This window comes from Ruegeria sp. CI1 (assembly GCF_056536925.1).
In genome coordinates, this window is sequence record NZ_JBQFQP010000007.1 from 168082 (window position 1) to 223897 (window position 55816).

At 60.8% G+C, this 55816-nt stretch carries 57 protein-coding genes and 1 tRNA gene (2 of these 58 running past the window's edge); 22 read left to right on the forward strand and 36 right to left on the reverse strand.

The genetic code is table 11. The annotated features are described in order from the left end of the window. Both ACR0LZ_RS10470 and ACR0LZ_RS10475 read right to left on the reverse strand, forming a co-directional pair. Window positions 1-2962 carry the 5' portion of an efflux RND transporter permease subunit gene (locus ACR0LZ_RS10470; RefSeq protein WP_480749747.1) on the reverse strand. 833 nt of this gene lie to the left of the window's left edge, so 2962 of the gene's 3795 nt are visible here — the first part of the coding sequence; it begins with the start codon at window positions 2960-2962; the stop codon falls past the left edge of the window. Next, window positions 2959-4212 carry an efflux RND transporter periplasmic adaptor subunit gene (locus tag ACR0LZ_RS10475; RefSeq protein ID WP_480749748.1) on the reverse strand — a complete coding sequence of 418 codons (1254 nt, stop codon included), beginning with the start codon at window positions 4210-4212 and terminating at the stop codon, window positions 2959-2961. Before ACR0LZ_RS10475 ends, ACR0LZ_RS10470 begins: the two co-directional genes overlap by 4 nt. Window positions 4213-4437: 225 nt before the next feature. On the opposite strand from ACR0LZ_RS10475, the gene ACR0LZ_RS10480 reads away from it, so the two are divergent. The 5 genes from ACR0LZ_RS10480 to ACR0LZ_RS10500 all read left to right on the forward strand — a co-directional run bounded on the left by ACR0LZ_RS10480 (window position 4438) and on the right by ACR0LZ_RS10500 (window position 9718). Further along, on the forward strand, window positions 4438-5109 hold the full coding sequence (locus ACR0LZ_RS10480; RefSeq protein ID WP_480749749.1) for a hypothetical protein: 672 nt from the start codon (window positions 4438-4440) through the stop codon (window positions 5107-5109). Window positions 5110-5165: 56 nt separating this feature from the next. After that, window positions 5166-6485 carry a PQQ-like beta-propeller repeat protein gene (locus tag ACR0LZ_RS10485; protein WP_480749750.1) on the forward strand — a complete coding sequence of 440 codons (1320 nt, stop codon included), beginning with the start codon at window positions 5166-5168 and terminating at the stop codon, window positions 6483-6485. A gap of 48 nt (window positions 6486-6533) precedes the next feature. After that, window positions 6534-7988 carry a ribosome biogenesis GTPase Der gene (gene der / locus ACR0LZ_RS10490; RefSeq protein WP_480749751.1) on the forward strand — a complete coding sequence of 485 codons (1455 nt, stop codon included), beginning with the start codon at window positions 6534-6536 and terminating at the stop codon, window positions 7986-7988. 161 nt (window positions 7989-8149) lie between these two features. After that, window positions 8150-9136, forward strand: a complete 987-nt coding sequence (locus ACR0LZ_RS10495; RefSeq protein ID WP_480749752.1) for a fatty acid desaturase — start codon at window positions 8150-8152, stop codon at window positions 9134-9136. Between the two features lie 51 nt (window positions 9137-9187). Beyond that, a complete protein-coding gene (locus ACR0LZ_RS10500) occupies window positions 9188-9718 on the forward strand; it encodes a helix-hairpin-helix domain-containing protein (RefSeq protein ID WP_480749753.1) in 531 nt (176 codons plus the stop codon). A gap of 53 nt (window positions 9719-9771) precedes the next feature. Here ACR0LZ_RS10500 and serS read toward each other — a convergent pair whose 3' ends face one another. The 6 genes from serS to ACR0LZ_RS10530 form a co-directional block, all read right to left on the reverse strand. Next, complete coding sequence (gene serS / locus ACR0LZ_RS10505) at window positions 9772-11064, reverse strand: serine--tRNA ligase (RefSeq protein ID WP_480749754.1); 1293 nt, start codon at window positions 11062-11064, stop codon at window positions 9772-9774. A gap of 323 nt (window positions 11065-11387) precedes the next feature. Beyond that, entirely contained in the window at window positions 11388-11591 is a 204-nt protein-coding gene (locus ACR0LZ_RS10510; protein WP_480749755.1) for a hypothetical protein, read from the reverse strand. Between the two features lie 207 nt (window positions 11592-11798). Beyond that, a complete protein-coding gene (locus ACR0LZ_RS10515; RefSeq protein WP_480749756.1) occupies window positions 11799-12215 on the reverse strand; it encodes an SET domain-containing protein in 417 nt (138 codons plus the stop codon). A gap of 167 nt (window positions 12216-12382) precedes the next feature. Continuing rightward, window positions 12383-12724: a chaperone modulator CbpM gene (locus tag ACR0LZ_RS10520; protein ID WP_480749757.1), complete on the reverse strand. Its 342-nt coding sequence runs from the start codon at window positions 12722-12724 to the stop codon at window positions 12383-12385. After that, window positions 12721-13656: a DnaJ C-terminal domain-containing protein gene (locus tag ACR0LZ_RS10525; RefSeq protein WP_480749758.1), complete on the reverse strand. Its 936-nt coding sequence runs from the start codon at window positions 13654-13656 to the stop codon at window positions 12721-12723. The genes ACR0LZ_RS10520 and ACR0LZ_RS10525 overlap by 4 nt, the downstream gene beginning before the upstream one ends. A gap of 51 nt (window positions 13657-13707) precedes the next feature. Continuing rightward, window positions 13708-14013 (reverse strand): hypothetical protein, encoded by a 306-nt coding sequence (locus ACR0LZ_RS10530; protein ID WP_480749759.1) that lies wholly within the window; start codon window positions 14011-14013, stop codon window positions 13708-13710. 272 nt (window positions 14014-14285) lie between these two features. On the opposite strand from ACR0LZ_RS10530, the gene ACR0LZ_RS10535 reads away from it, so the two are divergent. The 10 genes from ACR0LZ_RS10535 (at window position 14286) to ACR0LZ_RS10580 (ending at window position 20828) form a co-directional block, all read left to right on the forward strand. After that, on the forward strand, window positions 14286-14486 hold the full coding sequence (locus ACR0LZ_RS10535; protein ID WP_480749760.1) for a hypothetical protein: 201 nt from the start codon (window positions 14286-14288) through the stop codon (window positions 14484-14486). A gap of 147 nt (window positions 14487-14633) precedes the next feature. Further along, entirely contained in the window at window positions 14634-14918 is a 285-nt protein-coding gene (yajC, locus tag ACR0LZ_RS10540; RefSeq protein WP_480749761.1) for a preprotein translocase subunit YajC, read from the forward strand. 33 nt (window positions 14919-14951) lie between these two features. Continuing rightward, window positions 14952-16613 (forward strand): protein translocase subunit SecD, encoded by a 1662-nt coding sequence (gene secD / locus ACR0LZ_RS10545; RefSeq protein ID WP_480749762.1) that lies wholly within the window; start codon window positions 14952-14954, stop codon window positions 16611-16613. A 1-nt stretch (window position 16614) separates the two neighbouring features. Next, on the forward strand, window positions 16615-17583 hold the full coding sequence (gene secF, locus ACR0LZ_RS10550; RefSeq protein WP_480749763.1) for a protein translocase subunit SecF: 969 nt from the start codon (window positions 16615-16617) through the stop codon (window positions 17581-17583). Continuing rightward, window positions 17583-17936 (forward strand): Mth938-like domain-containing protein, encoded by a 354-nt coding sequence (locus tag ACR0LZ_RS10555; RefSeq protein ID WP_480749764.1) that lies wholly within the window; start codon window positions 17583-17585, stop codon window positions 17934-17936. Before secF ends, ACR0LZ_RS10555 begins: the two co-directional genes overlap by 1 nt. Window positions 17937-18054: 118 nt before the next feature. Further along, a complete protein-coding gene (gene ccmA, locus ACR0LZ_RS10560; protein ID WP_480749765.1) occupies window positions 18055-18669 on the forward strand; it encodes a heme ABC exporter ATP-binding protein CcmA in 615 nt (204 codons plus the stop codon). Beyond that, entirely contained in the window at window positions 18666-19322 is a 657-nt protein-coding gene (gene ccmB / locus ACR0LZ_RS10565; protein WP_480749766.1) for a heme exporter protein CcmB, read from the forward strand. Before ccmA ends, ccmB begins: the two co-directional genes overlap by 4 nt. 45 nt (window positions 19323-19367) lie before the next feature. Further along, window positions 19368-20141 (forward strand): heme ABC transporter permease, encoded by a 774-nt coding sequence (locus ACR0LZ_RS10570; protein ID WP_480749767.1) that lies wholly within the window; start codon window positions 19368-19370, stop codon window positions 20139-20141. Further along, window positions 20138-20296 (forward strand): heme exporter protein CcmD, encoded by a 159-nt coding sequence (gene ccmD / locus ACR0LZ_RS10575; RefSeq protein WP_480749768.1) that lies wholly within the window; start codon window positions 20138-20140, stop codon window positions 20294-20296. Before ACR0LZ_RS10570 ends, ccmD begins: the two co-directional genes overlap by 4 nt. Beyond that, window positions 20289-20828 carry a DsbE family thiol:disulfide interchange protein gene (locus ACR0LZ_RS10580; RefSeq protein WP_480749769.1) on the forward strand — a complete coding sequence of 180 codons (540 nt, stop codon included), beginning with the start codon at window positions 20289-20291 and terminating at the stop codon, window positions 20826-20828. Before ccmD ends, ACR0LZ_RS10580 begins: the two co-directional genes overlap by 8 nt. 82 nt (window positions 20829-20910) lie before the next feature. Here the strand turns inward: ACR0LZ_RS10580 and ACR0LZ_RS10585 are convergent, their stop codons facing one another. The 3 genes from ACR0LZ_RS10585 to acnA form a co-directional block, all read right to left on the reverse strand. After that, window positions 20911-22413, reverse strand: a complete 1503-nt coding sequence (locus ACR0LZ_RS10585) for a BCCT family transporter (protein WP_480749770.1) — start codon at window positions 22411-22413, stop codon at window positions 20911-20913. Window positions 22414-22478: 65 nt separating this feature from the next. Further along, window positions 22479-23174 (reverse strand): SDR family NAD(P)-dependent oxidoreductase, encoded by a 696-nt coding sequence (locus tag ACR0LZ_RS10590; protein WP_480749771.1) that lies wholly within the window; start codon window positions 23172-23174, stop codon window positions 22479-22481. A gap of 138 nt (window positions 23175-23312) precedes the next feature. After that, window positions 23313-26003 carry an aconitate hydratase AcnA gene (gene acnA / locus ACR0LZ_RS10595; protein WP_480749772.1) on the reverse strand — a complete coding sequence of 897 codons (2691 nt, stop codon included), beginning with the start codon at window positions 26001-26003 and terminating at the stop codon, window positions 23313-23315. 226 nt (window positions 26004-26229) lie between these two features. Between acnA and ACR0LZ_RS10600 the strand changes: the two genes are divergently transcribed. Next, the gene (locus tag ACR0LZ_RS10600) at window positions 26230-26928 is read left to right on the forward strand and encodes a DUF1223 domain-containing protein (RefSeq protein ID WP_480749773.1); all 699 of its coding nucleotides are present in this window, start codon (window positions 26230-26232) and stop codon (window positions 26926-26928) included. Here the strand turns inward: ACR0LZ_RS10600 and ACR0LZ_RS10605 are convergent, their stop codons facing one another. The 6 genes from ACR0LZ_RS10605 to purB all read right to left on the reverse strand — a co-directional run bounded on the left by ACR0LZ_RS10605 (window position 26929) and on the right by purB (window position 32239). Further along, window positions 26929-27852: a lysophospholipid acyltransferase family protein gene (locus ACR0LZ_RS10605; RefSeq protein WP_480749774.1), complete on the reverse strand. Its 924-nt coding sequence runs from the start codon at window positions 27850-27852 to the stop codon at window positions 26929-26931. Window positions 27853-27861: 9 nt separating this feature from the next. Continuing rightward, a complete protein-coding gene (locus ACR0LZ_RS10610; RefSeq protein ID WP_480749775.1) occupies window positions 27862-28716 on the reverse strand; it encodes a DMT family transporter in 855 nt (284 codons plus the stop codon). Between the two features lie 116 nt (window positions 28717-28832). After that, window positions 28833-29933, reverse strand: coding sequence for a flagellar motor switch protein FliG (locus ACR0LZ_RS10615; RefSeq protein ID WP_480749776.1), 1101 nt, complete (start codon window positions 29931-29933; stop codon window positions 28833-28835). 69 nt (window positions 29934-30002) lie between these two features. Beyond that, window positions 30003-30551 (reverse strand): tetratricopeptide repeat protein, encoded by a 549-nt coding sequence (locus ACR0LZ_RS10620; protein ID WP_480749778.1) that lies wholly within the window; start codon window positions 30549-30551, stop codon window positions 30003-30005. 104 nt (window positions 30552-30655) lie between these two features. Further along, window positions 30656-30811: a hypothetical protein gene (locus tag ACR0LZ_RS10625; protein ID WP_480749779.1), complete on the reverse strand. Its 156-nt coding sequence runs from the start codon at window positions 30809-30811 to the stop codon at window positions 30656-30658. 123 nt (window positions 30812-30934) lie between these two features. Continuing rightward, window positions 30935-32239 (reverse strand): adenylosuccinate lyase, encoded by a 1305-nt coding sequence (gene purB / locus ACR0LZ_RS10630; protein WP_480749780.1) that lies wholly within the window; start codon window positions 32237-32239, stop codon window positions 30935-30937. Between the two features lie 135 nt (window positions 32240-32374). Between purB and ACR0LZ_RS10635 the strand changes: the two genes are divergently transcribed. After that, window positions 32375-32797, forward strand: coding sequence for a DUF6314 family protein (locus ACR0LZ_RS10635; protein ID WP_480749781.1), 423 nt, complete (start codon window positions 32375-32377; stop codon window positions 32795-32797). A gap of 76 nt (window positions 32798-32873) precedes the next feature. Further along, window positions 32874-33461 (forward strand): biotin transporter BioY, encoded by a 588-nt coding sequence (locus tag ACR0LZ_RS10640; protein WP_480749782.1) that lies wholly within the window; start codon window positions 32874-32876, stop codon window positions 33459-33461. 100 nt (window positions 33462-33561) lie between these two features. Here the strand turns inward: ACR0LZ_RS10640 and ACR0LZ_RS10645 are convergent, their stop codons facing one another. The 4 genes from ACR0LZ_RS10645 to dddP all read right to left on the reverse strand — a co-directional run bounded on the left by ACR0LZ_RS10645 (window position 33562) and on the right by dddP (window position 37692). Then, complete coding sequence (locus ACR0LZ_RS10645; RefSeq protein WP_480749783.1) at window positions 33562-34062, reverse strand: DinB family protein; 501 nt, start codon at window positions 34060-34062, stop codon at window positions 33562-33564. A gap of 298 nt (window positions 34063-34360) precedes the next feature. Continuing rightward, on the reverse strand, window positions 34361-35590 hold the full coding sequence (locus ACR0LZ_RS10650; RefSeq protein ID WP_480749784.1) for a bifunctional alpha/beta hydrolase/OsmC family protein: 1230 nt from the start codon (window positions 35588-35590) through the stop codon (window positions 34361-34363). A 98-nt stretch (window positions 35591-35688) separates the two neighbouring features. After that, window positions 35689-36342, reverse strand: coding sequence for a 5-formyltetrahydrofolate cyclo-ligase (locus ACR0LZ_RS10655; RefSeq protein WP_480749785.1), 654 nt, complete (start codon window positions 36340-36342; stop codon window positions 35689-35691). A 9-nt stretch (window positions 36343-36351) separates the two neighbouring features. Continuing rightward, window positions 36352-37692, reverse strand: coding sequence for a dimethylsulfonioproprionate lyase DddP (dddP, locus tag ACR0LZ_RS10660; RefSeq protein WP_480749786.1), 1341 nt, complete (start codon window positions 37690-37692; stop codon window positions 36352-36354). Between the two features lie 123 nt (window positions 37693-37815). Here dddP and ACR0LZ_RS10665 point away from each other — a divergent pair, with 123 nt between their 5' ends. Continuing rightward, a complete protein-coding gene (locus ACR0LZ_RS10665) occupies window positions 37816-38550 on the forward strand; it encodes a heme-dependent oxidative N-demethylase family protein (protein WP_480749787.1) in 735 nt (244 codons plus the stop codon). Window positions 38551-38553: 3 nt separating this feature from the next. Here the strand turns inward: ACR0LZ_RS10665 and ACR0LZ_RS10670 are convergent, their stop codons facing one another. The 4 genes from ACR0LZ_RS10670 to ACR0LZ_RS10685 form a co-directional block, all read right to left on the reverse strand. Then, window positions 38554-39480: a hypothetical protein gene (locus tag ACR0LZ_RS10670; protein ID WP_480749788.1), complete on the reverse strand. Its 927-nt coding sequence runs from the start codon at window positions 39478-39480 to the stop codon at window positions 38554-38556. Between the two features lie 197 nt (window positions 39481-39677). Beyond that, on the reverse strand, window positions 39678-40475 hold the full coding sequence (locus tag ACR0LZ_RS10675) for a lytic murein transglycosylase (protein WP_480749789.1): 798 nt from the start codon (window positions 40473-40475) through the stop codon (window positions 39678-39680). Window positions 40476-40699: 224 nt separating this feature from the next. Further along, a complete protein-coding gene (gene glnA, locus ACR0LZ_RS10680; RefSeq protein ID WP_480749790.1) occupies window positions 40700-42106 on the reverse strand; it encodes a type I glutamate--ammonia ligase in 1407 nt (468 codons plus the stop codon). 35 nt (window positions 42107-42141) lie between these two features. Next, entirely contained in the window at window positions 42142-42480 is a 339-nt protein-coding gene (locus tag ACR0LZ_RS10685) for a P-II family nitrogen regulator (protein WP_480749791.1), read from the reverse strand. 168 nt (window positions 42481-42648) lie between these two features. Between ACR0LZ_RS10685 and ACR0LZ_RS10690 the strand changes: the two genes are divergently transcribed. Both ACR0LZ_RS10690 and ACR0LZ_RS10695 read left to right on the forward strand, forming a co-directional pair. After that, entirely contained in the window at window positions 42649-44274 is a 1626-nt protein-coding gene (locus ACR0LZ_RS10690; protein WP_480749792.1) for an NAD(P)H-hydrate dehydratase, read from the forward strand. A gap of 78 nt (window positions 44275-44352) precedes the next feature. Continuing rightward, window positions 44353-44437, forward strand: a tRNA-Leu gene (locus tag ACR0LZ_RS10695). A gap of 124 nt (window positions 44438-44561) precedes the next feature. On the opposite strand, the gene ACR0LZ_RS10700 is transcribed toward ACR0LZ_RS10695, so the two are convergent. The 11 genes from ACR0LZ_RS10700 to ACR0LZ_RS10750 form a co-directional block, all read right to left on the reverse strand. After that, a complete protein-coding gene (locus ACR0LZ_RS10700) occupies window positions 44562-44999 on the reverse strand; it encodes a prepilin peptidase (protein ID WP_480749820.1) in 438 nt (145 codons plus the stop codon). 32 nt (window positions 45000-45031) lie between these two features. Further along, window positions 45032-45871, reverse strand: coding sequence for a helix-turn-helix transcriptional regulator (locus tag ACR0LZ_RS10705; RefSeq protein ID WP_480749793.1), 840 nt, complete (start codon window positions 45869-45871; stop codon window positions 45032-45034). Window positions 45872-46274: 403 nt separating this feature from the next. Beyond that, entirely contained in the window at window positions 46275-47276 is a 1002-nt protein-coding gene (locus tag ACR0LZ_RS10710) for a type II secretion system F family protein (protein WP_480749794.1), read from the reverse strand. 13 nt (window positions 47277-47289) lie between these two features. Next, window positions 47290-48261: a type II secretion system F family protein gene (locus ACR0LZ_RS10715; protein WP_480749795.1), complete on the reverse strand. Its 972-nt coding sequence runs from the start codon at window positions 48259-48261 to the stop codon at window positions 47290-47292. A 2-nt stretch (window positions 48262-48263) separates the two neighbouring features. Beyond that, complete coding sequence (locus tag ACR0LZ_RS10720; protein WP_480749796.1) at window positions 48264-49649, reverse strand: TadA family conjugal transfer-associated ATPase; 1386 nt, start codon at window positions 49647-49649, stop codon at window positions 48264-48266. A gap of 13 nt (window positions 49650-49662) precedes the next feature. Next, on the reverse strand, window positions 49663-50877 hold the full coding sequence (locus ACR0LZ_RS10725; RefSeq protein WP_480749797.1) for a CpaE/TadZ family protein: 1215 nt from the start codon (window positions 50875-50877) through the stop codon (window positions 49663-49665). A 22-nt stretch (window positions 50878-50899) separates the two neighbouring features. Next, the gene (locus ACR0LZ_RS10730) at window positions 50900-51556 is read right to left on the reverse strand and encodes a TadE/TadG family type IV pilus assembly protein (RefSeq protein ID WP_480749798.1); all 657 of its coding nucleotides are present in this window, start codon (window positions 51554-51556) and stop codon (window positions 50900-50902) included. After that, window positions 51553-52056 (reverse strand): TadE/TadG family type IV pilus assembly protein, encoded by a 504-nt coding sequence (locus tag ACR0LZ_RS10735; protein ID WP_480749799.1) that lies wholly within the window; start codon window positions 52054-52056, stop codon window positions 51553-51555. Before ACR0LZ_RS10735 ends, ACR0LZ_RS10730 begins: the two co-directional genes overlap by 4 nt. Window positions 52057-52060: 4 nt before the next feature. Further along, window positions 52061-53509: a pilus assembly protein TadG-related protein gene (locus ACR0LZ_RS10740; RefSeq protein ID WP_480749800.1), complete on the reverse strand. Its 1449-nt coding sequence runs from the start codon at window positions 53507-53509 to the stop codon at window positions 52061-52063. A 24-nt stretch (window positions 53510-53533) separates the two neighbouring features. Further along, entirely contained in the window at window positions 53534-54337 is an 804-nt protein-coding gene (cpaB, locus tag ACR0LZ_RS10745) for a Flp pilus assembly protein CpaB (protein ID WP_480749801.1), read from the reverse strand. A gap of 252 nt (window positions 54338-54589) precedes the next feature. Beyond that, the gene (locus ACR0LZ_RS10750) at window positions 54590-54805 is read right to left on the reverse strand and encodes a Flp family type IVb pilin (RefSeq protein ID WP_480599878.1); all 216 of its coding nucleotides are present in this window, start codon (window positions 54803-54805) and stop codon (window positions 54590-54592) included. Between the two features lie 363 nt (window positions 54806-55168). On the opposite strand from ACR0LZ_RS10750, the gene ACR0LZ_RS10755 reads away from it, so the two are divergent. Beyond that, on the forward strand, window positions 55169-55816 hold the 5' portion of the coding sequence (locus tag ACR0LZ_RS10755) for a DeoR/GlpR family DNA-binding transcription regulator (RefSeq protein WP_480749802.1). 156 nt of this gene lie beyond the right edge of the window; 648 of the gene's 804 nt are visible here — the first part of the coding sequence; it begins with the start codon at window positions 55169-55171; its stop codon lies beyond the right edge, outside the window.

The window sequence follows — 55816 nt, forward strand, 5'->3', positions numbered from 1 at the left end:
TACGTTCATTCGGGTTGATCGGCGCAAATCGCGCCTCTTCGGCATCTATCCGGTCCTGCAGGATGTCCGCGTTTTCGACGTCGAACAGTCGAACCAGCGCATAGGTCTTGCCGTCGGCCCTTTCGACCGTCACGTCCTGCGCGGAGGTTCCCTCTTCGATTTCGCGCACGATGGCGAGGGTCTGTTCCGACCCGTCCGTATCCGTTGCCACAACCTTGATCAGCCCGCTTTCGACATCGGACTTGACGTCGTAATAACGCTGTTGGTCCACCCGGTTGATCTGGGCCAGCTTGTCGACCGGCTTGCGGGTGATAAAGTTCGACAGCGGCACCAGCCCGTCGGGCGTGCGCACCTTGAGTGTGTCCAGCGTCGACAGCACCCGGTCCTCTTCCGGCAGGCGCACGCGGATTTCGATTTCCTCGTCATTGCTCTCGGGCCGCATTTCGCCCAACAGGATGCCCCGCGTCACCAGCTGCACCATCGCGCCGACGGTGGCCACATCGGCGCCGAACCGGCCCGCCTTGGCCACGTCAACGTCGATCTGCCAGTCGATGCCGGGCAGGGGCAGGTTGTCCTCGATCCGGATCAGGCCGGGGGTGGTCTCGAATTTTTCCCGTGCGGCCAGCGTGGCGGCGGTCAGATCCTCCCAGCCATCGCCCTTGATACGCAAGTGCACCGGCTTGGCCGAGGCCGGGCCGCGGCCCAAAACCTCAATCTCGACCTCGAAACCGGGCAGCTTGGCCAACTCCGTGTTCAGCTGTTCGATCACCGTGTTGCCGGCATAGTCCGGCGCGACAACCTCGCGCGACATCAGGCCGCCCAGCATTGGTTCGGCCACCTTCGGGCGGTCCTCCCATGGGGTGATCTCGAACTGCACCCGACCGACCGTGTCGGCAGGTGCCTGCGAGCCTCCGGTATTCTGGTTCAGCCCGCCTTCACCCGCAAAGGCAAAGATATTGGTGATCGCCGGGTGTGCGCCGATCACCGCTTCGGTCGCCTTCACCATCGCGTCCTTTTCGGTCAGCGAAAGGTTGCCGCGTGCCCGGACATAAGCGGTGGCCTGTTCCGGTTCGCTGTCGACAAAGAACTCCACGCCACGGTTGTTCTCGCCATAGATGTTCATGACGGTCATCACCGCAAAGCCGACAGCAGCGATCGAAACGATCGGCATGATCGGATTGCCAACGAGGAACTTGATGAAATGGCCAAACAGCGTGTGTTCCTCGGCGGAATGCACATGATCATCGGTCCGTTCGATCCGCGCCGCCCCAAGCGTCACCGACCCGGCAAAGGCACCAAACAGGAACAGCAACACGCCAAGGAGCGTGCCACCCGACGCACCCTCGGGCAGCAGGTAATGCGGATTCAATAGCTGCATCGCGCCCAGGAAGATCGTGTAGAGCGCAGGGGGTACCAGCGCGGCCCGCACCAGCCACGGCGTTCGGACGCGCAGCCAGTCCGAGATGCGGCCGAACACCCGGCTCAGTCGCCCCGAAACCCCTCCCATCACAGGCAGATAGATCAGCGCCACCACCAGCGAAGCGGAAAGGACAAAGATCAGCGTGACGGGCAGCATGCCCATGAACTCGCCTGGAATGCCGGGCCAGAACAGCATGGGCAAAAACGCGCACAGTGTCGTTGCTGTCGACGACACGATGGGCCAGAACATCCGCTGCGCCGCCTCGACATAGGCGTGCATCGGGCCGACGCCTTCCTTGATGCGTTTGTCGGCATATTCGACAACCACGATGGCGCCGTCGACCAGCATGCCCACCGCAAGGATCAGACCGAACATCACGATGTTCGAGATGCTGACGCCCATCACGGCGAGGAAGGCAAAGCACAACAGGAACGAGGTGGGAATGGCGAACCCCACCAGCAGCGCCGCGCGCGACCCAAGCGAGGCCAGAACCACGATCATCACCAGCGCGATGGCGGTCAGGACCGAACCCTCAAGCTGGCTGACCATCGATCCCACGACGCGGCTCTGGTCGTTCGACGTGCCGACCTCGACCGCCGCTTTCAATTCTTCGGGCCATTTCTCGCTTGAGGCCGCGACGGTCTGTTTCACCGCCTGAACCGTGTCGATCAGATTGAAACCCTTGCGCTTGACCACCTGCAGGGCAACCGTCGGCTCTCCGTCAAAGCGGGCGGTGCCCTCGCGGTCTTCAAAGGTATAGTTGATCTCGGCCAGTTCCCCCAGCGTCACAACCCGGTCGCCATTGACCTTGACCGGCAGGCCATAGACATCCTGCGCGGTCGTGAACGATGACGGGATCTTGACCGAAAACGTGCCCTGTTCGGTCTCGACCTCACCGGCAGCGATCAGCTGGTTGTTGTTCCGGACCACGTTGATCAGTTCGGCTGCGGTGACGTTATAGGCTTCCAGCCGCAGCGGATCGATGATCACTTCCAGCAATTCGTCGCGATTGCCCGCGATTCCGGCCTCCAGCACCGAATCCAGCGCTTCCAGATCATCCTGCAAATCCTTGGCAATGCGCGCCATTGTCCGTTCCGGAACCGCCCCGGTCAGGTTGACGATGACAATCGGAAATTCCGAGAAATTGATTTCGCTCAGCGTATATTGCTCGGCCCCTTCGGGGAAATCGGCCTGCGCCGTGTTCATCGCGTCGCGCACATCGGCGGTGATCGCGGTCTTGTCCCAGCCGAACTCGAATTCCAGCGCCACGCCGGCATAGTTTTCGGCGGCGGTCGAACTCATCTTCTTGAGCCCGTCCAGATCGGCCAGCTCGGTCTCCATCGGCTTGACCAGCAGGTTTTCGCTGTCCTCCGCCGAAATGCCGGGAAATTGAACCGACACGAACAGGGCGGGGATCTCGATATCCGGCTCGCCCTCCTTGGGCAGGCTGACATAGGCAAACCCGCCAACCACCAGCGAGATCGCGATAAAGGCCAGAACCATCCGGGCGCGCTTGGCGGCCCAGTCGACGATGCCGATCATTCCAAGACCTCCCGATAGGTCGGCGCTACGGCGACACCCTTGGTCACGAATTCCTGACCAACCACGATCACGTCAACGGTTTCAGGCAGGCCACCCAGCCAGACGCCCTCGGTCGTGTCGCGCAACAGGCGCACCGGCAGGAAATCCACCACATTGCCCGAGGCCACGGTGCGCACGCCCAACTGGCCGTCATTGTTCAGCGTCAGTGCCGATTGCGGCAGCAGATGCGCCTTGGCCCCTTCCGACGAAATCGCGATCGAGGCGGTCTGGCCGTCGCGGATCGTCAGGTCCGGGTTCGGAACGGTGATTTCGACCTCGAATGTCCGGGTGGTCTCGTCGGCCGACCGGCTCAGGAACGTGACACGGCCCTGCACCTGACGACCGGTGGCCAGTGTGGCCCCGGCCTCGGCCCCGACCGCAATCCGGTTCACTTCGGTTTCCGGCACGAAACCGACCAGCTTGATCGGATCAAGCTGAATCACGGTCGCGCAGAGGCTGCCCGATTCGCGCTGCATCAGGCTGCCCAATTCGGCGGTATCGCTTTCCAGCAACCCGTCGAACGGCGCCTCGATCGTCAGGCGGTTGATTTCCCGCTCGGCTGCGGCCACGGCGGCGGTTGCGGCCTCGATTCCCGCGCGCGTTGTTTCCAGTCCGGCTTCGGCGGTCTTGATCCCCGCCTCAGCGGCCCGCATCCCGGCTTCGGTCGAGACGCGGCGCGTTTCCGAGGCATACCCCGTTTCCGAAAGTTTCCGGGCGGCGGTGTTGTTTATTTCCGCCTCCGCCAGCCGGGCGCGTGCCTCATCCAACAGCGCCTCGGCCTCCGGCTGCCGGCTTTCCGCCTCGATCTTTCTTGCCTTGGCTTCGGCCAGATCGGCAAATCGCGTACCGGGATCAAGCTCACACAAAAGATCACCGGTCTTCACAAATGCGCCCTTGCGCTTGGGCTCCGAGATCACGGTCGAGGTGGTCTCGGCGCGCACTTCGACCTGGCGGTTCGCCTTGGTCTGGCCTCTCAGAAACACCGCGCTGTCAATCTCGCGCGCCTGAGAACGCAGGGCGACAACCGCCACGGCGTTCGGATCGGCGGCGTCCTGACCGGCTTCCGCAACGTCATCGCCCGTCTGATCGGCCTGCGGCTGTGCCGCCGCCGCTTCATACCCGGCAAAGGCCAGAAGGGCCGGTCTTTCAAATACAAGCAGGTAAAGCGCAGTGATCACCAGAAAAGCGGTGAGGATGGGGATCAATCGCATCGTGTGCCCTTTTCAAATCTGTCCTGACAACGGAACTCAACGGCATTTGGTATCAGATGGGGACTCATAATCGACTTGTCCATACTGAACGGACTAGTTCAGTTTATTTTTTTTGGACTGACAGCGCAAGGGAGATCGAATTGGTCGATCCGGGGTACTTGGCTTGCAAGTTGCTGCGGGGTATGACAGGCGCGGTACAGCCTGAAGCAACACCCGGGGGCAGGGATGAGTGACGTTGACAGTTTCATCGATGAGGTGACCGAAGAGGTCCGCCGCGACCGCCTGTTCCTGATGCTGAAAAGATGGGGCTGGGTCGGGGCGCTGGCCGTGGTCGCCATCGTGGGTGGCGCCGCGTTCAATGAATACCGCAAGGCGCAAACCACGGCAGCGGCTGAAAAGCTGGGCGATGAAATCATCGCCGCCCTGTCCCGGAACGACGCGGCGGGCCGCGCAGCCGGTCTGGAACAGATCAATGCCGAATCCGCCGGTGGCGACGCGGTGCTGCAGATGATGATCGCAGCTGCCCAGGCAAGCTCCGGTTCTGCCGACTCCGCCGCTCAGGGATTGAATCAGGTGGCTTCCAACGGCGAAGTGCCGGAGATTTACCGCCAGATCGCGGCCTTCAAGGCGCTGTTGATTCAGGGCGACGCCCTGCCTGTGGCCGACCGGCGGCAACAGTTCGAGGCGCTGGCCCAGCCGGGCGCACCCTTGCGCCTTCTGGCCGAGGAACAGCTTGCCCTGATCGATATTTCCGAAGGCGATGCAAGCGCCGCCCTGTCGCGTCTCGAAGCCCTGCGGCAGGACGCCGAGGTCGGAGTTGACTTGCAACAGCGCGCGACACAGTTGATTGTGGCGCTGGGCGGCAAGCCCGAACCCATTCCCGGACAGCAGGGCTGAAACGGATCTGACCCGGACCCGGGTCATTGGTGAAACACAGGCGAGTTCAGAATACGATGGCTAATACGACCTTTCCCCGCCTTGGGGTCACGCTGATGGGGCTGGCGATCATGACGTTGGGTGCATGCCAGCCACCCGAAGCGATCCTGCCCGGCGAGCGAGAGGATATCCGTCCCATCGAAGACACCGTAAGCAAGGCGGCAGGGTCCAAGCCCATCAGCCTTCCTTCGCAACAGAACAATGCGACCTGGGCGCAAAGCCCCGGCACGGCGGCCTATCGCACCACCAATCCCGCGCTGCGCGCCGCCCCGCAACAAATCTGGTCGACCTCGATCGGCAGCGGCGATTCCCGCCGGCAACGGATTACCGCCGACCCGGTCGTTGCTGGCGGCCTGATCTATACGCTTGATTCGGCGGCCACCGTCACCGCGGTGACGCCGCAAGGAGGAACCGTCTGGAGCACCGACCTCATCCCGACGGGTGAAAGCGCCGAACAGGCCACCGGCGGCGGGCTGGCCTATGATGGCGGCGTTCTCTATGTGTCTTCGGGTTTTGGCCGGCTGACCGCGCTGGATGCCAATACGGGGGCTGTCCGCTGGCAGCAGCGGCTGAACGCCACCGGCAGTGGCACACCAACGATTCGCGACGGGCTTCTGTATCTGGTGGCCGGGGATGACACCGGCTGGGCGATCCGGACAAAGGACGGGCGCATTGCCTGGCAGGTCGATGCGACACCCAGCGTCGGAAATGTTCTGGGCGCTCCGGCCCCTGCCATGACCTCGGACCTGGTGGTTTTTGCCTTTGGCTCCGGCGATATCACGTCCAGCTTCCGCAGGGGCGGGATCGTGCGGTGGAACGCTTCCATCGCCGGTGGCCGTCAGGGTCGCGCCGTCGCCCAGATCGGTGACGTGACCGGCGGGCCGGTGGTGTCGGGCAACACGATCTATGTCGGCAACCACTCCGGACGCACCGTGGCCTTCCAGGCCGACTCGGGCGAGCGGAAATGGACCGCCAGCGAAGGCGCGCTTGGCCCGGTCTGGCCTGTGGGTGACAGCATCTTCATGGTCAGCGACCGCAATCAGCTGTTGCGTGTGAACGCCTCGAACGGGTCGACCATCTGGGCGCGCGATCTTCCCGGCTTTGTCAAGGACAAGCCTCGCAAGCGCGGCGCGGTCTATGCCCATTACGGCCCGATCATGGCGGGCGGCAAGGTCATCATCGCCTCGGGCGATGGATATCTGCGCTTCTACAATCCCGCAGACGGCGTCATGACCAGCCGCATCGAACTGCCGGGCGGGGCGTCCACCGCGCCCGTCGTGGCGGGGCAGACGCTCTATGTCGTGTCGACCAAGGGCCAATTGCACGCTTTCCGTTGACGGCCAGACGCGTTATAGGGCGCGTCTGAGTCTTGAAAGTAAAGTGACATGTCCCTGACCCTCGCCATCGTGGGGCGCCCGAATGTGGGCAAATCCACCCTGTTCAACCGCCTTGTCGGCAAACGGCTGGCGCTGGTCGACGACCAGCCAGGCGTCACGCGCGACCTGCGCGAGGGCGAGGCGCGCCTGGGCGATCTGCGCTTTACCGTGATCGACACGGCGGGGCTTGAGGATGCCACCGACGACAGCCTGCAGGGCCGCATGCGCCGCTTGACCGAGCGCGCGGTGGACATGGCCGATGTCTGCCTGTTCCTGATCGACGCCCGTGCCGGGGTCACACCGGTGGACGAGATCTTTGCCGACATCCTGCGCAAGCGCTGCGATCATGTCATTCTCGCGGCCAACAAGGCCGAAGGTGCGGCGGCGGATGCGGGCGTGCTCGAATCTTACGGTCTGGGGCTGGGCGAACCGATCCGCCTGTCGGGCGAGCATGGCGAGGGCATGACCGACCTTTACACGCATCTCATGCCGCTGGCCGATGCGATGGCCGAGAAGGCCGCCGAGGACGCGCCGGAAACCGACGTGGATCTGGACGAGGAAGATGCGGAAGACGGCGAGGTTCCGGCAATCACCGCGTCCAAACCGCTGCAGGTGGCCGTGGTGGGCCGCCCCAATGCGGGTAAATCCACCCTGATCAACAAGATTCTCGGCGAAGACCGCCTGCTGACCGGACCCGAGGCCGGGATCACCCGCGACGCGATTTCCCTGCGCACCGACTGGAACGGCACCCCGATGCGGATCTTCGATACCGCCGGTATGCGCAAAAAGGCGAAAGTGCAGGAAAAGCTGGAAAAGCTTTCCGTTTCTGACGGCCTGCGCGCGGTCAAATTTGCCGAGGTGGTGGTGGTTCTGCTCGACGCGGCAATCCCCTTCGAACAGCAGGATCTGCGCATTGCCGATCTGGCAGAACGCGAAGGACGCGCCGTCGTTGTGGCCGTCAACAAATGGGATGTCGAGGACCACAAGCAGGACAAGCTGCGCGAACTGAAAGAGGCGTTCGAGCGTCTGTTGCCGCAACTGCGCGGCGCGCCGCTGATCACCGTGTCGGCAAAGACCGGCAGGGGCCTTGATCGCCTGCACGACGCCATCCTGCGCGCCCATGACGTCTGGAACCGCCGGGTGCCGACAGCGGCACTGAACCGTTGGCTGACCGGCATGCTGGAACAGCACCCGCCGCCAGCGCCGCAGGGCAAGCGGATCAAGCTGCGCTACATGACCCAGGCCAAGACCCGCCCGCCCGGTTTCGTGGTGATGTGCTCGCACCCCGACAAGATGCCGGAAAGCTATACGCGTTATCTGGTCAACGGGTTGCGGGCCGATTTCGACATGCCCGGCACCCCGATCCGTCTGACCCTGCGCGGGCAGGGGGACAAGAACCCCTATAAGGGACGGCGCAAGAAAAACGCCGGTGCGCTGGCCAAGCACCTCAATCGCAAGGCGTAACTGCGCCAATTCGCAGCATTTTCACCTCAGACACGTGACAACGCTCGACCTATGGCGTTAGCATGAATGCGCGCACAAGATTCTGCGCGCGGCTTGCATCCCTGCAGGCCGCACCCATTTTTGAACACAGTTTGGGCCAGCCATCGTGGGGAGCGTACGGCATGGATCTGAGAAGTTACACACGTCAATACGCGGTGCAGGACAACCGTCGTGCCGGGTTCAGCTATTTCGGCACATTCGCGGTCTATTTCACCGCGCTCGCGCTGGCGATCCGGTATGTGGATCATTGGGTCATCATGATCCCCGCAGGCATCGTCTTTGCCTTCTGCGCCGTTCGCCTCTATGTGCTGCAACACGATTGCGGCCACCATTCCCTGTTCAAGACGCGCGGGCAAAACGAACTGGCCGGCCATGTGCTGTCGCCCTTCACCTTTGCTCCTTTCGAGGTGATGAAGCAGAACCACAACCTGCATCACGTAGGCGTCGGCAACCTGGAACACCGCGAAACCGGTGAGATCCACACCATGACCCTGCGGGAATGGAACGCGGCGGACTGGAAGACGCGCCTGTTCTACCGGCTCTACCGCAACCCGTTCTTCCTGGTGCCGATCGGGGCGCTATTCACCTATTTCATCCGCTATCGCTGGCCCAAGAACACCACCCGGTTCGGTGTCCGGGGCGTGGTGCTGCACAACCTGTCGATCGTGGCGATGCTGGGCCTGCTGTATCTGGCCACAGGCAAAACCGGCGTTCTGCTGTGGCTGGCCTTTTCCTTCCTCGGTGGCATGCTCGGGGTGTTCCTTGTCTATCTGCAGCACAATTTCGAAGACACGTACTGGGATCGCCGCCCCGATCTCGACCCGCAACTGGCCGCGCTGCAAGGCTCGTCGGCGCTGGATTTCGGCTGGTGGTTCGATGCGTCGGTGGCCTGCATCACGCTGCATGACATCCACCACTTCAACGCGCGCATCCCCTCCTACCGGTTGCGCGCCTGCCACTACAACCTGCCACCCGAATACACCCCGCGCCGCATCAAGTTCCCCGAGGCGGTGGCGGCGCTGAATCTCAAGCTGTGGGACGAAGACGCAAAGCGCCTCGTGCCGTTCCCCGACAGCTCTTCGGCCGATCCGGTGGCGTCGGTCGGATAACCTGATAGATACATGTTGAAACGCGCGCCCCAGGCAACACAAGGAGCAGAAATGAGCCCGGTCACACTCGTACGCGGCATTGGCGCGGCACTGGCCAATGCCCTCAAGGACCACGGTATCGAAAACGTCTCGGCGCTCGCCAAGGCGACGCCCGAGCAACTGATCAAGGTGCCCGGCATCGGCAAGGCGCGCGCGCCCGTCCTGATCGCCGCGGCCCGCGAACTTGCCGTATCCGAACCCGCGGCGAAACCACTGGCGCGTGCCACGCGTAGTCGCAAACCGGCGGCAAGCAAGGCCAAAAGCCGCCGCCCGGCACCGGCCGCTGTCGTGGTCCTGAGCGAGGTTCAAAAGGCCGAGGCCGACCGTAAGGCAGCGCAGGAAGCGGCCGAGCTCGAAAAGATCGAGGCCAAGGCCCGCAAGAAAGCCAAGGCAAAGGCCAAGGCCGAAAAAGCCGCCCGGAAAAAGGCCGAGATGGAGGCAAAGTTCAAAAAGGCCAAGGACAAGATCAAGGCCAAGAAGGACAAAAAGAAAAAAGACAAGAAAAAGAAAGACAAGAAGGACAAGAAAAAGGGGAAGAAGTAACGCCTCCCCTTGTCCCGTCGAAACCGGCCCCGCGATCCGCGGCGCCGGTTTTCTTATGCCAGCGTACCGTCCAGCTGCAGCGTCAGCTTGCCGCCCAGATAGGGGGCCAGAACCTCGGGAAGGGTGACGGTGCCATCCTCGTTCTGGCCGTTTTCCAGCACCGCGATCAGACAGCGCCCGACGGCCAGACCCGATCCGTTCAGCGTATGCACGAATTCCGGCTTGCCGCCGCCTTCGGGGCGAAAGCGCGCATTCATCCGGCGCGCCTGAAAATCGCCGCAGGTCGAGACCGAACTTATTTCGCGATAGGTGTCCTGCCCGGGCAGCCACGCCTCGATGTCATAGGTACGGCGCGCGCCGAACCCCATGTCGCCGGTGCACAGCACCACGGTGCGATAGGGAATGCCCAGCTTTTCCAGAATCCCCTCGGCGCAGCGCAGCATGCGCTTCTGTTCCTCTTCCGATTTGTCGGGATGCGTGACCGACACCATCTCGACCTTTTCGAACTGGTGCTGGCGCAGCATGCCGCGCGTGTCCTTGCCCGCCGATCCGGCCTCCGAGCGGAAGCACAGCGAATGCGCGGTATAGCGGCGCGGCAAATAGCTTTCCTCGACAATGCAATCACTGACGATATTGGTCAGTGACACTTCGGAGGTCGGGATCAGCCACCACCCCTCGCGGGTCTGATAGCTGTCTTCGCCGAATTTCGGCAACTGGCCGGTGCCCTGCATCATCTCCGACAGCACCAGAACCGGGCCGTTGACCTCGGTCAGGCCGTTTTCGTTGATATGCGTGTCCAGCATGAACTGCGCCAGCGCCCGGTGGATGCGTGCAACACCGCCCGACAGCAGCACAAAGCGCGCACCCGAGAGTTTGGCGGCGGTTTCGAAATCCATACCGTTCTGCACCGCTTCGATCTCGAAATGCTCCTTGGGCGCAAACCCCATTTCGCGCGGGGTGCCCCAGCGGTTGATCTCGACATTGTCGTTCTCGTCCGCCCCCTGCGGCACGTCGTCCGCCGGCAGGTTGGCGATGCGCGACATCTGGTCGTTCAGCAGCGCGTCAAGGTCCTTGGCCTCGTTCTGCATCCGCGCGATCTCGGCCTTTTTCTCGGCCACCAGCGTGCGCAGCCGCGCGAATTCGGCCTCGTCCCCGCGCGCCTTGGCGGCACCCACGTCCTTGCTGGCCTTGTTCTGTTCGGCCTGCGCTGTCTCGGCCGCCAGGATCTTGGCGCGGCGCTCTTCATCAAGACGCAACAGGTCCGACGACACCGGCGCGTCCCCACGGCGCGCAAGAGCGGCGTCGAAGGCGGCGGGATTTTCGCGAATGGCGCGGATGTCGTGCATGGGTTTGGTTCCCTTGATGAATTGCGACTCGATACCCGCCTTATGCCTCAACTGACTGGCAGAGGGTAGGGTGGTTCATTCATCCCATGTCGAGGGGGCATTGGGATCGAAACCGATGGATTTTTGCCACCTGCGCCAAATGTTCTTAAGAGTTTCCCAGCCAGTTAAGTCTTTTGTCCAGTGCAGTTGCTCTTGCTCGGGTTCACGTTCAACGCTCCCGTCGCAAATAATATGGCTAAGTGTTTCATTGCTTAGTTTCAGTTCTCTTAAGTCAGCGTCACGAACCAGGCTGGCACTGACACGACAATTGAATAAAACGTTCTCTAGGCCGGAAGTCCTTCTGAAATAGCATCCGTCAAAAACGGAACCCTGAACAACAGCCCCATCTTCTTCTGACCGTGAACCAGCGGATCGACCGGGCGGTTATCTTCGGGCAGGGCGACAAAGACCACGAGAATGGCAAACAGGACCGCACCCGCGCCTGTCAATATCCAGAACAGTTCCGGCTCAATCGGTATCTCGGTCACGTGCTCGGCCTCACTCGCGTTTGGCGTGCATCATGAGCAGAAATCGGGCCGATGCCAAGACGCTGCAGGTGGCTGAAACCAAGGATATTCAAGTGTACAAAACGAACAAGTGGGGGTCGAAAACCGGTACAATTGGAACATTTCGCCGGTACAAGCCGAACTGCCCAAAGAAAAAGGCCGGGCGTTGCGGCCCGGCCTGAGTGTTCACTAATTCAAAACCGCCTCGATCCGGCTCACCCGGTGACGCGGCGGTTGCATGACGATGTCACCCGTCAAAAAATCGGCATAGTCGCAGGTCAATTCGACCCCTGCCGGGATGTCTTCCTTGGCCACGCCCCAGATCCCGCCCGAAAAATCCAGGTTGGGATACATCGAATGGTTCATGAACCGCCCTTCATCACTTTCCAGAATCAGGTATCCCGGACGATGGATATCGGGATAGCTGTAGCGTTCCAGAAACTCCCGGACATGCGGCTCGACATTGTCGAGCTTGGTTTCGGGGAACGTGATGTCAAGCATTCTGTCATGCCGCCAGACCTTGTCACCCCTGGCAATATCGTCATGACAAAACACGCCCAACCCTTCGATTTCGGAGGGGGCGAGGTAGCAGCGCACCATCATCATGCGCCTGTTCCTTCTACATGGAATGGCCGGGCCGCCTTCCGGGCCGGAAAGAGGGGGCAACCCCCGCGCTCGGCGGCTAGCGCGAGGAAATCCTAAGCGCCGAATCGCGGAAAAAAGCAACTGAAATTATCGTCCTGCCTTTGCGGCGCACCGGGTTCACGGCGGCATCAATCCTCCGCATCATCCCGCATGGCATGAAACCGCGCGATCACGGCGGTCCGAACCTCGTCGGGTTCTGCCTCCAGCGCATCGGTCAGGCGTCGCAATTCGCGGCGCGTCTGGTGCAAACGGTCGATGAGCGTCAGCACGACAGGAACGGTATTTGCCGGAACCGACATTTCCTTTCTCAGATCGCATAACAGGCGCAGGCGGGCGATATCAACCTCGTCGAAAACCGGACCCGTCCTGCCCTGCGCCGGGCGCACCCAACCTTCGCGAACCCAGACCCGCAATTCCCTCAGGCTCAGGCGTTCGATGCGCTGAACAACGGCGCGTTCATCCAGTTTCATACCCGCCTCCGCATATCCTTGCGCGGGTCGAAGCCCGCGTGATCCCGCCAGCGCCTGGCCATGTCTTCCATCCCGGCGTCGATCCGGTCTGGCAGCATGATTCTCAGGCGCACATACTGATCCCCGGCCGCGCCTTTTGGCGGGGCAATCCCCTTGCCCTTCAACCGCAACCGGTGCCCCGACGATGCCCCTTTCGGGATCGACATCGACACCGTGCCCGAGATCGTCGGTACATCGACCTTTGCCCCCAGTACCGCCTCGTCAAATGTGATCGGCAACTCCATCTCGATATCGTTGCCGTCTCGCGAAAACACCGGATGAGGCCGGACGCCGATGGTCACCAACGCATCCCCCGCCGGCCCCTGACCATAACCCGGCCCGCCCTTGCCGCGCAGGCGCAGGGTCTGACCGTCCCTGACACCTGCGGGAATCGAGAGTTCGATCTTTTTCCCGTCCGGCATGGTGACGCTGCTTTTTACGCCCTGCGCGGCATCGAGGAACTCCACGTCGAGGTGATAACGTGTATCCGCACCCCGAGCATGGACCTCCTGCCGGAACCCCCCGCCGCTGCCCCGCGCGCGCCGCCCGAAGAGTTCAGAGAACAGGTCCGACATGTCCTCGTAGTCACCCGGCCCGCCGCCCGGATCGTAACGGCGCCCCGCATCCTGCCCGGCATAGTGGTGATAATACTGCCGTTCGGGCCGCTCCTGTCCGCTGGCGTCGATCTCGCCGGCATCGAAGCGTTTGCGCTTGTCGGGATCGCCCAACAGGTCATAGGCGGCAGAGACCGCCTGAAACTGCGCCTTCTTGTCCGGATCGTCGGGGTGAAGGTCGGGATGCAGGGATTTCGCGAGCTTGCGATAGGCTTTCTTTATCTCATCCTGCGTCGCTGTTTTTGTAACGCCAAGAATGGCATAGGGATCGTCGTTCATCTGTCACGACCTGTTCGTGGCTGTTGAATACCATTCGATATCAGCGCAGTCTCAGGACCGGGTCAACAACATGACGGTACGCGGAGAAAGCGCATTTTGTCGCCGCGCCAGCCTGTCCTGCGCGATCTTCAGTTTCAGATGCGCAACCGCCAGCCTTTGCAGCGCCTTTTCCCGGTCGTCATACAGCCTTCGAATGCGCGATCCCGGGTTGCCGATCATCCAGCGGCTTCGACCGATGGTTTCCGGAACCAACGCCGAAGCTTCGCGCAACCCGGCCTTCCAGGCGGTATCGGCAGTGTCATAGGAACGGGCGGCCCGGAACAGAACACGACGCCGCGTATTCAGATATGGATGCATTGCAATGCCCTCGACAAGCCCCGGCGCGGATGGCCAGCCACCCTTGAGCCGGAGGAGATACGCGTCACCTGTTGCAAGCCTAATTCCGTCTCGGACGGAACGTCAACAGTTGGCAAGGACGGATTGGTTGAGGGGCGCTGCCCCTTTTGCCCTGCGGGCAATTCACCCCGGGGTATTTGAGACCAGAAAGAAGCGGCAGGAAGGGAATGAGAGCTTGTCATCGCAGGTGGAAACGGGTTTGTTTCGGCCAGTTTTTCTTGTTGGGGTAAAACTTGCTGGCTGTCCCGGGCCTCGCTTCGATTTCTCCAGACCGGAAAAGTGTCGTCATCCTGTCCGCCGCCATGCCGATGTTCGGCGTCTGCACTGTGCTGGCGCAGAAGCAGGGGCAGGAGGGCATCGCCTCGATCACCCTGCTGGCGGCAACCTCCCTGGCCTTTGTCGCGCTCTCGGCCCTGTTGCTGTGGCTGAGTTGAGGGTCGACGCGGATGCAGCCGGGCGGCAACGTCAAAGTTTCTCTGGCGCAAGCGCTCCTTCGCCGCTTGCACCTTGCCGCGTCAACGCATAGGTTCCCGGCAAATTTGCGGGGTTGACCCCGCCTCGTCAAAACAAAGGAATATCCCATGGATGGTGGCGCAATTGCCCAGTTTCTCCCGCTGATCCTGATTTTCGGCATCATGTACTTCCTGCTGATCCGTCCGCAGCAGAAAAAGATGAAGACCCATCAGGCCATGGTCGATGCGCTGCGCCGGGGTGATCAGGTGGTCACGCAAGGCGGCCTCATCGGTAAGGTTGCCAAGGTCAAGGAAGACGGCGAAATCGAGGTCGAGATTGCCGAAGGCGTCAAGGTGCGGGTGGTCAAGGCGACCATCGCGCAGGTTCTGAACAAGACCGAACCGGCGAAATAACTTCGTTCCGCAATTCCTTGAAAAGGCAGGGTAATGCTGCAAATTGATACCTGGAAGCGGGTTCTGATCTGGTCGGTCTGCGCGGTCGGCCTGCTGTTGGCCCTGCCAAATGCGTTCTATACCCGCGTCGAGCAATCGAACGACGCGCGGACCGCCATCGAACTGGGCAACGATACGCCCGAGATGCAGGCCGTCGCGGGTCGGTGGCCAGGCTGGATGCCGTCGTCTCTGGTCAATCTGGGCCTCGACCTGCGCGGCGGTGCGCATCTGCTGGCCGAGGTTCAGGTCGGTGATGTCTACGAATCCCGGATGGAGGCGATGTGGCCTGAAATCCGCGACGCGCTGCGCGACGAACGCGCGACGGTCGGTACCATCCGCAAGCAGCCCTCGGCCCCGGACGAGATTCGCATCCGGATCAGCCAGCCCGAAGGCATGTCCCGCGCCCTCGAAACAGTCCGCGGCCTGTCGCGCCCGATCCAGACCCTGACAGGAGCGGGGGCGTCGGATATCGACGTGCGCGCCGACGGCGATGTCATCGTGGTTCAGCTGTCCGAGGCTGAAAAACTGGCCTCTGACGATCGCACCGTTCGGCAGGCGCTAGAGATCGTGCGCCGCCGGATCGACGAGGTCGGCACCCGCGAGCCCACCATCCAGCGCCAGGGCGCCGATCGCATCCTGATTCAGGTGCCCGGCATCGGCAGCGCATCCGAGTTGAAAGACATCATCGGAACGACCGCACAGCTGACATTCAACCCGGTCGTCTCGCGCGGCACCGATCCCGACGCCCAACCGGGAATAGGCGAAAAAGTCATCCCGTCGATCGACGAAGAGGGTGTCTATTACATCATCGAACCCGCCCCCGTCGTCACCGGCGAGGAACTGGTCGATGCCCAGCCCTCGTTCGATCAGAACGGGCGCCCTGCGGTGAACTTCCGCTTCAACACCTCGGGTGCGCGCAAGTTCGGCGACTATACCCGCGACAATATCGGCGCCCCTTTCGCCATCGTTCTGGATAACGAGGTGATCTCGGCCCCGGTGATCCAAAGCCATATCCCCGGCGGCTCGGGCATCATCACCGGCCGCTTCACCGTCGAGGAAAGCACCAACCTGGCCGTGCTGCTGCGCGCCGGTGCGCTGCCTGCCGGTTTGGAATTCCTCGAAGAACGCACCATCGGCCCGGAACTGGGTCAGGACAGCATCGATGCGGGCAAGGTGGCGACCATCGTGGCCTTCGTTGCCGTGCTGGGCTTCATGGCGCTCAGCTATGGTCTGTTCGGCATCTTCGCTAATATCGCCCTGCTGATCAACGTGGGCCTGATCTTTGGCCTCTTGTCGCTGATCGGCGCCACGCTGACGCTGCCGGGCATCGCCGGGATCGTGCTGACGGTCGGTATGGCGGTGGACGCCAACGTGCTGATCTTTGAACGCATCCGCGAGGAACTGAGAACCGCCAAGGGACCCGCCCGCGCGATCGAGCTCGGCTATGAAAAGGCCCTATCGGCCATTCTTGACGCCAACATCACCACCTTCATCACGGCGGTGATCCTGTTCGCCATCGGCAGCGGCCCCGTTCGCGGCTTTGCCATCACTCTGGGCCTCGGCCTGATCACATCCGTCTTCACCGCGATCTTCGTGACCCGTGTTATGATCGTGATGTGGTTCGAACGCCGCCGCCCGAAAACGATCGAGGTCTGACATGCGTATGAGACTTGTTCCCGACGAAACCTCGTTCGATTTCTTCAAGCGCTGGAAATTGTGGCTGGGCATTTCTGCCCTGATGGTCGTGGTCGGCTTTGCTTCGTTCATGATACAGGGGCTGAATTTCGGCATCGATTTCCGTGGCGGCACCACGATCCGAACCCAAAGCACCCAACCGGTTGACGTGGGCCTCTATCGCGATGCGGTCTCGCCACTGGGATTGGGCGATGTGACCATCACCGAAATCTTCGACCCGACCTTCGGCGAGGATGAAAACGTCGCCATGATCCGCATTCAGGCCCAGGACGAGGCCGAGGCGGTCTCGGCCGAAACCATCGCCGCCGTCGAAAGCGCCCTCAGCCAGGCCGCGCCCGACATCCAGTTCGTGTCGGTGGAATCGGTCGGTCCGAAAGTGTCGGGCGAATTGATCAAGTCGGCGGTCATCGCCGTCGCCCTCGCCATCGGCGCGGTGCTGATCTATGTCTGGATGCGCTTCGAATGGCAGTTTGCCGTCGGCGCGGTGGCCGCGCTGGTACACGACGTCATCCTGACCATCGGCATCTTTTCCGAACTTCAGATCCGGTTCGACCTCGCGATCATCGCGGCCCTTCTGACGATTGTCGGTTACTCGCTGAACGACACGGTGGTGATTTTCGACCGCGTACGCGAAAACCTGCGCAAATACAAGAAGATGGACCTCAAGGAGGTGCTGAACATCTCGATCAACGAAACCCTCAGCCGCACTGTGATGACCTCGCTGACGACGCTGCTGGCGCTGGTCTCGCTTTACGTGCTGGGCGGCGACGTGATCCGCGGCTTCGTCTTCGCGATGATCTGGGGCGTGATCGTGGGAACCTATTCCACCGTGTTCGTCGCCTCGACCATCCTGTTGTGGCTGGGCGTCAAACGCGACTGGTCCAAGCCCTCGAACACCTCGGGCAACCAGTTCGCCAATATCGACGCCTGATGCGCCTGAACGAGGTCACATATACCGATGCCAAACCGGTCGATGGCTATGGCCCTGGCTTCTTCCGCATCGGCGGGGAATTGTTCGCAGGGGCCGTCCTGACCGGCCCCGCCGGAACTGGCCCGTGGGGCGGGTATGATGACACTGCTCCGTTGCTGGACCTTGCCGACCGGATCGACGTGCTCTTCATCGGCACCGGTGCCGAGATGGCGCACATCCCGACCCCTTTGCGCACCACGCTCGAAGCGGCGGGTATCGGGGTAGAGCCGATGAATTCCCCCGCCGCCTGCCGCACTTACAACGTGCTTCTGTCCGAGGGCCGGCGCATCGCCCTGGCGATGATCCCTGTCTGACCTGCGCCCTTCATCTGTTGACAAATACTCCGCGGAGCGCGAGGGGCTGGTCCCTCGCTCCGGTCCCTGCGGCAAAAGCGGCCTTTTGCCGTCGCGTCCAATGGGATAAGCGGACCCCATGACACTTTCCGTTTCCGATCTTGCCATCACCCGTGGCGGCGTGACCGTTCTCGAAGGGCTAAGCTTCAGGCTCGAGCCCGGCAAGGCGCTGATCCTGCGCGGCCCCAACGGCATCGGCAAGACGACGCTGCTGCGCACGCTGGCGGGGCTGCAACCGGCGCGCGCGGGTACCATCTCGGGGGCCGAGGATCGCATCGCCTATGCCGCGCATTCCGACGGGCTGAAACCGACGCTGAGCGTGGCCGAGAACCTGCGGTTCTGGGCCTCGGTCTTTGGCGCTGCGGATATTCAAACCGCGCTCGACGCCTTTGACCTGAACGATCTGGCCGACCGGCATGCAGGCAATCTTTCGGCGGGGCAGAAACGGCGGCTCGGCCTGTCGCGGCTGCTGGTCACCGGACGCCCGATCTGGATGTTGGACGAACCAACTGTGTCGCTCGATCGCAATGCGGTGGCGATGTTCGCCGACGCGGTGCGGGCGCATCTGGGGCAGGGCGGTTCGGCCCTGATCGCCACCCATATCGACCTTGGGCTTGACGGCGACGTGCTCGACGTGGGGCCTTACAAGGCCAAACCGAAACCCATCGACGACTTCGACGGAGGTTTCCTGTGATCGCCCTGCTCAAGCGCGACCTGACGCTGGCGCTGCGCGCGGGCGGAGGCTTTGGCCTCGGCCTGGCGTTCTTCCTGATCGTCACGGTGCTGGTGCCGTTTTCCGTTGGTCCGCAATCCTCGCTCCTGTCGACCATCGCGCCCGGCGTGTTGTGGCTGGGCGCGCTGCTGGCCTGCCTTTTGTCGCTGGACCGCCTGCTGGCGCTGGATTGGGAGGACGGCTCGCTCGATCTGCTCGCCACCGCGCCGCTGCCTCTGGAATCGGTGGTGACGATCAAGGCTCTGGCCCACTGGATCACAACCGGCCTGCCGCTGGTTCTGGCCGCACCCGTGCTGGGCGTTTTGCTCAACTTGCCTGTGCCCGGGTTCTTCTGGCTGGTGATCTCGCTCGCCATCGGCACCCCGGCGCTCAGCGTCATCGGCACTTTCGGAGCGGCCCTGACGGTGGGGCTGAAACGCGGCGGCCTGCTGTTGTCGCTGCTGGTCCTGCCGCTTTACGTACCAACCCTCATCTTCGGGGCCGAGGTCGCCCGGCGCGGCGCCACGGGGATGGAGACCACGACACCGCTGCTAATGCTCGCCGGGATCACTGCCGCCACCATTGCCCTTCTGCCCTTTGCCAGCGCTGCGGTGCTGCGCGTGAACCTGCGTTGACCTTTGTCAATTGAGAATGGACCCGACTCGGACTAGATAAGCCCCATGTCACTAGCAACCAAAGCCAACGCCCTCTGGGAATACGCCAACCCCAAGAAGTTTCTGGCCACGACCGAGCGCGTGCTGCCATTCTTCTGGGTCACCTCCGCGCTGTTTCTGGTGGTGGGCCTCGTTTGGGGCTTCTTCTTCACGCCCGACGACTACAAGCAGGGCTCGACCGTCAAGATCATCTATCTGCACGTACCCGCGGCGCTGATGGCGATCAATTGCTGGCTGATGATGCTGGCAACTTCGCTGGTGTGGCTGGTTCGACGCCACCATGTCAGCGCGCTTGCCGCCCGTGCGGCGGCCCCCATCGGCATCGTCATGACGCTGATTGCGCTGGCTACCGGCGCGATCTGGGGTCAGCCCATGTGGGGCACATGGTGGGCCTGGGACCCGCGCCTGACCTCGTTCCTGATCCTGTTCCTGTTCTATCTGGGCTACGTCGCCCTGTGGGAGGCGATCGAGGACCCCGACACCGCCGCTGACCTGACTTCGGTGCTGTGTCTGGTCGGCTCGGTCTTTGCGCTGCTCAGCCGCTACGCAGTGAATTTCTGGAACCAGGGCCTGCATCAGGGCGCATCGGTCATGCGGGCCGGGGCGATCACCGGAACCGACACCGAAGAAAAGGTGAGCAACATCTTCTTCTACCCGCTGCTGATGTGCATCATCGGCTTTGTCCTGTTGTTCATCGCGCTGGTCTTCTACCGCACCGGAACCGAGATCCGGGCCCGGCGCATCAAGGCGCTTCTGGCGCGTGAAAGGGTCAACGCATGATCCCCGATCTTGGAAAATATGCCGACACGGTCCTGTCGGCCTATGCCGCCTCGGTGCTTTTGCTGGTAGCACTGGTGATTTTCAGCCTCGTGCGTGGCCGCAAGGTGCGGGCCGAGATGGAAAAGGTCGAACAAAGGATGACCCGGAATGGCTAAGGTTTCGCCCCTGATGCTGGCGCCGCCGCTGATCTTCGGCGCGTTCGTCGCCCTCGCGGTGATGCAGATGTTCCGCAGCGACAACAAGGACGAATTGCCCACCGCACTGGCCGGCAAGCAGGCTCCGGCGGTCGAACTGGTGCAACTGGGCGACAAGGCGCTGTGGTCGGACGAGACCCTGCGCGACGGCAAGATCAAGCTGGTCAATTTCTGGGCCAGCTGGTGCGCGCCCTGCCGCGCCGAACACCCAAACCTCGAGGCGCTGAAACAGGAAGGCATCACCGTTCTGGGCGCCAACTACAAGGACGATCCCGACAACGCACTGGCCTTCATGGACGAGCTGGGCGATCCCTATACCGCCGGCGGCGCGTCCGAGCAGGCGATGAACATCAACTGGGGAATCTACGGCGTTCCGGAAACTTTCCTTGTCGATGGCGAGGGCCACATCATCCTGCGTGTCGCCGGGCCGTTGACGCAACGCGAACTGACCAACCGCCTGCGCCCCGCGATGGAGGCCGCCACGTCGGAATAGACGGGCTCAGGGCCTGAGCAGGATCCAGACCATCGCCGCGATAAAGGCAAAGGTCACCAGGTTCATCACGGTATCCGTCAGGTCACCGACCAGCATCGCGTGCTCCCTCCTCGCGCAGGCCACGGAACAGGCACACCATCAGCAGGACCGAGATAAAGACAAAGGGCAAGGCACCCAGCGATATCAGGATCTTGACCGAGTCCACCGACCCCGACAGGATCATCGCGACGCTCAGCAACCCCAGCAGAGCGCCCCAGATCAGACGCACGCGCGGCGCCGGATTGGGATCGCCCCCGGTCGAGAATGTCCCCAGCACAAAGGCCGCACTGACAACGCTTGTCACGATGAACAGGAACGCGGCCAGCACCGTCGCCAGCGTGGTCACAGCGGACAGGGGCAGACGGTCGAGCAGGGCAAAGGTCACACGCTCGATATTCGTCTGGGTGAGGGCCAGCAACTCTCCCGCACCGTTAAGCGCCTCAAAAAGGCCGATGCCCCCGAACGCGCCAAACCACAGGATCGAAAACAGGGTGGGGGCGAACAGCACCCCGATCACGAACTCACGAATCGTGCGCCCACGCGAGATGCGGGCGACGAAAACACCCACGAACGGCCCCCACGCGATCCACCAGACCATATAGGTCAGCGTCCAGTCGCTGAACCACTTGGCTACCTCGTCGCCGAAAAACGTATAGGTCTGAAAGCCTCGGGGGATGACATTGGTCACATAGTCGCCAAACCCCTGAACCACCGTGTTCAGCAGGTATTCGGTCGGGCCAAGAATGATGGTATAGGCCACCAGCGCGATGGCGATCGCCATCGCCGCGTTCGACAGCCGCGCCATGCCCTGACCAAGATCGATCATCAGGGCAGGGACATAGGCGGCGACCATGGCCGCAAATACCCCGCCGATCAGAACCGGCCCGGTCGCATCCTTTCCGGCCATCACCGCAAGACCGTCCGCCACCTGAAAAACACCCATCGCCATCGACCCGCCAACCCCGATGGCGATCGCGATAATGGCCATGAAATCCGACAGCCATCCAACCAGCTCGGCCCAACGCTCACCGGGAAACAGGGATCTGATGGGCGCGCTGACCATCATGCCGGTACCACGCCGAAAACTGAAATAGGCAATCGTCAGCGCGGTCGAACCATAGATGGCCCAGGCGTGCAGCCCCCAATGAAAATTGGTGGCCAGCATGGCCTGCTGCGCTGCAAGGAAATCCGGCGCCATGCCCGAGATAAAGCGGTAATGGGTCAGCGGCTCTGCTACCGCCCAGAACAGCAGCCCCACGCCCATGCCCGCCGAAAACAGCATCGCAATCCACGAGGCGGTCGAGAATTCCGGCGTTTCGTCATCCTTGCCCAGCCGTATGTCGCCATATCCGGAAAAGGCCAGCCCCAGGCAGCCGATCAGCATACCCGACGCGGCCAGCATCACGAACCAGCCCCGGCTGTGAAAACTCTGCTGAACGATCCTGCTGGCCCAGGTCACCAGACCCTCGATGTCGACAATGCCCCAGACCCCGACCACCGCGATCACGCACAAAGAGCATGTCAGCAAGGCGTTGGGCTTGGGCATCCCGGTCTCCCCTCCGGTTCAGCAATCTGAAAAGCCTGCACAATTATCGCGCGAAGGTCCAGAACCTAGATCCGGTAGCCCCCGGACACCGTCAGGATCTCGCCCGTGATAAACCCCGCCGCGTCCGAGGCCAGAAACCGAACCGCGCGGGCCACGTCCTCGGGTGTCCCGATCCGGCCCAGCGCCGTGTCCCTGACAAACGCATCGGTCAGGTCGTCGGCGCGCGGCGCTTCGGGGGTGTTGATCGCGCCCGGCGCCACCCCGTTTACCCGGATGCCCCGCGGACCAAGCTCCTTGGCCATCGCCCGCGTCCACAGGTTCAGCGCCGCCTTGCTGGCCCCGTATGTCGCCGCATCGCGCGGCGGCAGCACCGCGTTGACCGACGAGATGCTGACAATTGCCGCCCCGGCGTCCAGATGCGGCAGGGCAGCAGCCAACAGCGCGGCGGGCGCCAGCAGGTTGAGATCCAGAATGGCCCGGTGCGCCTCGGCGTCAAATGCGTCCTTGGGGGTGGACGCGATCAATCCTGCATTATTGACGATCACGTCCAGCCTGCCGAACTGTCCGATTACTTGCGAAATAACCTCTTCGGCCCGATCCGGTCGGGTCAGATCCGCTCGGATCGCCAGTTTGCCATCCCCGGTTCCCGCCGGTTCCGTCGACCGCCATGTGAACGCAACCGAATGGTCCCGCGCCAGATCGTCGACAATCGCCCGCCCGATCCCCCGCGCGCCGCCTGTCACCAATGCAACTTTTTTCATCCCGCCAGCCTAGCGATAAAGGCGCAGGAGGAAAGCCGCTTCTTTCTGGTTCCCAATACCCCGGAGCGCGAGGCAGAGCCTCGCAAAAAGAAAAGGGCGCCCGCAGGCGCCCTTCAAATGCTACTGAAACGTTCTGTCTCAGCTCGCTTTGGCCAGATTGCGCAGCACATAGTGCAGCACGCCGCCGTTTTCGATGTACTCGATCTCCGGCGCGGTATCGATCCGGCATTTCAGGGTGATGGTCTTCTCCGACCCGTCGCCATAGGTGATGGTGCAGGGCACCTCCTGCAGCGGCTGAATGGTGTCCAGCCCCGAAATCGAAACCGTCTCGTCGCCCTTCAGGCCCAGCGTCTTGCGGGTGTCTCCGCCGGTGAACTCGAACGGGATGACGCCCATCCCGACCAGGTTCGAACGGTGAATACGCTCAAAGCTCTCGGCGATCACCGCCTTGACGCCCAGCAGTGCCGTGCCCTTGGCCGCCCAGTCGCGCGAAGACCCCGCGCCATACTGCTCGCCGCCAAAGACCACCAGCGGCGTGCCCGCGTCCTGATACGCCATCGACGCGTCATAGATCGAGGTCTGTGCGCCATCCGGCCCCTTGGTATAGCCACCCTCGACCCCGTCCAGCATCTCGTTCTTGATGCGGATATTGGCAAAGGTGCCACGCATCATGATCTCGTGGTTGCCCCGGCGCGAACCATACGAGTTGAATTCGCGCGGCGCCACCTGACGCTCGGTCAGATACTTGCCTGCGGGCGTGGTGGTGGCAAAGGACCCGGCGGGCGAGATGTGGTCGGTGGTGACCATGTCGCCCAGGATCGCCAGTACCTTGGCGCCCTCGATATTGGTGATGGTGCCCGGCTCCGTTCCCATGCCCTGGAAATAGGGTGGGTTCTGGATATAGGTCGAGGTCGCGGGCCAGTCATAGGTCTCGGCATCGGTGGTCTCGACACCCTGCCACTTCTCGTCCCCCTTGAAGACGTCGGCATATTTCGACTGGAATGCCTCGCGGGTCACAGTGCTTTCGACCAGGTCGGCGATTTCCTTCTGGGTCGGCCAGATGTCCTTCATATAGACATCGTTGCCGTCCTTGTCGGTGCCGATCGGCTCGGATGTCAGGTCGATATCCAGCGTGCCGGCCAACGCATAGACCACCACCAGCGGCGGCGAGGCCAGATAGTTGGCGCGCACGTCGGGCGAGATACGGCCTTCGAAGTTGCGGTTGCCTGACAGAACGCTGGTGGCCACCAGATCGCCCTCGGCAATCGCTTCGCTGATTTCCTTCTGGATCGGACCCGAGTTGCCGATACAGGTGGTGCAGCCATAACCCACAAGGTTGAAGCCGATCTTGTCCAGATCCTCCTGCAGGCCGGCGGCCTCCAGATAGGCGCTGACGACCTGGCTTCCCGGCGCCAGCGAGGTCTTGACCCAGGGCTTGCGGTTCAGCCCCAGTGCGGCGGCCTTGCGCGCCACCAGACCGGCGCCGATCATCACGTAGGGGTTCGAGGTGTTGGTGCAGGACGTGATCGAGGCGATCACCACCTTGCCTGATTCCATCGTGTAATCTTCGCCCTTGACCGCAACCTCCTTGCCCATCGGGCGCTTGAAGGTCTCGGCCATCTCGCGGGTGAACGCGGTCTTGGCATCCGTCAGCGCCACATAGTCCTGCGGGCGCTTGGGGCCGGAAATGGCGGGCACGATGGTGCCCATGTCCAGGCTCAGCGTGTCGGTATAGACAGGGGCGTAATCGGCATCACGCCAGAACCCGTTTTCCTTGGCATAGGCTTCGACCAGCTGGATCCGGTCCTCGTCGCGGCCGGTATTGCGCAGATAGCGCAGGGTCTCTCCGTCGATCGGGAAAAAGCCGCAGGTGGCGCCGTATTCAGGTGCCATGTTGGCGATGGTTGCCCGGTCGGCCAGCGGCAGACGGTCAAGGCCGGTGCCGTAGAATTCGACGAACTTGCCCACCACGCCCTTGGCGCGCAGCATCTCGACGACCTTCAGAACCAGGTCGGTGCCGGTGGTGCCCTCGACCATCTGGCCGGTCAGCTCAAAACCGATCACCTCGGGGATCAGCATCGAGATCGGCTGGCCCAGCATCGCGGCCTCGGCCTCGATCCCGCCAACGCCCCAGCCCAGAACGGCCATGCCGTTGACCATGGTGGTATGGCTGTCGGTGCCGACCAGCGTATCGGGGTACGCGACTTCGTCGCCGTTCTGGTCGGTGTCTGTCCAGACAGTCTGCGCCAGATATTCCAGGTTCACCTGGTGGCAGATGCCGGTTCCCGGCGGCACGACGCGGAAATTGTTGAACGCGTTCTGGCCCCATTTCAGGAACTGATACCGCTCCATGTTGCGCTCGTACTCGCGGTCCACGTTCATCTGGAACGCGCGCGGATTGCCGAACTCATCGATCATGACCGAGTGGTCGATAACCAGATCGACCGGGTTCAGCGGGTTGATCTTCTGCGCGTCACCACCCAGGCCCTTGATGCCGTCGCGCATCGCGGCCAGGTCCACCACGGCGGGAACGCCGGTGAAATCCTGCATCAGCACGCGGGCAGGGCGATAGGCAATCTCGCGCGGGTTCCTGCCGCCCTTGGCGCCCCATTCGGCAAAGGCCTTGATGTCGTCAACCGACACCGAGAATCCGCCGTCCTCGAATCGCAGCATGTTCTCCAGAACCACTTTCAGCGCGGCGGGAAGCTTTGAGAAATCGCCCAGGCCGGCCTCTTGCGCGGCGGGGATCGAATAATAAGAAACGGACTTGCCATTCACGCTCAGCGTCTTGCGTGTCTTGGCGGTATCCTGTCCAACTTTGATGGGCATCCGTGGCCTCCCTGTCAAAATGCGTGGAAATGGGATTCGCTGATGGCTATCTGCATCACGAACGGCCTCCGTTCAAGGTCCAAGACGGGGGGTGCGGCAATTTTTGTATACCATTGCACACATTTTTGACCGATCCGCTGACATCCAACTCAAGAAACCTTGATTAGCGGTTGAACGGCAGGCGTTCTACACCATGATAACCATCCCAATTCAACCAGGGCCACCCATGTTCAAATCGTTCGCCGCCGCATTGTTCTGCCTGTCCACGATCACGCCGGCATCGGCCGAAGGAAATCCTGTCGTGGTCGAGCTTTTCACCTCGCAGGGCTGTTCCTCGTGTCCCCCGGCAGACCGGATCATGCACGAACTGGCGCAGCGCGACGACGTGATCGGCCTGGCCCTGCATGTCGATTACTGGGACTACATCGGCTGGAAAGACGAGTATGCCGATCCCAGTCATGCCCAGCGCCAACGCGCCTATGCGCGCGAGGGCGGCCGATCGATGATCTATACGCCGCAAATGGTGATCAACGGTCAGCACGATGTGGTCGGTGCCAAAGGGCGCGAACTTGAGCGGCTGATCCGCCTTCACAGCGCCCGGCCGGATGTTGTCAGCGTTTCCGCGGTCCGCAATGGTGACGATCTTTCAATCGACGTTGCGCCGCTCAGCCTGACGGAACGTGGTACCTACTCGATCCAGGTCGTTCAGTATTCCCCGCTGCGCCATGCCTCGATCAAACGCGGAGAGCTGGCCGGGCATGACCTGAACTATGCCAACGTAGTGGAAAGCTGGCAGGTTGCGGGCCAATGGAGCGGATCAGCAGAGGCGAACTTCACCACCTCGCTCGATCCTCATCTCCCTGCCGTCGTGATCGTGCAGCACGCCGATCAGGGGCCAATCGTCGCCGCCGCCAGGGTCGAGTGATCAGGGCATGTCCTCGGGCTGAACGCCCAGACCGTTCCACGCTTTCCAGCGGCGGTGGATCCAGAACCACTGGCCCATATGCTGACGCACCATCGCTTCGAGGTCGTCATTGATGTACTGCGTCATGGTCTTGGCATCGGAATGCGGCACCGGGTCGTGCAGAACGATTTCGAAATCGACCCCGTTGGGTTGCCGGACGGCATAACATGGGATCATAACCGCACCGTATTTGATCGCCAGTTCCGCATTCAGGATCGAGGTGACTGCAGGTTTGCCAAAAAAGGTCAGTTCCTCGCCGCCATGCGCGTGCAGGTCCGAGACAATCGCGATGATGCCGCCCTGTTTCAGTGACCGCACCATTTCCATCATGCCCCTGCGGCCCTGTTCGAACATCGGCTCGCCGGTGCGGTGGAACGCGTCCACATACATCTCGTTGAAATAGGGGTTGGCCATGCGGCGATAGAGGCATCCGATCGGTTTGCCGCTGCGGGTCTGCAACGCGATGCGCGCGGCCAGATAGTGACCGAAATGCGCGGTGATCATCATCAGCGGCCGCCCCTCGGCCACTGCCTGATCAAAGGCCGCAACGCCCGCGCCGGACACCTTGGCGTTTCTCTGGCGGTCGGTGAAATCCTCGGGCGAGAAATGTTCCATGATCGCGCGCCCGGCATTGTCGGGCACCTGGCGGCAGATCCGGTCGACCTCGTCGGACGGCAGGTCGGGGCAGGTGAGTTTCAGGTTCTTCTCCACCCGCTTGCGGAACCCCACCAGTGGCGACAAACGGCGCACCATCGCGCCCATCGCCGCAAGGCGGCGCTCGTAAGGCAACAGGTGCATGGCGCCGATCACGCCCTTCAGAAACACGTTGGTGGCATAGTATTTGCCAAGCTCAACTCGGCCGAGTTCCGATTTTTCGATGGGCATATAGGGGTCTCACCGCTGTTGCGTCTCGCGATGCCAGACATACAGACCCGCCCCCGCGATCACAAGCGTGCCAAGGACGGTCCACAGATCGGGGTATTCCGCAAAGAACAGCACGCTCCACAACGCGGCAAAGCCCAGACCGGAATAGGCATAGGGCGCCAGCATCGCCGCCTCGCCCCGGCTGAAGGCCAGGATCAGGAACATCTGTCCCATTGTGCCGAACCCCGCGACCAGTACGATCAGCCCCCAGCCCGACGGCTCGGGCATCTGCCATTGCGCCGGGGCGATCAGGCTCAGCAGAACCGTGCCCACCAGCCCGGTATAAAACAGCGATGTCCACGGGTCCTCGTCCGGACCCACGCGCCGGGTCAGCAAGGCATAGGCCGAATAACAGATGGCCGCCCCGATGGGAAAGAACGCGGCCGGTTGAAACACCGACGAGCCGGGGCGGATTACCATCGCAGCCCCCAGCACGGCCACCACGATCCCGGTGATCCGGCGCGGCCCGAGTGGTTCGCGCAGAAACAACGCCGCCCCCAGTGTGATCAGAACCGGGTTGATCGACATCAGTGCCGCCGCATCCGTCAGGGGAATGCGACTCAGCCCGACAAAGAAAAACCCCGTCGCCCCCATCAGCAGCAGCGAGCGCAGCAATTGCAGCTTCGGGTACCGTGTCCGCACGATCCGCCGCAGGCGCGGCAGAACCAGCACCAGCACCACCAGCATCTGCCCGGCATATCGCACCCAAAGCGCCGAAAGCACCCCGATCTTCGGCGCCAGCGCCTTGACCGAAGCATCCATCAGCGAAAAGCACAGGATCGCCAACACCATCATCACGATGGCGCGACCCGCCCCGGCGCTCAAGCCGGGTCTCCATCGTGGGGCAAGGGAAGGGCGGTTGTCATAGGGCTTGATAGGCCGGGACGCGTTGCCGGTCCATCCACTTGCTTCGCAATTGCCGTAACGTTCCTGACGCCGGGTCAGGCCGCTTCTTCGGCCTCCGGCTCGATCAGCGTGATTGTCCCGTCATCGACCAGCGTGCGGATTGATCCCACAACTTCGGCCATGGCCTGTTCGGCCTCGGCCCGTTTGACCTTGCCACGCTCGGCGACCTCCTCGCGCAGGTTGTCCGCCATGCGGCTCGACATGTTGGCCAGCAGAAACTCCGCCGCCGCCCGGTCGCCCTCGGTCTCGGCCCCGGCCAGCGCCGCGACCAGAACCGGCTGTTCGACCCCCCGGATCACCGCCGCGACATCGCGCGTCGAAATCCGCTCCGGGATGTGGGCAAAGGTAAAGATCACCCGGCGCACATTGCTGGCGAACTCCGCGTCCTCCTCGTCCAGCGCATGCAACAGCCCGTCGCGGGTGCTGGCCGCCGACTGGTTGAGGATGGCGCCAACCCGCGCCTCGGGCCGGTCCTTGAACGCGGGCACCGGCTTGCGGTCCAGTTGCGCCGCCAGCGACCAGCCGATCCGGTCCACCGCCTCGGGCGTCACATTGCCGGTCTGCGACATGGCATAGGTGATGCGCCGCGCCACCGGCCCCGGCAGGCATCCCAGCAGGGCGGCGGCCTTGGGCGTGTCAAGCTTGGACAGCATCACCGCCGCCACTTCGGTGCTCTCGGCCTGCGCCATTTCAGCCAGTTCTTTGGCTTCCAGCGCGCGCAAACGTTGCCACGGATCGCCGATCTGGCGCACCCCGGCCTCCTTGCGCAGGCGCGCCGCCGTACTTGCGCCGATCTTGCCGGTCATCGCGTCCAGCGCCCCGGCCAGCCCGTGCGGGAAGGACAGGCCGATCCCCTCCAACGTCTCGGCAAACTCATGCGCGACGGCGTCCAGTGTCACCCGGTCCACCAGCCCCATGCACCCCATCTGCTGCGTCAGCCGGGCCTGCAGTTCCTCGGGCAGCTCCTCCAGCGGGATATCCGCGCCTTCGTTGAGCAACAGCCGCACCACGACGGCGGCCTTCTGAAGGTTGGACAGGTCCCGCGGAACCCTGCGTTCTTCCACCACATCCGGTTCCGGGGCACGCGCCCGCGGCGCACCCGCACCTGTTCGAACCAATGCACTGCAGTCCTGCATCGCCTGCGCCATCCAACAATTGACTTCCGCAGTCAGGCTAGCCGCACACCGGTAAAGAAAGGCTGAACCTCAATAGCTGTAGGTGACCCCCGACCGGATCGCATCGCGCAGCGAGGTTTCGGGCCAGCTTCCCTCGCCACCCCGCGCCTTGATCTCTTTCCATTGCTCGATGGCCAGGCCGGTCTTGCCTTCGGCGACAAATCCCTGTCCCATATAGCTGCGGGCCAGAAGATTGTCGGGATTGGTGGCGATCGCCTTTTGATAATAGGCGTTGGCCAGATCGGTCTGGCCCTGTTTGCGATAGGTAAATCCCCAATAGGTCAGGACGCGGTCGTCGTTCTGATCGCTCATCACCCGCAACACATTCTGTGCATGAGCCAACTGCCCGTCATAGGCCAGCTCGCGCGCGGCTTCGTACAGTTCGTCATCGGTGAAATTGGTCGCGCTCGGTTTGACGCATTTCTGCGTATCCACATCCCAGACCCGCCCGAACAGGCATTTCTTGGTGGTTTTCGTGGTCTTGGGCGGGCTTCCGCTGCCACCGCTGGCGGCAAGGGCCGTATCGGGGGTGAAGGCAAATCCAGAAAGGGCAATAGCAGTCGCGATCAACAGGCGCATCGAAGGTCTCCGGTCAAATATCCGTTCTCAAATCAAATAGCGTGACATTGAAAAAAGCGAGCCGCAAGCGACCCGCTTTCTTTCAAACTTCGGTGAGGCACAGTTCAACTCGTGACCTCTTTCACGCAGCTCTGGCTTTCGCTGTCCCAGACGGTGCCGGGTACGCAGGACTGCGTTTGTTGCTGATGAATTTCGCAGGCCAGGGCGACCGAGGCCGACAGCCCGAAAACAACAGCGCAAGCTAGCGTCTTGAACGTCATCGCGTTTCTCCTGTCTCGACTTGCGCTTTCATCATAGCCGGTTTTGTCCCGTCTGGCAAAACAACAAAGCCCGGATCACGCCTGCGATCCGGGCCTTGCACTTTGTACTTGAACTGTGACCGGTTACGCGCCGAAAACACGCGCGAAAATCGTGTCCACGTGTTTGGTGTGATAACCCAGATCGAATTTCTCTTCGATCTCCGCCGGACTGAGTGCTGCCGTCACCTCGGAATCACCCAGCAGCTCGGTCTTGAAATCCTTGCCCTGTTCCCAGACCTTCATGGCGTTGCGCTGCACCAGACGATAGGCGTCCTCGCGGCTCACCCCCGCCTGTGTCAGTGCCAGCAGCACCCGCTGGCTCATCACCAGCCCCCGGAACTTGTTCATGTTGGCAAGCATGTTGTCGGGATAGACGACCAGATTCTCGATCACGCCGGCCAGACGGTTCAGCGCGAAATCCAGCGTCACGGTGGCGTCGGGGCCGATGCCGCGCTCCACCGAGGAATGCGAGATATCCCGCTCGTGCCACAGCGCCACGTTCTCCATCGCCGGGATCACCGCCATGCGCACCAGCCGGGCGAGGCCGGTCAGGTTCTCGGTCAAGACCGGGTTGCGCTTGTGCGGCATCGCCGACGATCCCTTCTGACCTTTCGAGAAGAACTCTTCCGCTTCCAGCACCTCGGTCCGCTGCATGTGGCGGATCTCGACGGCGATGTTCTCGATGCTGCTGGCGATCACGCCCAGCGTGGCAAAGAACATCGCATGCCGGTCGCGCGGAATGACCTGGGTGGAAATCGGCTCGGGGCGCAGGCCCAGCTTTTCGCACACATGCTCCTCGACCGCAGGGTCGATATTGGCAAAGGTGCCGACCGCGCCGGATATCGCGCCAGTGGCCACTTCCCACCGCGCTTTTTCCAACCGGTTCTTGTTGCGGTCCATCTCGGCATAAAAGCGGGCAAAGGTCAGCCCCATCGTCGTCGGCTCGGCATGGATGCCGTGGCTGCGGCCGATGCGAATGGTGTCCTTGTGCTCGTGGGCGCGCTTTTTCAGCGCCGCCAGCACCTTGTCCATATCCGCCAGCAGAATGTCGGCGGCGCGCACCAGCTGGATGTTCAGCGTGGTGTCCAGCACGTCCGACGAGGTCATGCCCTGATGCACGAAGCGCGCATCCTCTGACCCGATATGCTCGGCCAGATGGGTCAGGAACGCGATCACGTCATGCTTGGTCACCGCCTCGATCTCGTCGATCCGGGCCACGTCGAATTCCACGTCCTTGGCCTTCCACACGGCCTCGGCATTGGCCTTTGGGATCACCCCCAGCTCGGCCTGCGCGTCACAGGCATGGGCCTCGATCTCGTACCAGATGCGGAACTTGGTCTCGGGCGACCAGATGGCGACCATTTCGGGGCGGGAATAGCGGGGGATCATTGGCAGCGGCACCTTTTTGTGATTGGCATGGGGCGTTGGCGCGGGTCTTAGACCCCCGCGCGCGCTGGAACAAGACACGAGACCCCGGATGAGACGGTTTGCCCTGATTTTTCTACCCCCAGGCCGGTTACGCCGATGACCGCGCCGCAGAGAATTGCCGATTTCGAGGGCGAATGGTGCCTTGAGCGGGTGATCGACGACCGCCTGTCCGGCCAGATCCTGCGTGCCGACGGGGTCGCGACGCTGCGTCGCAGCGAAGAGGGCCTTGTCTATGACGAAGAGGTTACGCTGCGCATCCCCGGCCAGCAGCCGATGCGCGGAACCCGCCGCTATCTGTGGCAAGCCGCAGGCCCGCAGATCGCGATTCATTTCGAAGATGGCCGTTATTTCCATGGCTTAACCCTGGGTCAAGCAAAACCGGCCGACCACCACGACTGCCCGCCCGACAGCTATGACGCGGCCTATGATTTCTCCGCCTGGCCGCGCTGGAGCGTGCGCTGGACGGTCTCGGGTCCGCGCAAATCCTATGAAATGAGGACGGAATTCTCGCGCCGATAGCGTAAACTTCTTGCAGCAGGCGGCCTGAATGGGCATTGCTGTGTGCCAATGACGGATTGATATGGGAGACCATGGAATGAGCATGAGTGTTCTGGCCGACGCAATCGGCCCGCGCGAAGGAACGGCCCTCAGGGTCAAGCAAGTGGTTCTGGTGGCGCTGGGCATCGTTGCCCTGGCGATTGCCGCAAAAATCAAGGTGCCGATGTGGCCGGTTCCGATCACCATGGGAACGTTTGCCGTTCTCTCGATCGGCACCGCCTATGGCGCGCGCCTGGGCCTGGTGACCATGCTGGGTTACCTGCTGGTCGGCGCGCTGGGCTTTGACGTGTTCGCCGGGTCCTCGGCCGAGAAATTCGGCCTGACCTACATGATGGGCGGCACCGGCGGCTATCTGGTCGGTTACCTGCTGGCCACGGTGACGCTGGGCGCACTGGCCGCGCGCGGCTGGGACCGTTCGTTCGGCAAGATGGCGCTGGCGCTGGTGCTGGCCAACGTGCTGATCTACGTTCCCGGCCTGCTGTGGCTGGGCCAGCTCTATGGCTGGGACAAGCCGATCCTCGAATGGGGCCTGACCCCGTTCCTGGTGGGCGACGCGATCAAGCTGGTGCTGGCCGCGCTGCTGATCCCCGGCCTGTGGAAACTGGTGGGCAACGCCCGCGGCTAAGCCTGACGGCAACAAGACGAAAGGCCCGGAGCGCATCGCTCCGGGCCTTTTCTTATGTGGACGACAGTCAACGCTGACCGATAATAATCCCGGGCATTTTCTACGGCATCGCCGGAATGTCGGTCGGTTCGGGTTTGGCGCCTGCAGCTGTGAGCATGGCATGTATCTGTCCCCGGTGATGGGTTTGGTGATTGAAGAGTTGAACAACGCTGGCAGCTTTCAGCGTTTCAATCCTGGCCGAGCCGTCAAGCGGGTACCATCTGACAAAGCCATTGAGATCAGCGGTGCTGGTGCTGGCAGCCCACTGTTCGATTTCTGCATCTCGCCGCATGCGCAAGTCCCTGAACTCACACCAGTCTGAAGGGCTGGTCAGTGAATGTGTGACCGTATCCTGCGGTCGTTCGTTTCCTTTGATACGCTCAAGCATGAGTGCATCAGCCCAAAAAAGGTGGTTCAGTGTTGCCGCTATGGATTTGAAGAACGCTCCTCGATCCAGCCAGCGCTCGAACTCGGTCAATCCATCGGCTGCAGTCACGAGCGAGGTGTTTTGCCAGCTGTTGTAGCGTGCGAAAAGACGGCAGTATTCGGCTGAAATCATCATTCCTGGCCTCAGTGTTATGGGGGTTTTTCGGAAAATGGGCGCTTGCCAATGGAATTTGGCAAATTGCGCCCCGACCCGCACGGGCTGTCGCGCCGTCGGGTGAATGTCATGGTATAGGGGTTACCGGCCTTGCGTAAGCCTTTTTTGGTCGCGCCTGTCTGGATACAGGATCACCAAGTACCGTTTTCGGCACGCGCCGGTGGATGAGGGGGCCGCATATAATTTTCCTCGATCATCCCGGCCAGGGCGCGCGTGGTAACCCGCGGTCGAAAGACCCGACCGCGGTCCCCAAAAGCCCTCAGACGGCCAGCGGGTCTTCCACAAGAACCGTGGTCACATGTGCCGATCCTTCCAATGTCCGGTGCACCGGGCATTTGTCGGCGATCTCCAGCAGTTTCCGCCGCTGTTCGGCGTCCAGCGGGCCGTCCAGGCGGATTCGCCGGTCGAAATGGTCGATCTTGCTGTCCGTCTTCAGCCCGGCATCCTGTGCATGCACCTTGTTGTGGCTGACATCGACACTGATCCCTTTCAGCGGCCATTGCTTGCGCCGGGCATACATGCGGATCGTCATCGAGGTGCACGCCCCAAGCCCCGCCGCCAGGTATCCATAGGGCGACATGCCCTTGTCTGTGCCGCCATAGGCGACCGGTTCATCCGCCAGCGTGTGATGATCCGGCCCCGACTGCACATCCTGCAGAAACCCGTTCACGTCGGCTTCGGTCACCCGCACGATGCCCTCGGGCGCACCCGGGGGCGGGGCTGGGGGCGTCAGGTCCAGATAGCGCGATACCCAGGCCGATATGACGTCGGCGGCATATTCCGCATCCTCCGCGCGCGAGATCAGGTGATCCGCGCCGTCGAGCGTGACAAAGCTTTTGGGGTGTTTTGCCGCCTGAAAGATCTGCGCGGCATTGTCGATGCTGACAGTGTCGTCGCGCGGTGCATGCAGCACCAGCAGCGCCGCCTTCAACCCGCCGATCGCCTCGGTCAGCGAGATGCTGGAAATATCCTCGACAAAATCGCGCCCGATCCGGAAGGGCCTGCCGCCCAGAAGAACTTCGGCGGCGCCTTCCTGCTGAATTCTCGGGATTTCACCTTCGAAATGATGCGAGACATGGCCCGGATCGGCAGGGGCGCCCAATGTGACCACCGCCTTGACCGATGGCAGTCCGGCACGGGCGCGCAGCACCGCAGCCCCACCCAGCGAATGACCGATCAGAACCGATGGCGCCATGTCGCGCCCGCTCAGGTACTGTCCCGCCGCGACCAGATCCTCGACATTCGAGGTAAAGGTGGTGTTGGCGAATTCGCCTTCGGAATGACCCAGCCCGGTGAAATCGAACCGCAACACCGCAATCCCCATCGCCGCCAGCCGCGCCGCGATACGCCGTGCGGCGGGGATATCCTTGGAACAGGTGAAGCAATGGGCGAAAATCGCGGTTGCCAGAATGGGGCCATCGGGCAAGTCGAACCGGGCTGCAAGCTGGCCGCCATCATGGCCGGCAAAGGTGATGCGTTCTGTGGGCATGTTAAGTCTCCTGAAGTCGACAGGAGTTTGGGAAGGGTGGCGCGCGCTTACAAGCCATGTGTCGCCGGTGTCACGTCAAGGTGAGGCCCCGTGCGGTCTCACCGGGGAAATTGCCACAGATTGCCGTTCCCAAGAACCACCGCATTCATCGCAACATCCCAGGGCATCGGATAGATGGTCGCGATCCGCGCGAACCCCTGACCGACGCCAATGGCGCGCGGTTTGCGCGGCATCGCTGCCAGTGTGCGGTCATAATATCCGCCGCCATTGCCCAGCCGGTAGCCATTCGCGTCGACGCCCAGAACCGGAGATATCACCACATCCGGATCGCAAAAAGCGCCTTCTTCCGGAACCGGTATCCGCCAGAAACCGCGCTCCATCGCGCAGCCGGGTGTCCACTCGCGAAAGACCAGCGGCGCATCCTTTTGCATCACCACCGGCAAACATGTCGTCGCGCCGCGCTCGTGGCAGCGGCGCATCCACCCGCGCAGGTCCAACTCGGCCCGGATCGGCCAATAGACCGCGATCACCTTGCCGGGGCCCGGTTCGATCAGCCGGTCAAGACTGTCGGCGATGACATTTGCCTGCCGGTTCCGCTCCTCGGGGCGCATGGCGTCGCGCAACCCCAGCAGGCGCGCCCGTTCCGCACGGCGAAACCGCGCCACGTCGCGCCACGTCTCGGGGTCAACGGGAAAGCCGTTGACCAGATGATGCGCAAAACAGGGGGCGTCTCCGGGCGTGTCGTCGGTCATACCGACAGCCTATTCCCCCATAAGCGCCTTGTCGAAGGGATAGGTGGTCAGGTTCTCGTACCCGTCCTCGGTGATCAGCACCTGATCCTCCAGCTTGATCGAGAATTCGCCGCCCACTTCGCCGACGCAGGCTTCGACACACAACACCATGCCCGGCTCCAGCGCGTAATCATAGGCCCCCTCGACCGCCTTGTCGGGGTAGGACACCAACGGCCACTCGTCGCACAATCCCACCCCATGTATCATACAGCCGTATTTCTGCGCCTGGAACTTGTCATCCAGCCGGTGCGCGTTGGCGGTCAGTTCCGGAATGGTCACGCCGGGCCTGAGCATCTCCATGTTGGTCATGATATGCTCATGCGCGTGCCGCATCGCATAGACCATTGCATTCGTCGGTTTCTGGTCGCCGATCCACCACGTGCGGCTGATGTCGATGCAGATGCCGTAGGACCCGATCAGATCGGTGTCAAAGGCGATGACCTCGTTCTTTTGTGTGATGCGCGGCCCGCATTCCTGGAACCACGGATTGGTGCGCTGCCCCGAGGCCAGCAGGCGGGTTTCGATCCACTCTCCGCCGCGCCGGATGTTCTCGGCGTGCAGCACCGCCCAGATGTCATCCTCGCTGGTCCTGCCATCGCCCACATTGGCGCGGGCAAACTCCTCCATCGCCCCGACAGCTGTTTCACAGGCATGGTGTGCACAACGCATCGCCAGAATCTCGTCCGGTCCCTTCACGGCGCGGGTCTTTTCGGTGACCTCCTCGCCCTCGACGATCTCGAACCCCTGCGCCTCCAGCGCGCGCAGCCCGTGCAGCATGATCTTGTCCACCGCCAGCCGCTTGTTGCCGCCGGAATGCTCCTCGATCAGCACGCGCACCTCGTTCGAGAACACATCCGCCGCCACATCCACCTTGTCGCCCCGGTCGAAATAGAACAGATCCGCGCCCGAGCGCTGCTCGCGCACCAGCGGGTTGAACTTGGACAGGAAAGGCGAGTTCTTGTAGTCCCAGATCACCATATACCCGTCAGCACACAGCAGCACCGCCCGGAACGGGTTGTGCGTATTCCACAACTGCATATTGGTCGAATCCGTCGCGTACCGGATGTTGAGAGGATCGAACATCAAAAGGCCGCCATACCCGCGATCAACGATGGCTTTCGTCAGCCGTTTCCAGCGATACTCCCGCATCCGTTCCAGGTTCGGCAGCACCAGCCCCGCTGCTTCCCACTCGCGAAAGGCCAGTTGCGTCGGCCCGATTTCGATCCGGTCATTGTCGTTGGGCGTGCCGTCCGCCAGCGTTGTGCCCCGTGACGGATCGATCTTGCGGGTGTCTCGGTAATGCGTGTTCAAGGCTTGCCTCCCTGGGTTCTGACCCAGCCTGTCCAGCATCTGACGCAGGGTCGCCAAGGTTTGCGACGGATATTTCGTCGTTTTTCGACCGACAGGCGACAAATGCGGTGCTAGGCCCAGGACATGGCAGATATCTTGCAGAAAACGATTCCCTACGACCCGATGGCCCAGCCGCCCTTGCCGGGCATCCGGCCGCTGCAAATCGCGGACTGGCTGCATCAGGACGATGCCTTTGCCGCCCAGATGGCCCGGCGCGAGACGCTGTTGGCAAACCGCCGGGACGAGGTTCTGGCGCTTGATGACAGCGCCGTTCCGGCCGCGCGGGAATTGCTCGATCTGGTGCTGGCCCAGGTCTATCCCGACACGGGCGATACCGCCCAACGCCCGGATGGCGCCCGCATTCCCATTGATCGCACCGACCCGCTGGGTACCCTGTGCAGGCTGGTGCAGGAAGATTTCTGCATCCTGCACAAGCAGGGGGGAGAGCATATCCTGACCGGCGCAATCCTGTGCTTTCCGGCCAGCTGGACGCTTTCGGAAAAGTTCATGCGCCCGCTGATCGCGATCCACGATCCCGTGGCATCTTATGACGCCAGCATCGCCAAGCGGGTGCAGCGCCTGTTCGACGGCATTCAGCCCGACAGGCCGCTCTGGCGGTTCAATGCCCTTTGGTATGACGATGCCGAACTCTATCAGCCGCGCCGCGCCCATGCTCCGCGGCCCGCGCGCAACCGCTCACAGGCCCAATACCTGCGGAGCGAGCGGCAATGCCTGCTGCGACTGCCACAAAGCCGGGCCGTGGTGTTTTCGATCCATACATATGTCCTGGCGGCGCGGTCGCTGCCGCACCGGGACTGACGACTACAGTCCCAGAGCCGAGGCCAGCTCCATATATGCGCCACTGCTTTCCAGCAACACGATCGCGGCGGTATAGGACAGAACCTGCGTGTTCAGACGAAAATCCTCGCCCCGGATCAGATTGACCGCGGCCAGGGAAACCGCGACCGGAGTTGCCAAAAACGCAACAACTCCGGTCATGCACCAACTGGTCAACCTTTGCAGATCGTTGGAAAGGGCCTCTTGCGGGCATTTGTCGTCCTTTGCCAGGTGATCCGGGTCTGCTCGAAAGGTCAGGGCCAGTACTTGGTCGTCGAATAGCTTGGATTTGTCTTTAGGCTTGTTACCAGTCTCTTGATGCGAGCCGGTCCAGCCGCCCTTTATCGAGACAATTTCGGCATTGTCGTTGTCGGCCAGGCCAGTCGGGAACGGGCCACAGACCGCGCTGAACAATTGCTTGCGGCTTCGCTTGTGCTGCGGCGCAAGGCTTGAGAATGCCGTCATGAACTGTTCGACCGTCAGACTTGCATTCGGTGACAGCCACTCGATCAATGTCGATTGCTGAACCTCGACCAGACGGTACAGGATCACAACCAGCATCATCTCCGAAAGTTCGCGGTCGTCCAACAGGTCAGAAACCGGCGACATCGAGATGACCAACCTGTTTCGGGGCGCGGGGGCCACACGTGCCAGAGCGGTCTTCAACCCCGCAATCCGGTCAATACGCCGGTGCCGGGGTTCCTGAACCGGGATATCGGCTTCCAGATGCAAGCGGATCAGATACTGACCCGAAACGATACGCGCATCATAGACCCCCATCACCGAACGGCGCTCGACATGATGGCCATAGTCTTCCAACGTGGAGGTAACGATGCGGCTGAACTGATCCAGCGCGCCCTCGACGCTGCCTTCGAAAACCAGGCCGCCGTGGTATTTGCCGTTCTGCGTCACAGGTGGAATCCCCCTATACGTGTACCGTCAGAATCAAGACTACTGCACGATGTGGGGGAAAGTTAGACCGAAAGTGAACTTTCGAAACGGAATTTATGGATTGATCACGGATTGGAAACCACAAGACCTAGGGGTTTGGGCCCCAATCATAGATTCAATGTGGCGAATATATGGCGTGGGCAACGCTCGCGATTTTGTCATCCATCGATTCGCGCGGCCATTATGGCAATCGCCTTCTGGTAGACGGTGGCGCTGTTCCATTGCTCGATCACCGTGAAATTCGGCTCTCCCGGCTGGTAGCCGCGACCGGGTTTCCACCCCTTCTGGCGCAGGAAATTCGCGGTCGAGGCCAGCGCATCGGTCATGTTGTAGAAATCGACCTGTCCGTCCCCGGTTGCGTCGACGCCATAGGCCAGCGCGTTGCCGGGCAGGAATTGCGTGTGTCCAAGCTCGCCATGTTTTGCGCCTTTTGTCGCCACTGAAATCGATCCCTGATCCACCAGTTTCAGCGCGCCGATGGCATGCGGAACGAAAAAGTCGGAGCGTCGGCAATCATAGGCCAGTGTTGTGATAGCGGAAACAACAGGACTGTCGCCCATGAAGCGACCAAACCCGGTTTCCATGCCGTGAATGGCAATCAATATGCCCGCAGGCACACCGTATTGCCGTTCCAGCACCGCATAGAACTCCGGGTTCGCCGCCTTTCTCTTGCGCCCTTGCGCCACGATCACATCCGCGCCGCGCACCTGCATGAATTTGTCGAGAGAATATTTGAAACTCTTCTGGTTCCGATCTGCTGCGATGGTGCTGTTGGCGTACCGGGTCTGGGCCAGGGCGCTCAGCCCTTTCTTGCGCACACCCGCACGTTTCGCTTCTCCGGCAAAATCCTTCTTCCAGTTTTCAAACCCGGCGCTGGTATTGCCGCAGGTTGCCGCAGGCACTGTGGCGGGAAACAGGAACAAGCCGAGCAATGCGACCACAACGACGCGCCGCATTCCGAATGGTACAAAATGCTCATTCGTGCCTCCAAAACCTGTACAATTCGTACAATTCGGCTTTGCAAAGGAGAATTCTCCGAAAATGCGCTGAGGCGGGCGAAGAAAGGTCATGAAACTGTTCCATAGCTGAAATCCGTGACCAAGCGTATCGGCGGAGCCGTAAAGGTCAACGAAAAAGGGCGCCCTCACGGACGCCCTTTCGGTCATAAGCAGACTGTCGGTCAGCAGCTGTAATACATGCCGAATTCCACCGGATGCGGTGTATGTTCGTATGTGTGAACCTCTTCCATCTTCAGGGCAATATAGCCGTCGATCTGGTTCTTGGTGAACACGTCGCCCTGCAGCAGGAAGTCGTGATCCGCCGCCAGGCAATCCAACGCTTCGCGCAGGCTGCCGCAAACGGTCGGGATACCTTCCAACTCTTCCGCCGGCAGGTCGTACAGGTTCTTGTCCATGGCCTCGCCCGGATCGATCTTGTTCTTGATGCCGTCCAGACCGGCCATCAGCAGTGCGGCAAAGCACAGATAGGGGTTTGCCGACGGATCGGGGAAGCGGGCCTCGACGCGCTTGGCTTTCGGGCTTTCGGTCCACGGAATACGGACGCAACCCGAACGGTTACGGGCCGAATAGGCGCGCAGAACCGGGGCTTCAAAGCCGGGGATCAGTCGCTTGTACGAGTTGGTTCCGGGGTTGGTGAAAGCATTCAGCGTCTTGGCGTGCTTGAGGATACCCCCAATGAACCACAGCGCCTCGTCCGACAGATCGGCATATTTGTCGCCTGCGAACAACGGCTTGCCGTCTTTCCAGATCGACATGTTCACATGCATTCCCGAACCGTTGTCACCATAGATCGGTTTCGGCATGAAGGTCGCGGACTTGCCATAGGCATGCGCCACGTTGTGGATCACGTACTTGTACTTTTGCAGCTCATCTGCCTGTTTGGTCAACGTCCCAAAGATCAGCCCCAGCTCATGCTGGCACGACGCAACCTCGTGGTGGTGCTTGTCGACCTTCATGCCCAGTCGCTTCATGGTCGACAACATCTCGGAACGCAGGTCCTGCGCTTCGTCGGTCGGGTTGACCGGGAAATAGCCGCCCTTCAGGCCGGGACGGTGACCCATGTTGCCCATCTCGTACTCAGTGTCGGTGTTCCAGGACGCATCGGTCGCATCCACTTCGTAGGACACCTTGTTGATCGAGTTCGAGAACCGCACGTCGTCGAACAGGAAGAACTCGGCCTCGGGTCCCATGTAGGCCACGTCACCGATGCCCGACGCCTTGAGATAGGCTTCGGCCTTCTGCGCGGTACCGCGCGGGTCGCGATCATAAGGCTCTCCGGTGTCGGGTTCGACAACGGTGCAATGAATGCAGATGGTCTTTTCCGCATAGAACGGATCGACATAGGCGCTTTCAGTGTCGGGCATCAGTTTCATGTCCGATGCCTCGATCGACTTCCAGCCCGCGATGGAAGAGCCGTCGAACATGAACCCTTCGTCCAGAAAATCCTCGTCCACCAGGTGTGACACGATGGTCACGTGCTGCAGCTTGCCGCGCGGGTCGGTGAAGCGGATGTCGACATATTCGGCACCCTCTTCCTTGATCAGCTGAAGAACTGCGTCCTTGCTCATTCTTTTAGTCCTCTGTTTGAGATCTCGTTTGTTTCTTACAGCGCGTCCGAGCCGGATTCGCCGGTGCGGATGCGGATGGCTTGTTCGACGGGCGAGACAAAGATCTTGCCGTCGCCGATCTTGTTGGTCTTGGCGGCCCCGATGATCGCCTCGATTGCGGCATCGACCTGATCGTCGTCCAGCACGACTTCGATTTTCACCTTGGGCAGAAAATCGACGACATATTCGGCGCCGCGATATAGTTCTGTGTGTCCCTTCTGGCGGCCAAAGCCCTTGACCTCAATGACACTCAGCCCCTGGACACCGACGTCCTGCAGCGCTTCTTTCACTTCGTCCAGCTTGAACGGCTTGATGATCGCTTCGATCTTCTTCATCGGAGTTCCCTCGCAATCTTGTCAGGCTGGCTCAGATCACGTCTAAGATCGGGCGGCAACGCGTTTGCGGAAATGCGAGGTGCTTGGCAGCCTGAAACCGGGCTTGCGATCAAACTTTGATCGCAGTGCACAAAAAATGCGCGAAAGTGAATCGCGGGGAGAATTGCGATGACGGAATTGCTGACGGCGGCGCAGATGCGGGCGCTTGAAAAGGCCGCGATCGAGTCCGGTGAGGTGACCGGGCTTGAGCTGATGGAACGCGCCGGGCGAGGTGTTGTCGAGGCGATTTTCGAGGAGTGGCCGGAATTGGACAGGCGAGGGGCCAGCCCCTCGCGCTCTCCGGAGTATTTGGACAAAGATGAAGAGAACGCTCAGCGGGCCGTTGTGCTGTGCGGGCCGGGCAACAACGGCGGCGACGGGTTTGTCGTGGCGCGGTTGTTGAAGGAGCGGGGCTGGGAGGTGGAGGTGTTCCTGTACGGCGATCCCGAGAAACTGCCGACGGATGCGAGGGTGAATTATGAGCGGTGGTGCGCCCTGGATGTTGCCTGTAAATGGGACGATGGTGCTGTCGAAGAGGCGTTGGACAATCAAGAACATGACTTGGTTGTCGATGCTCTGTTCGGTACTGGAATAACACGGACGATGCCGGACGACATTGATCGCGCTTGGCACGGCTTTGTACCGACCGTTACGCATAGACCGCAAAGTGACCGACGGCCAAAATACGTTGCCGTCGATTGTCCCAGCGGTCTTTGCTGCGATTCCGGAGCAAATTTTGGAGCTTTTCCAACTGATCTAACAGTTACGTTCCACGCTCCCAAGCTTGGGCACTACCTGTTGGGGGATGGTCATTATGGCGGAGGTCCCGGACTGTCGAATAAAATTGTTGTCGCTAATATTGGACTAAATTCCAACGCTGCACCTACGGAGGTCCAGTTGATTGATTTGCCTGAGAGCAGTGGTTTTCGTGGAAAATGGGCTGGTCAGCACAAATACAGTCACGGCCACGCATTGATCCTTTCAGGCGGTACTGGAAGAACCGGTGCGGCGCGTTTGGCGGCGCGAGGGGCACTGCGGATTGGGGCAGGGATGGTGACGCTGGCGGTGCCGCCCAGCGCGCAGCAGGAGGTTGCTTGCCAGATCACCGCGCTGATGCTGGCGCGTGTCGAGGGCGCCGATGGGTTAGCGGCAGTGCTGGGGGATACCCGCCTCAACGCGCTCTGCTTGGGGCCGGGTATGGGCGTCGAGCGGGCGCGTGATCTGTTGCCGGTGGCGCTGACCGCCAAACGCGCCACGGTGCTGGATGCCGATGCGCTGAGCGCCTATGCCGAAGAACCGGCAGAGCTGTTCGCTCTGTTGCATGAGACCTGCGTTCTGACCCCGCATGGTGGCGAGTTTGCGCGCCTGTTCCCGGACATCGCGGCAAGGCTGGATGCGGTGCCCACGAAAGGGCCGGCCTATTCCAAGGTGGACGCGACGCGAGAAGCGGCGAAGCGGGCGGGTTGTGTTGTTCTGTTCAAGGGGGCGGACACGGTGATTGCGGCACCGGATGGGCGCTGTTCGGTCAATTCGGCGCATTACGACCGGGCCGCTCCGTGGCTGGCCACCGCCGGAACTGGCGACGTGCTGGCGGGATTCATCACCGGCCTTCTGGCCCGCGGCTTTGCCCCGATGCAGGCGGCGGAATCGGCGGCCTGGCTGCATGTCGAATGCGCGCGTGAGTTTGGCCCTGGTCTGATCGCCGAAGATCTGCCGGAACAGTTGCCGAAAGTGTTCCGAATGCTTTCCTTGTGAGAGGGCAAAATTCCCCCTCGCACTTGGTTGAAAGCTTTGTTATTGAGCGCCTCATTACAGGGTTCTGTCCCTGTTCGTGCGGGCGTGGCGGAATTGGTAGACGCACCAGATTTAGGTTCTGGCGCCGCAAGGTGTGGGAGTTCGAGTCTCCCCGCCCGCACCATTATCCACCGTTTGACGAACGGTTTCCTTTACATTGTACCAATTGAAGACGCTTGGATTTTGGGCGCGGCAAAACAAGTGAGAGATATTCGAACCTAATTCACGATCAAAAAGTCGGTGAATGCTCACCCCAACAGAATGAGTTGTCCGATGCCCGCTATTGCGATGGCAATCCCCATGGGGAAATGGCCTTTTTGCGAGACACTGGTCAAACCCGCGCCTTGAAATACAGGAAGCCTTTGCATCACGACTGTTAACAGGCTGCCGATCAGCATCGCCGCCGAGAATATGTAGGCAAAGGTAATTAGCCCACCGGTCGGAACGAACAGGATCAGGACCGGAAGCATTTTGGTATCTCCACCGCCGATCAGTCGAAGAGAAAACAGTACAAATACCACCAGGAAAGCGATAGAGGCCGCTGCCAACCGCCACACAACCATGTCGAATGGAAGGGTGAGGCTGAACGTCACGAACAGCACCAACCCGCCCAAGGGCAGAATATTTGGGATTTTCATATATTTCACGTCGCAATACGCGACGAGGCTCATCAGGAGGCAAAACATTGCTTGGAAAAACGGTGCCACTGCCGGTCGCCTCAGCCGAATTGTGCGCCGACGGCGTCATCCGAGGTGAAAGGTTCAACTGACATCAGTTGATAAATCAGCTCTGCCTGGTTCTGCACGCCGGTCTTGGCGTAGATATTTCTCAGATGTGTGCGCAAGGTCGAAGTGGAAATTGCCAAGGCCTTGAGAATACCCTCGTTTGTCTTTCCACGATTTAAAAGAACGCAAACGCGGTACTCGGCGCGACTCAGACGTGCGGGGTTTTCGACGCTCAGGATAGGTTTCCCATCCAGCGGCGCCGTGTCATTGGGTGTCGACCGCAAAAGAGCATCCATGAACAGCCCCTTGGCGCGGTTGCCCCAGGTTTGTGCCAGCGTTTCTGCCAAGATGTTCAAGACGGCAAGAATTTGGGGCGGCACGGCCTCGGGAAAATGAAGTTCCAGCAGATCCGATGTCATGTCGTTGCGGGAGAGCGGTATAACGATCAACTCTCTCAACCGACGGTTCAGGTGAAACTCCATCAACGATGGATCGAATTCGTCGTAAAGCGTCGACTTGGCCCAGGTGGACCCGGGTTTGGCCTGATCCAGATATGGGCCGAGCAGGGTACGGGAATACGATCTGCACGGTCCGTGGCCGGTGGTCGGTTTTGAATCGTAGGAAATTGTCTTGGGAAGCGCGCGTGCCGTTTTCGGCACGCGCGCAAGCACCACGATTTCGGCGCCGAGGCTTTCGGCGATGCTATGAAGAGCATCCATCAACAAAGCTTTGGAGTGAAGGCATTCACACCATTTCGCGACTGCCCCAATCAGGCGGGCTTCGGAAGCGAGGTGGTTATGCTGACCTTCTGTGCGGTCGCCGTAAGAAAACATTCCTAACCCCCCAGGTCAGGTTACTCGTGAACAATGACCTCCACCCGAAAACAAACAGGGCCGAGGGTACAACAACCAAGTTGTGGCGAACTTGGTCACTATACATTGGCGAATAGTTTGAAAGGTTTCTACAAAATGGAGGATTTTCGATTAAATCTGCTGTTATTGAGGCCTGCGGCGAAAACAGTCGAGCCGGTAGTTGCGGATTATTCACGTATTGATGGAATCCGATCCCTAAAACTCCGTCAAAACTGATTCACGCCGCTCTCCAATTGGATACGTAGTTAACGTTGGGTATTGGGTTTGAGCGCGTCACAAAAGTCGCCACACTATCAAAGTGTGGCGACCGCTTTTGTGGAACGACGTGACGCAGGGTGTATGTCCGTCGAATGTCAGGTGAGGATTAGCCGGAGAAATATCGAATATAGCGAATGACATTCGGGCCGATGGTCAGCATGATGAGCGCTGGCAGCATCAGCGCCGCCAAGACAGCAGACATCTTGACCGGCAGCTTGTTTGCCATCTCCTGTGCTTTCATTTCGCGGTAATTACGCAACTCGTCCGAATAGGTCGAAAGCGCCTGAGACATGCTGGTGCCGAATTGCATCGACTGCTGGGTGACTTTCGCAAATGAACGTACGGTATCGACACCGGTACGGTCGGCCATGTCCATCAGTGCGGCATCCCGTGGGCGGCCCGCCTGAACTTGGCGCTGCGCCGAAAGGAACTCCAGCGAGATCTCGGGTGAGATTTCGGTCAACTCGTTACCTACACGGGCCATTGCGGCGTCGAATCCAAGCCCTGCTTCGACGGAGATGCGCATCAGATCCAGTGCGTTCGGAAAGCCCTCCTCGATCTTTTGCGTGCGCTGCTTGACCTTGTTGTTAAGCCAGAAATTCGGGCCGAAATAGCCGGCGCCGACGAGAAATGCCAGGAACAGCTTGATTTGAAAGTTGGTCAAACCGGAAACAAGGGCCGCTAGACCGCTTGGGACCGACGCGCCGGGCATCTTGGTGATGACGACCAATGCCAGAAGGAGACCAGGAAGGATCAGGCCCAGAACGGCTCTCGTGATAACAAAGTACCGCAATGCGTTGGGCGACGTGAAACCCGCGCGCAGCAGACGCTGCTTGAGCTCCGAGCGCTCCTTTTCGTTTCCCGGAGCAAAAGCTTTGGTGAAACCGTCGAATTCAGCGGTAGGAGTTTTAAGGATCGCCTTGTCAAGACGCGCCATGTTGGGCGCGCCCTTCAAAGCCGCAATACGCGTCGCTGGTACGCTCTTGCGCCCCATATTCGCTGCGATGCTCCAGAAAACGAGTACTATCCCGATCCCCAGTCCCGAGAGGATCATGATCTCAGGCGAGATTTCCATTGATGCCGCTAGGCTTTGGATATTGTTGAACATGGCTTTCGTCCTCTCAAATTCTGAAATTGACGAGTTTTTTCAGGAAAATCAGATTCAGGGTGGTCAGAACCACCACTGAAATGGCCATCGGCAGGAACAGCGGGTCCTCCATGACGCCCCGGTAATAATTTGGCGCAGTGATCGAGGTGAAGATCCCGATGATCACGGGCAAGGCTGACAGAAACCAGGCGGTCAGCCGGCCTTCGGATGAAATCGCACGGATCTTGCGCCGCATTGCAATCCGGTCGCGGATCACCCTGGATAGGATTTCGATGACGTTGACAAGATCGCCGCCGGTGCCGTGCTGGATGCCGATGCTTGCTGCCAGATAGTAGACATCTTCGATATCCACGCGCTGGGCGAACTCCTGAAACGCATCTGGCAAGTCGTCGCCATAGCTTATCTGGTCAAATACGATACCAAATTCGGTTCCGATCGGGTCGGGCATTTCTCGCGCGATCGCGCCAATCGAGTTGCTGAGTGGATGGCCGACCTTGAGGCCGCGTGCAAGCATGTCCAATGCATCAGGCAGTTGCTTGGTCAGCTCATCGGTACGCTTTTTGTATTTGATTTTGACAAAGCCGACCGGGCCGACAAAGCCTACCAGAATGGCCAGCACAAGAGCTGCGGTGGGGCCGAGCGGGTACAAGGCGAATGCAAACACGCCAAAGCCGAGCAGCAGGCAAAGAAACGTGAACTTGTCGATTCCGATGGTCAGACCGGACTGATGCAATTGCCGGGGCAAATCGCCCACGAACGGTACTTTTTGCCAGAAACCGCTGCTTTGCTTTGGTTTCAGCAGCGCCAACACGTCTGCCGCGTCGTGGCCCTTGGCCAACATCTTGAGACGGCGTGTTTTCGCTTCGTTGATTTTTTCCCTCCGACTGGCCAGTTGTGCCATGCCGGTGAAGGCAAGCAGCGTTCCCACTGCGATGCCGGTATAAACGAGATACGTGAATTCCTGTTGTCCAGCGAAGATTTCCATGATCACGCTTCCTTGGCCAGGAAGGTCGAAAGATCAAGGTCGATACCGGCGGCAACCAGATCGTCCATGCACTGCGGACGAATGCCGGTCGCGACGAACTCGCCGATGATCTCTCCGGTTTCCGATTTGCCCAGTTTGCGGAACACAAAAATGTCCTGCATGGTCACCACGTCGCCTTCCTGGCCGGTGATCTCGGAAATGCTGACGACACGGCGTTTGCCATCGGCCAGACGGGTCAGTTGAACGACAAAGTTGAGGCCCGACGAAATCTGTGCGCGGATGGCGCTGAGCGGCATGTCCAAGCCGATCATCGTGACCATCTGCTCGATCCGACCTATGGCATCACGAGCCGAGTTGGCGTGCACTGTGGTCATCGATCCGTCATGGCCGGTGTTCATTGCCTGAAGCATGTCGAATGCTTCGGCGCCACGGACTTCGCCCACGATGATGCGGTCAGGGCGCATCCGCAACGCATTGCGCACCAAATCCCGTTGCAGCACCGCGCCATTGCCCGAGGGGTTCGGCGGGCGGGTTTCCAGTCGCACGACATGTTCTTGCTGCAGGCGCAGTTCGGCGGCGTCTTCGACGGTAACGATGCGCGAACGATGGTCGATGCCGGCCGAAATTGCGTTCAGCATGGTGGTCTTGCCCGAACCGGTGCCACCCGAGATCAGAATGTTTTTGCGCGCTTCGACCAATGCCATCAGGAACTTGGAGGCGCGCTGGTCCAGCGAGCCCGATTCAATCAGGCGGTCAAGCGTCAGAGGTGTCTCGGAAAACTTGCGGATCGACATGCTGGGACCGTCGATGGCGCAGGGGCGGATGATGGCGTTGACACGGCTTCCATCCTCGAGACGGGCATCCACCCAAGGGTTGCTTTCATCGACGCGGCGACCGATGCGTGACACGATTTTGTCGATGATGCGCAACAGGTGCTTTTCGTCCCGGAAGCGCGTGTTTGTGCGTTCCAGCACGCCGCGGCGCTCCACGAACACGTCGCGGTGGCCATTGACCAGAATGTCGTTGATCGTCGGATCGGCCAGCAGTGGCTCAAGCGGCCCAAGGCCCAGAACCTCGTCCATCAGCTCATCCACGATCCGGCGGAAATCATCCGAGCGAAGCGGGTTGTTTTCCGCGGCCAGAACCTCGCTGGTCAGCGCGGCGACCTCGCGGCGCAGTTCCTCGGGCGCAACTTTTTCCACAACCGAAAGGTTGAGGCGATCCAGCAGGGCTTCGTGCAGGCGGCTTTTGAGTTCCAGGAACTTTACCAGCTCCTTTTCTTCTTCCGATTGCTTGGCCACTATCACCGGTTTTACATCTTCGACCGGACGCAGATGAATGGCCTTTGCAGTCGCTTGCTCGCTGCTATTTGAAAAATACTTGAACATTTTTACCCCCTAATCAGGCTTTCGCAGTCGCGACTGCAGTGTTTTCCTTAAGATCTGCAGCGATCTGTCTTCCCATCTTCGCAAGCGCTGCGGTCAGCGCCGATCGCCCGGCTGCTTTCGATAGCGGTTGACCGCGATCGACAGCTTCGCGAGCTGCGTTTTCGTCATGCGGCAGCCAATAGCGGAGCGGGCGGCCCAGGATCGCCGAAGCTTCCTTGTGATGACTGGATTGAACCAGCGGCTTTTTCTCGTGATTGACCACCAGATCAATCTGAAGCGTTGGCACATCCTCGGTGAAGAAATTGGCCAGGCGCAGGCATTGCTGAACGGACGGAACCGCGCTGTCGGTCACAAGGCACATCCGGTCGCTCATTTCGAGCACTGGCGACAGCCAGGGCACCAGGGCGCGAGGCAGATCCACGACAACATAGTCGTATTTGCTGCGCAGAACGTTAAGCAGGGATTTCACCTGCTCGGGGCGCAGGGAATCCACGGGCGCAAATCCAGTTGGTGCTGACAGGACATCGACCCCGTTTTCGGCCTTTACCATGGATTGTTCCAAGAATGTGGCGTCGGGCATGGTTCCCTCAACCGCCATCTGGAACAGAGTTTCGTTCGGCTGCACATCCAGAAAGCTGCTGATCGCGCCGAATTGCAGATCAAGATCCACCAGCGCAACGCTGTTGGTCGGCACCTTCTTCATCATGCCACGCCGGTCCAATAGCTGGTCGGCCAAATTGACGGCGACGGTGGTCGAGCCGATCCCACCGCGCGCTTGGGCGACGGAGAGGATTTTCCCAGCGCGACCGGAATCTGCAGATCCGAATGCGATTTGATTGCTCACATTCATTGCCTTGCAGATACTGTTGCGCAGATCGTCGGCATTCATGGAGATAGGCAGCACGTCGGTTGCGCCGGCATCGGTCAGTTTGCGGGCATCGCTGAACAGGATGCCATCATCGCTGAGCGCGATGATCGCTGCATGTGTGCCTCCGCCCTTGCGAATGGCGCGGATCGCTTCTACATCGTCCGAAGCTGCAGCTCCGGTCCGGAACACGATCACATCAGTCGAAGCGGCGAGTTCGGTGGCCTTGCCGTTGATCTGGGGCAGGGTTGCGTTCAAACCCGTCACTTTCAGCGAAGCGTCGGTGCCCAGAGCGGCTTGCAGGCTGGAGTGAACCAGCGGGTCGTCTGATACGACTGCAATTGTCTTATTTCTCTGTTCCATTTTACTATGCTCCTGTCTGAAATTATCCGCTGGTGCCCATTGCCAGGTCTTCACCAGGCATCGATGCACTCATGGAGGGGAAGGTTACGGAGGCCCCGAGATCCGGGGAGGACGTACCTCCGGCCAATGCCACCAGCCCCCCTAGCGGCGAAATGAATTCAAAAGTTTGGTTTTGCACCTCAACTGTAACGATTGGCGTGAACGGACCACCCAAAAAGCCAAGGTCACTGTCGTAGGTGTAGGAAAAGCGCAGATTGGAAATCGTACTGTTGATCGGCATTGATCCTTGAACGATGTCCCAGATCTCGCTGGCAGTGTCGTTGGTGGAGTCTCCGCTGCAGCTGATCGTTCCGACGTCGGCACAGACATTCGCGCCGCTGCTGCACATTGTGCCAAAGTCGGGCGCGGTGGAGCCGTTTTGAACCGGTCCGCGGCGGTGCACGTTCGGTACGCCGGTGCAGGCCGGTGGGCGAACAGCGGCGATGCGGGCCGCCACATGCATGGCACGTTCGGCGGAAGCGTAGTGCATGCTCATGCGGCCAAAATCGATCAGGCCAAAGAACATAAGCAGGAAGATCGACAGGACAACAGCGAATTCGACCAGTGTCGTGCCGCTTTCATCCCGACGCAGGCGTGCCAGTTGCTGGGCGAGGCGGTATTTTCTTGCAATATGTCTCATGCTCCAAATACCCGTGACTGATCCGAAATGACGGTGTTGACGTTTTGCAGGTTGCCCCCGACCAGTGAGAAGACATCGGCAAAGGGGAAAGTGACCGACAGGTTCGCAGTGACCTGGATGACCGGCGCGGGCGAAACGCGGTAGGTTCCGGCGACGCAGTTCAGGCTGAGCGAGACCGAGTTGACGCTGATCCCAGACGGGAACGGCGAGGTGCCGTCGATCCGGTTTCTGACGATCTCTTCGGCCTTGGTCGTATAGGTGCTGACCGCTGTGCCGCCGCTGCACATATCCTTGGGAGCGACGCGGGCCAGATAGCGCGTGGCGTCACGGACGCCTGCGTTGACATTCTGATAGGCCCAGAACAGACGACCGCCTTCGATGGTTACGGCGAACAGAACCAGCATCATCGGCATCAGTATGGCGAATTCGACCAAGGCGGCACCGGATTCGTCGCGGCGGAAATCCGACAGTTTCTTGCTATGGAACAGACGAGACAACATGGGATCACCTGTAAAGCTGGACAACGTCGTGGAAGAGAGAGCCGGCACCGGGGCTGTATTCGCTGGCGCTGCCGACGACCTCGCCCCAGATGTCAACGGTGGGAGGAGAGGAACCGTCATCGCCGACAGGCTCGGTCAGGAAGATCTTGAAGAATTCCTGGACTGGCACGTTGGTGGCGGCTCCGTTGATCGGGTTGGCAGAGCAATCGATACCGGCGGCGATGATCACGCGGCGATCCGGATCACTGCTTTGATTGTTCGAGCACATCGGGCGCCCGGTTTCGGCCTTGCCGGTCAGAAGCGGAGCGGAGGAACTGGCGGCCGCGTCGATCTCGGCAAGGTAGTATTCATACCGAGTTGTGGCGGAAGGGTGCGGATCAGTGCCGTCATAGTTCATATTGACATAGGCTGTTCGGCCTGCGTTCCAGCTGCCGTCGCCAAATCGGCTGCAGCCACCGCTTCCAAAGCAATCGTCGCGCGGCATGCCCATTGTATCAGGCGAGATCTCTTCATTTCCGCTGATGCAGGTGTTGCCGGTGCCGGGAACAATACCCTTGATCACATTTGGGGCAGGCGGGAAGTTCGCATTGTTCTTCTTGCCATTCATGATCGAGCGGTAGATATCGAAGCGCACGTTATAGATGGCGTTCTCGATGCCGACTTTCTGGCCCGGTTCGATATCGACGCCGCGCATGTTGAAGCATTGCGTGATGCTGCCCTCGGCCCCGATCAGGCAGGCGTCAAGGTTCACACCGCTCAGACCGGCGCAGGGGCCTTCGTCGTCGACCAAAGTCTTGGCCGGGTCGAGGAAGCCGAAATCGCCGGGCCCCCAGCCCGCGCCATTGCCGCCAGAGCGCAACAGGATCATATCACCGATATTCTCGTCCGCCTTATAATTTGAATCGGGCAGGCAGAACATCATCGGGGTCACGTCGCAGGCATATTGGGTAAATCCGGCGATTGCCGATCCATTGGCCCAACCGTCTGGCATTGGATTTCCGGTCAGGGCGGCGAAGACAGCGCCGAACGTTGCGGCGACTGTCGAAGGTGTGGTCTGAACCAGAACATATGCAGCTTCGGTCGCATCCGTGGTGGTCGCTGTCACGACATCGGTGTCATCGGCGGGAAGGTCAGACAGAAATGTCAGGGTAAAGTCGGTATTGCCACTCAGCTGGCTGCCGCCGCTGCCGAAAGTCTTGTTGTCGACGATCATGTTCTCGGCGGCTGCGGTTGCCCGGATGATGGCGTCGGCACCTCCGTCCAGCTCTCCGGCGGCGGCCAGGGCGACGTGATCGGCAAAGGACTGAAGTTCGGTCCGGGTGATCGCGGTGCGACCGACGTCAAAAGAAAGTGCGACGATACCGAAGAAGATGGCAAACGATACCCCCCAGATCACCAGCATCGCGCCGTTTTCGTCAGAGGCGAGGCATTTCATGGTGTTGGCGGGTTTCATCTGTCATCTCCTCGGCAAATCGTTTCAGCGCAGTTCGGTAACGGTCACGTCTGTACCGCGGCGAACGACGACGGTTTTGATCGGTGCTTGTTCCGGCACCGGCGACAACTCGCGCAGAACATCGCTCAGTCCGATGGATTCCAGCGGTTCGTCATTGGCCGCCTCAAGTGTGCGCAGCGTCAGGCTGAGCGTTCCTGCGCGCTGGGCGAGCGCCAGGCGCTGGCCTTCTTCAGGCGTGACTTCGACGGTGACGGTACGGGCGACACCGGGCGCGTCTTTTTGCTCGTCCGCTTCCTGATCAACGCCAATGATGCGCTTGTTCTGCAGGATCGTGACGGTCTTGAGGTCCTTGTTGGCGCCGTGCGTCAACAGGATGTCGACGAAATCGCCCGGCGTGACAAAACCGCCAACACCGGACTGGGCGTTCACGTTGATTGCCATCGCGCGGTTGTTGGCGCTGATGGTCTGAACGATGGTGACTTTTTCGCCAAAGTTCGAGACCTTGTTGGTCAGGATCAGCTCACCCTGAGAGATTGCGCGCTTGGCGCGGCGAAATTCCTTGCCTTGGCTTGGAAGCAATGTGTCGTAGGCGGTATAAACGCCGCTTGGCAGCGCTTCTTTCGGCCAGGCGATAGTGGTCAGTTTCTGGGCGTCCACGACTTGGCCAAAGTCGATGTCCTGGGCGGCAACGATGACGTTGACGACCTTTTCTTCTTCGACGGCTTGTCGTTTGGCATATTCATTCTCGATGTAGTCACGGGCCAGATACACCGAGCCCGCTGCAACCCCCAGTCCGGCGACGAATGTCAGGAAAGAAGAGAAACGCATGGTGGTCTCCAATATTGTTGGTCGGCGCTCTTGATGCCGTTGATCAAATGGCCCGGAGGGGGCGTTTCACCGCTGACTTGGCAGCCATGTACTGATTTGCGGTGAAACGCCCTGTTCAAATCCGTTCGAAGTCGCACTCTTTAAAAAAACTATGGATAACGGTGACGTCTTGCGGATTTGCTCCGGGAGGTGTTGCCGCGAAATCTCCAAGGCCGCGGCAACAATTTCATTTGAGAAAGTGCTTCTCTAAAGTTACGGCGTGGTTCCGCAGGTCGGCACCGAGCCGTCTGCATTTGGCATACAGTTGCCAGCGGCAGTCATCGAACCTGCGACGTCGCCTGCCAGCGTCGAAAGCGCGCCGGCGCCCAATACGACCGCCAGTGCGATTGCGATGCCGTATTCGACCAGAGTTGCACCCGACTCGTCACGACGCAGACGCTTGAAGGTATTTGCGATAAAGTTTTTCATATTTTGCTCCAAAAAATGTGGGTCGCCCCAGGTGTTGGGGGCGATGGTGAGTTCGCAGACGATCCACCCCCTGGAAACGCTGCTGATACCCACATTAGAGGACCCGAATATGACGCCGCGTCGTTCAAGAGGATCAGATTTTCCCCTTTGGGTTGAATCTTTTTCCGTCAAGGTCTTTTGAAAGCGTGGAATTGAAATCGGCGCTGTCTGCTTGGATTTGCGTCATGTGAGCAAATTTGAGGGAAAACGAGGGAATCTTCCCAAACAAGTGGATTCAATCCGTCAAATTCCAAATGAAGTGCTTGCTTTTGACCGCCTTGTGTGGCTGGGTGAACATGTTCGTGGGGTTATTCTGAGGGCGCTGTGTCGAATCGCGGTGTACATACGCATCGAGAAGTCGAATTGCTGGATGTGTTACGTCGCCTCGGCGGGGCCGCGCGGAACTCCGATCTGGCAAAAGCCCTCAATGTGTCCGAGGAAACCGTACGGCGCGCGATCAAGGCATTGTCCAAATCCGGGGCAGTGGAACGCGTGCATGGCGGGGCCTATCTGGCAGGAACTCAGGGTGATCCGAGTTTCTTTCGTCGCATCGCGCAGCATCCTGACGAAAAACGCCTGATCGCATCGAGCGTCGCGCAAGTCGTGCGCGATGGGATGACGGTCTTTTTGGATGTGGGGTCGACAACGGCCTTCGTTGCCGAAGAGCTGCGCCAGTGCAGCAACCTTACTGTCGTAACCAACTCGGTAGGAGTGGCGCAAAGCCTGGTGGGTGTAAATGGATCGCGGGTTCACCTGTTGGGCGGTGAGATGCAAAGCGATGAACGTGGAACCTTTGGTCATGTCACCCACCGTCAGGCGCAGAGGTTCGCATTCGATCTGTCCATTTTAAGTGCAGATGCTGTGTCGGCACGCAAAGGGTTTTTGTATCTGAGTTCTGCCGAGGCGGATCTGGCGTCTATCATCGTCGACAATAGCGACTGGTCTGTGGTTGTGGCTGACCATTTCAAGTTC

Bases quoted from the DNA above. Each gene is read 5' to 3' on its own strand.
- ACR0LZ_RS10710 (WP_480749794.1), bottom strand. From the start codon at position 47,276: ATGTTCAACAATATCCAAAGCCTAGCGGCATCAATGGAAATCTCGCCT.
- ACR0LZ_RS10475 (WP_480749748.1), bottom strand. From the start codon at position 4,212: ATGCGATTGATCCCCATCCTCACCGCTTTTCTGGTGATCACTGCGCTT.
- purB (WP_480749780.1), bottom strand. From the start codon at position 32,239: ATGATCCCCCGCTATTCCCGCCCCGAAATGGTCGCCATCTGGTCGCCC.
- ACR0LZ_RS10675 (WP_480749789.1), bottom strand. From the start codon at position 40,475: ATGCGGCGCGTCGTTGTGGTCGCATTGCTCGGCTTGTTCCTGTTTCCC.
- secD (WP_480749762.1), top strand. From the start codon at position 14,952: ATGCTGCAAATTGATACCTGGAAGCGGGTTCTGATCTGGTCGGTCTGC.
- glnA (WP_480749790.1), bottom strand. From the start codon at position 42,106: ATGAGCAAGGACGCAGTTCTTCAGCTGATCAAGGAAGAGGGTGCCGAA.
- ACR0LZ_RS10570 (WP_480749767.1), top strand. From the start codon at position 19,368: ATGTCACTAGCAACCAAAGCCAACGCCCTCTGGGAATACGCCAACCCC.
- ACR0LZ_RS10585 (WP_480749770.1), bottom strand. From the start codon at position 22,413: ATGCCCAAGCCCAACGCCTTGCTGACATGCTCTTTGTGCGTGATCGCG.
- ACR0LZ_RS10655 (WP_480749785.1), bottom strand. From the start codon at position 36,342: ATGACCGACGACACGCCCGGAGACGCCCCCTGTTTTGCGCATCATCTG.
- ACR0LZ_RS10690 (WP_480749792.1), top strand. From the start codon at position 42,649: ATGACGGAATTGCTGACGGCGGCGCAGATGCGGGCGCTTGAAAAGGCC.
- ACR0LZ_RS10525 (WP_480749758.1), bottom strand. From the start codon at position 13,656: ATGAACGACGATCCCTATGCCATTCTTGGCGTTACAAAAACAGCGACG.
- ACR0LZ_RS10555 (WP_480749764.1), top strand. From the start codon at position 17,583: ATGCGCCTGAACGAGGTCACATATACCGATGCCAAACCGGTCGATGGC.
- ACR0LZ_RS10625 (WP_480749779.1), bottom strand. From the start codon at position 30,811: ATGACGTTCAAGACGCTAGCTTGCGCTGTTGTTTTCGGGCTGTCGGCC.
- ACR0LZ_RS10590 (WP_480749771.1), bottom strand. From the start codon at position 23,174: ATGAAAAAAGTTGCATTGGTGACAGGCGGCGCGCGGGGGATCGGGCGG.
- ACR0LZ_RS10500 (WP_480749753.1), top strand. From the start codon at position 9,188: ATGAGCCCGGTCACACTCGTACGCGGCATTGGCGCGGCACTGGCCAAT.
- ACR0LZ_RS10620 (WP_480749778.1), bottom strand. From the start codon at position 30,551: ATGCGCCTGTTGATCGCGACTGCTATTGCCCTTTCTGGATTTGCCTTC.
- cpaB (WP_480749801.1), bottom strand. From the start codon at position 54,337: ATGCGTTTCTCTTCTTTCCTGACATTCGTCGCCGGACTGGGGGTTGCA.
- ACR0LZ_RS10515 (WP_480749756.1), bottom strand. From the start codon at position 12,215: ATGATGATGGTGCGCTGCTACCTCGCCCCCTCCGAAATCGAAGGGTTG.
- acnA (WP_480749772.1), bottom strand. From the start codon at position 26,003: ATGCCCATCAAAGTTGGACAGGATACCGCCAAGACACGCAAGACGCTG.
- ACR0LZ_RS10635 (WP_480749781.1), top strand. From the start codon at position 32,375: ATGACCGCGCCGCAGAGAATTGCCGATTTCGAGGGCGAATGGTGCCTT.
- ACR0LZ_RS10650 (WP_480749784.1), bottom strand. From the start codon at position 35,590: ATGCCCACAGAACGCATCACCTTTGCCGGCCATGATGGCGGCCAGCTT.
- ACR0LZ_RS10480 (WP_480749749.1), top strand. From the start codon at position 4,438: ATGAGTGACGTTGACAGTTTCATCGATGAGGTGACCGAAGAGGTCCGC.
- ACR0LZ_RS10520 (WP_480749757.1), bottom strand. From the start codon at position 12,724: ATGAAACTGGATGAACGCGCCGTTGTTCAGCGCATCGAACGCCTGAGC.
- der (WP_480749751.1), top strand. From the start codon at position 6,534: ATGTCCCTGACCCTCGCCATCGTGGGGCGCCCGAATGTGGGCAAATCC.
- ACR0LZ_RS10700 (WP_480749820.1), bottom strand. From the start codon at position 44,999: ATGTTTTGCCTCCTGATGAGCCTCGTCGCGTATTGCGACGTGAAATAT.
- ACR0LZ_RS10735 (WP_480749799.1), bottom strand. From the start codon at position 52,056: ATGTTGTCTCGTCTGTTCCATAGCAAGAAACTGTCGGATTTCCGCCGC.
- ACR0LZ_RS10750 (WP_480599878.1), bottom strand. From the start codon at position 54,805: ATGAAAAACTTTATCGCAAATACCTTCAAGCGTCTGCGTCGTGACGAG.
- ccmA (WP_480749765.1), top strand. From the start codon at position 18,055: ATGACACTTTCCGTTTCCGATCTTGCCATCACCCGTGGCGGCGTGACC.
- yajC (WP_480749761.1), top strand. From the start codon at position 14,634: ATGGATGGTGGCGCAATTGCCCAGTTTCTCCCGCTGATCCTGATTTTC.
- ACR0LZ_RS10740 (WP_480749800.1), bottom strand. From the start codon at position 53,509: ATGAAACCCGCCAACACCATGAAATGCCTCGCCTCTGACGAAAACGGC.
- ACR0LZ_RS10530 (WP_480749759.1), bottom strand. From the start codon at position 14,013: ATGCATCCATATCTGAATACGCGGCGTCGTGTTCTGTTCCGGGCCGCC.
- ACR0LZ_RS10600 (WP_480749773.1), top strand. From the start codon at position 26,230: ATGTTCAAATCGTTCGCCGCCGCATTGTTCTGCCTGTCCACGATCACG.
- ccmD (WP_480749768.1), top strand. From the start codon at position 20,138: ATGATCCCCGATCTTGGAAAATATGCCGACACGGTCCTGTCGGCCTAT.
- ACR0LZ_RS10665 (WP_480749787.1), top strand. From the start codon at position 37,816: ATGGCAGATATCTTGCAGAAAACGATTCCCTACGACCCGATGGCCCAG.
- ACR0LZ_RS10645 (WP_480749783.1), bottom strand. From the start codon at position 34,062: ATGATGATTTCAGCCGAATACTGCCGTCTTTTCGCACGCTACAACAGC.
- ACR0LZ_RS10495 (WP_480749752.1), top strand. From the start codon at position 8,150: ATGGATCTGAGAAGTTACACACGTCAATACGCGGTGCAGGACAACCGT.
- ACR0LZ_RS10720 (WP_480749796.1), bottom strand. From the start codon at position 49,649: ATGTTCAAGTATTTTTCAAATAGCAGCGAGCAAGCGACTGCAAAGGCC.
- secF (WP_480749763.1), top strand. From the start codon at position 16,615: ATGCGTATGAGACTTGTTCCCGACGAAACCTCGTTCGATTTCTTCAAG.
- ACR0LZ_RS10485 (WP_480749750.1), top strand. From the start codon at position 5,166: ATGGCTAATACGACCTTTCCCCGCCTTGGGGTCACGCTGATGGGGCTG.
- ACR0LZ_RS10685 (WP_480749791.1), bottom strand. From the start codon at position 42,480: ATGAAGAAGATCGAAGCGATCATCAAGCCGTTCAAGCTGGACGAAGTG.
- ACR0LZ_RS10640 (WP_480749782.1), top strand. From the start codon at position 32,874: ATGAGCATGAGTGTTCTGGCCGACGCAATCGGCCCGCGCGAAGGAACG.
- ACR0LZ_RS10605 (WP_480749774.1), bottom strand. From the start codon at position 27,852: ATGCCCATCGAAAAATCGGAACTCGGCCGAGTTGAGCTTGGCAAATAC.
- ACR0LZ_RS10730 (WP_480749798.1), bottom strand. From the start codon at position 51,556: ATGAGACATATTGCAAGAAAATACCGCCTCGCCCAGCAACTGGCACGC.
- ACR0LZ_RS10615 (WP_480749776.1), bottom strand. From the start codon at position 29,933: ATGCAGGACTGCAGTGCATTGGTTCGAACAGGTGCGGGTGCGCCGCGG.
- ACR0LZ_RS10725 (WP_480749797.1), bottom strand. From the start codon at position 50,877: ATGGAACAGAGAAATAAGACAATTGCAGTCGTATCAGACGACCCGCTG.
- serS (WP_480749754.1), bottom strand. From the start codon at position 11,064: ATGCACGACATCCGCGCCATTCGCGAAAATCCCGCCGCCTTCGACGCC.
- ACR0LZ_RS10580 (WP_480749769.1), top strand. From the start codon at position 20,289: ATGGCTAAGGTTTCGCCCCTGATGCTGGCGCCGCCGCTGATCTTCGGC.
- ACR0LZ_RS10705 (WP_480749793.1), bottom strand. From the start codon at position 45,871: ATGTTTTCTTACGGCGACCGCACAGAAGGTCAGCATAACCACCTCGCT.
- ACR0LZ_RS10715 (WP_480749795.1), bottom strand. From the start codon at position 48,261: ATGGAAATCTTCGCTGGACAACAGGAATTCACGTATCTCGTTTATACC.